This window comes from Pseudomonas sp. SM4, assembly GCF_051913165.1.
In the GTDB taxonomy this organism is placed as follows: domain Bacteria; phylum Pseudomonadota; class Gammaproteobacteria; order Pseudomonadales; family Pseudomonadaceae; genus Aquipseudomonas.
The window spans coordinates 1-54,885 of record NZ_JBODOE010000014.1; the positions used below are offsets into that span (position 1 = coordinate 1).

The window sequence follows — 54,885 nt, forward strand, 5'->3', positions numbered from 1 at the left end:
CAATTCAACGGTGGGTTGGCGCCAGCTCGGGCCGAAGAAAAACTTAACGTCGTGTCCGGGATTAGTTGACCACTACATGTAGACATAGGATGGGGGCCGGATGCTCCGTCGATGGCCCTTCGTAAAGAGTGTCTGGCGAGGGTGAAATCGTCTGACCGTCCCGGACCGGACCCATGCTTTTCGATTGAAATTACCGAGAGCAAAAAGCAACGGGCCATCGTTCGGCAAACGTTGCTGAATGATCCTCAGCGCTCAAGCGACCCGATCTATCTGGAGATTGTTTACCAGTCTGAAGTCAGTGCGACCGATCCGACCAATCATCATAGACGCTCTGCCTGGCTGAAGATTGAAGAGAACGGTTTCTACAATTGGAACAACGAAACCAAGCAGGCGCTGGCGGACGTTGTGTGGCCAACTGCGTCGAGTGGGGCGCTTGATCTGGTTGTGACGGATACGGATGCACTGCTCAACCTGGTTTACCGGGAGCGCATGGAGCGGTTGGACGAAAATGCACAGAAAGGCCTGAGAGAAACCCAAAGAGCCTGGATGAAGTTTCGCGATGCGGAGTGTCTGCCTGAGGCGAAATCGTATAAATCGGTTTTCGGTGAATGGTCAAATTCCTGCTTGATCCGCGCGACGATAGAGCGAGCGCGTCAATTGGCCATGGCTCCGGACAAGAACAAGCAGTGAATTAAAGCATTTGATCAGCCGGTAGATGGAGTAGGTAAGTCTTGAAAGGATTGTCACTGTTTTCAGTTTTGTGTTTTTCATGTTGTGCATTTGCAGGCAACGCACGAGAGCCAATCGTCGATATATACAAAGCGGATGTCGCTAAGGTTTCCGGAAAAATTGTCCGTTACTTCCAGACGTTCGATAGCCCCTGCGTCAATATTCAGATTCTCAAGCCTGGGGGGCAAGGGGCTGCGAGCGACTCGATTGCATTCTGCGGCATTGCAGGGAAGAGTTTTAACAACGGCTTCTCCGATGTCTCATTGGATAAGGCGACGTTTTCCGACACCGAATTGCAACTGACCTTCAAGCTGATGTCGTTGGTTGGAGTGAATGAAACTACCGAATTATGTAAATTTCGCGTTGATGGGGAGCGTCTCGCTGAACCTGAATGTACGGCGCAGTAATGGTCGTGTATTGCACAGTCAGCCACGCCATCGGAGAGTCAAAGTGAAAGTCGTTTCCTTGTTGTTCCTGACATTGACGTGGGCATTGCCCGCAAGCGCAGAGCCGGCCGGTGTCAGTACAAGCCAAGCAATGCCCGCCGCCATGGTCGCCGCGCTAACGAAAGAACACCAAATGCCTGCAGAGAGTTTTCGCTCTATTACAGATGGCGTCGTTAGCTGGAGCGGTGGAACGATGGCTGCCGTGGTGATCGAAGATCCGAATGGCATTTGTGCGATTTACAGGTATCAAGAAGGCCAGTTGGATCTGCCTTTTGACGGCGTGCCCTGTAGGTTTCTGGGGCCACCCTCGCTGATGTCGGATAGAAAAACTGCTATGCCCGATGTCGTGTTCGCCGTCGAGTTGTTCGTCCCCAACCGGGGCGGGATGGCCAATCATAAAGTGGCGTTTTATTACGATGCAGAGAAGAACGCTTATTGCGAGAGTCAGTCGCTTGCGAGCTGGTATCTGTCGGGAAATCGGGCGCTGGCTCCTGATCTTCAGGATGGGCAGTGTGTAGCGGGATCGTAATAGGCCAGTACGCCCCGATCTCTCATAAGGAAATGAACATGAAAAAAGTACTTCTTCTACTATCCAGCCTCTTCCCGCTAGTGGCTCACGGCGCAGTCACCGGCGAATCGTTTTGCTTCGAACTCTCCGAATCCAGTCCGGTAAAGTTTCAGTTCCGTACCTTTTACGACGCGTCCAGCAAATGGTCAGGTGGCTTCGTCAAATACGCCAAGTCCAGTGAGCCCATCTCCATTGTGTTGACGAATACCGAGGAAGAGATGCTCGGTCCCGACGCCCCTTGGCAGAGAGCCACAACGTGGTCTGAAGTCGTCAATGGCAAGGTCGCGGGAACCTACGATTTCGTGACTCAAGGGACGCAGATCGTCTCGATGAAGTACACGAAAAAGTCCAACAGAAAGGTTTACCACTTCTTGAATAACCCCAACATCGACTCCTCCCTGGAGTCCGGATGCAAGTGGGAATAGGGCAAGCACATGCAATTCAAAACTCTAGCGGTATCACTGCTTGGCCTGCTGTGGGCGATCCCGGCACTGGCCGAAACCACTAAGTTCAGCCCGGTCACAGGCGTTGAAGCGACGCTGGTTATTGAGGGCTCCACACTGAATGTCTCGGTTAAAGGCGAAACGCGTAGCGAGCCCCGGACCATAGATTTTGAAGCCATAAACGAACTCAAGGTACAGATCGAGGACTTCAATTTCGACGGTGCCAAAGATTTTTCGATTTGGCAGCTGGACGACGGCATGGGCACTTACGACTACTTCAGGGTGTTCGTTTACCAAGCCAAAACCGGCACCTTCAAAGAGTTGCAGCCGGATTGCGGCGATGGCTTCGTCAATCTGCGCGTCGACAAAAAACGCAAAGTGTTGCTCAGCACTTACTGGGAAATGAACAGGCCGAAGCAATGCATCACCCGATTCACCCAACGCAAAACCTGAATGACTCAAGGATGAACACTGTTGAAACGATTTTTTGCGGTACCGAGTTACGGCATGGCAACAAGCAGGCTAACTCAGTGGCTTTCCACCGCATTGTTGAGCACCGGCCTGTGCACAAGCGCCTTCGCCTCTACTGAACAGCAATGCCCGGCTAACAACTTCGCTGACTTCGTCAAAGTCTTTTCATCTGACTCGACGGTACAGAAAGCATTTACCGCATCGTCGGTGAAGACAACTCACGTCGTGGCTGAGAACAACATACCCAAGGTTGTCGTGCGCAGCGTCAAGCATTTGCCCGCCGATGAATTCAGTATGCTGAGTGCGGAGAATGCTGCAGCGTCGAATCTGGCTATCGAGATTACGTTTCTGAACAGGGTGGTGGTGCGTGATCAGCAGGGTGCTTTCTTGAAGATTTTCGTCTTCAAGCAAAGCGACTGCTGGGTGCTGAACAGTGTTGAAGACTGGACGCTCGAAGCGGTAATGAATGACGTGGCTCGGACAGATCGCCCTTCACCCGGTGAGCGCGAGTTGAAAAAAGGCGTGATGTTCGATCGGCTGGTCAACAAGGCGTCTGGCGAATCTGGTGTCTCTTTGTACGCGGCAGCGCTGGATAGCTATGTGGACGGCGCCCGCAAAGGTTCGGCCCAAGCGGCGATAGCAGCTGCGGGGATAAGTCTTTCCGGGCAGGCACCGCGATTGCCGAATGAACAGATTCTGAAGCTCATGAATCAGGGATTTCAGAGCAATCCCGACGATGGCGTGTTCCTCTCCTTGTTTTACTGCGATGAAGGTGAGTACGGCGATGACAAGGCCTGCATCGATCCGCAAAAGTCGATGGCGACATTGGAAAGCGCCGCGCTACGAGGCTCTACCCAAGCACTCCTGCGATTGGGTGAAGTCTACGAAACCGGCACTGTCGTCGCTGCTGATCTACCCCGCGCAATGGCCTGTTACCGCGAGGCCAGCAAGACCGAGCTTAAGTGGAGCCCTGCTGCGGTCGAGCGTTTGCTGGTCCGAAGCGTCGTTATGGACAGCTCAATTGAATGTATTGGCGCAGGTGGCACTCAGTGAATGTCGCCCGTTTGATGTTCTTTGCATTTATGGCGATGTCAGTCTCGTCAGTCAGCTTTGCCCAAGATGCGGATTGCGAGGCCGTGGCCGGGCAACGTGCCGAGTGCGCAGAAGAAGCGATGAAGGCTGCGGCTCGCGTGCTTAATGACCGTTACGAAGCACTGATTGATAGAGCAGGGTCTCGGTATATTTTTCAATACCAGTCTCGGCATGAAGAGCATAAGGCGTTTCTGGATCGACTGAAAAACTCCCAGCGGGCGTGGATAAAGCTGAGGGATTCGAACTGCAGGCTTGAGGGGTTTGAGAATGAATGGGACAAGCCATCCTATTCTGCAGATCTGAATAGGTGCACCGCGAAGATGAGTCTGGAGAGAGCTTTATATTTGGACGGCATCCTTCCGGCACATTGATGTTGTGCTGATTAATGTTTTTGCTTGGTTGGGTGGTGATATGGAAATGCGTAGAAGGGCCATTCGATTGAGCGTGCCCCAAGCTTGTTTCACCTGGGCGTTCGCGTTTTGCGCGGGATTTCTATCACCGACAGTGTCTGCTCAAGAGTCCACCTGCGCGTTTCACGACATCCAGTCAACGCTCGAAGTGGTCAGTTGCCTCAACGAGGGCGCCGTGGAAGTCCTGAAGCTGGCGCCACGCAATCATCCAACTTATGAAAGTGATATCGACCGCCTCCCTACATTTATCGTGCGGGGTGATGACCTCAACGAGGTCAAGAAAACGGTGGGGATGAGTACTTTGTCGTCGCCCTACAACTTGCTCGTCAAGTTGCCGGATGCTGAGGGAATCATGTACTTCGATCAGTTGCCTGAATCAGCCACTAAAAAACTGGCAATGCCAGGCTGGGTACTGATCGATGCGCGGGATGTCGTGTATGAACGACAGGGTGGCGGGGAAGGTTTTGAACTCGTATGCAGTACCCATGGAAAAGCGATCGGTTCTGAATATGTAGTCGTCACGCAATGTAATGACTTTTACGAAGAGGATATTGCCAGGTTGAAGGATTTACTCGGCATGATCGACGCTCACACCTTGCGATAGCGGTCACTGAACGCCACCAATCGTTTATCTTCGAGCGACTGATACCCTGCGTTTTCCTTTAAACTCCCCACCCTCAAAGGAATACCCCCAGGACACGGAATGCCAGTCCCCTCTTTCTCCCTTCGCCGCGCGTTGGTGCTGTGGTTATACGCCGCCGCGCTGGTGCACTTGCTCGCCGGTCTGACCCTGACCTGGGCCGGCCACTCCGGGCTGCTCGACGGTTATCTGCACACACTCGAACAAATTTTCTGGGGCGCCGACGCGGTGCCGGCCGCTGCCCGTGAGCAGCAGGTCTGGTGGCTCGCGCTGTTCGGCGCGACGTTGCAAAGCTATTCGCTGTTCATGCTTGGGCTGGTGCATTTGGGCAATCGCCTGAAAGCGCCGATGGCCTGGGCCTGGTTGTTCGCCGGCATTGTGCTGTGGGCGCCGCAGGACGTTTTTGTTTCGCTGCAAAAGCAGGTCTGGTCGCACCTCTGGTTCGACGCCTTTGCGCTGCTTGTGCTGTTGCCGCCGCTGGCCTGGCTGTATTGCCACGACCGGCGAAATTCCCTTTCTGATAACGCCATGAGTGAGTCGAACCATGCCTGATTTTTCGCTGCTGGATTGGGCGCTGACGTTGCTGATTGCGCAAGCGTGCCTCGGCGCGCTGGACACCCTTTATCATCACGAACTGACCGTGGCGCTGCCGTATCGGCACAGTGCGCGGCTGGAGTTGTCGATCCACGCGATGCGTTCGTGTTTCTACGGGATTCTGTTTCTCGGCATGGCGCACCTGCAATTCGGTGGTGCCTGGGCGATTGTGATTGCGCTGTTGTTCGCGCTGGAAATCGGCCTGACGCTGTGGGACTTCGTGGTTGAGGATCGCAGCCGCAAACTGCCGGCGGTCGAACGCATCATGCACACCGTGTTGGCGGTGAATGGCGGGGCGTTTTTTGCGTTGTACGGGGTGCAACTGGCGCAGTGGGCGAGTTTGCCGACTGGCCTGAGCGCTATCGATCTCGGCTGGAAGGGTTGGGTGCTGACGCTGTTTGCCGTGGGCGTAACCGCGTCGGGGATCCGTGACGGTCTGGCGGCATTGCGCATGCACCGTGAAGGCAAGCCGTCCAACCCGTTTGCCGGCGGCGCCTACAAGCGTGTGCTGGTCACGGGCGGCACCGGGTTTATCGGTGAAACGCTGGTCAATCAATTGCTCGACGCCGGCCACACGGTCAGCGTGCTGGCGCGCGATCCGCTGAAGGCGGCGTACCTGTTCGACGGCCGCGCGCGCTGCGTGCGGTCGCTGAGCAAACTGGGCTACGACGAGACCTTCGACGTGGTGATCAATCTGGCGGGCGCACCAGTGGCGGGGCCGCGCTGGAGTCCCAAGCGTCAGGCGCAACTGATCGCCAGCCGCGTCAACACCACCGACAGCCTGATGACCTGGCTGAAGAATGCGCGGCACAAACCGGCGCTGTGGGTGCAGGCCTCGGCCATCGGTTTCTACGGCGTGCGCGATGCCAGCGAAAGCCTTGATGAACAGGCGAGCAAGGGCGACGGTTTCATGGCCGAACTCTGCGCGCGCTGGGAAGCCGCCGCGCAACCGGCAACTGAATTTGGCGTGCGTCAGGTGGTGCTGCGTCTCGGTGTGGTGTTCGGTCCGGGCGGCGCGTTGTTGCCGTTGCTGATTCCGTTTCGCCTGGGTTTCGGCGGGCGCATGGGCGATGGTCAGCAGATCATGAGCTGGGTGCACCGCGACGATGTGATTCAGGTGATCGCCCGATCCTTCCACGATGAAACTCTGCACGGCACGTACAACCTGGTGGCGCCGGAGACGGTCAGTCAGGCGGCGTTTGCCGAGAACGTCGGCAAGGTCCTCAAGCGCCCGGTGTGGTTCCACGTTCCCGCGGCGCCCGTGCGCGCGCTGGCGGGGGAGATGGCGCAGTTGTTCTTCGACGGGCAGCGTGTGGTGCCTCAGCGTCTGAGCGAGGCGGGCTATACGTTTCGCTATCCGACCCTCGACGCGGCGCTGCGCGATCTGGCCTGAGGATCGTTGATGAGCAAGCCTTTGATGTACCTGCTGGCCGGCAACGGCAGCGCCGCCGACTGGTGGGATGACGCGCTGCCGCACTTTCAGCGCTACGACGTGGTGCCGCTGGAATTGCCCGGTTTCGGCGCTAACCCGCAGCCGCCCTGCGAGGATCTCGCGGATTACGCGCAGACCTTGCTGGCGATGACGCAGCAGGGCAGCGCGATCATGGCGGTCGGGGTCAACGCGTTGCTGGTGCTGCATGCGCTGCAACGCCGACCGGGGCACTTTTCCCGCAGCGTGCTACTGGCGCCGGTGGGGGCGTTTCTCTGGCAACGGCGGCTGCCGGCATTGATGTCACCGCTGCCGATTCGCAAGACCATTCACTGGCTGCTGTCGAACAAACCGAGGCTGTTCGCGCGCAAGTTTTCCAATCAGACCTGGACGCCCGCGCAGTACCAACGCATGGGCGCCGGTTATGCGCGTTGCCGGGCGTTTGTGCCGCATTGGGACCTGATCCGCGCCGATACGGCTTTGCCGCTGCTGGAGTGGATCACCGATCCGGTCGAGTTGGTCTGGGGTGATCAGGATGCCGTGCTTGGCATCGAGCAAGCGGCGGCATGGTCGGCGATTCTCGCCCGCGCTGATCTGACCATCAGCCTGAAACCCGGTTGGGGCCATTACCCGTGGATCGACGCGCCGGCTGAATTCGCCGCATGGCTGGAGTCCGGCGAGCGTGGTTTTGTCGCGCACACCAAGGGCGGCCGTTTGCGTCTGGCGGAGTTGGCCCGGCAACCGGTGCCGGCAGCGCTGAACCTCAACGATTGCGATGATCCGCGCCTGTCAGCCTTTCTCGCCGCGCAACCCGACGTGACCTGGGCCGTGCGCTCCTCCAGCTATGGCGAGGATCAGGCTGATTCGGCAAACGCCGGTTTGAGCACCACTTACCTGCGCGAGCCGCGCGCCAACGTGCCGACACGCATCGCCGAACTGACCGCCGAAGGCGTCGAGGAAGTGGTGGTGCAGCGCTTTATCACGCCGCAGGTTTCCGGCATCGCGTTTGTCCGGCATCTGTCGGTTGAACTGGAATGGGTGGAAGGTCATCTGGAGTCGTTGGCCGACGGTCACGTCAGCCCTTCGCGCGCCACTCTGTCGCGGGTCGGCGAGGCCTGGCGCAGCGGTGCATTTACCGCCACGCACGGTCTGACCGAAGCGCTGCTGTGGCAGTTTCTGCAAGACGTGCTGCGCGTTTTTCACTACGTGCCCGGCGACGTCGAATGGGCCTGGGACGGTGCGCAACTGTGGCTGCTGCAATACCGGCCGATCAGCGACTACGGCTGGCGCCGCCACCTGACTGCCGCCAACATCGCCGAGATCCTGCCGCGGCAACCGAGCGTGCTGGTGGAGTACGCCCAGCGCCGCGCGGCAGCGAGTATCCCGGCGATCATGGCGCGCTGGGATGCACGAGTGTTGCAGGACAACGAACCGTTCACCGCAGTGTTCGGTGGCGCCTCCTACATCAACAATGACCTGTTTCTCGCCCGGCTCGCCGACTGGGGCATCAGCGCCAGCAATTACGCCGGTGAAGTCGGCGGCGCGACCCCGCACCTGCCGTGGCAACCGCTGAAGCTGCTGCGTTCGCTGCCGCTGTTCCTGCGCATGCAACGCATCGCTCGCGGCCATTTGCTCAGTCTCGAACACGGCTTGCAACGCTTTGATCAAGAGCTGGCCGAACTCGTCGTCCAAAACGCTGACGGTCAGCAACTGGCGGACTGGTTCACCCGGTTTTACGTGTTCGTCGTGCAAGGCAATCTGTGCATCGCCACGGCGCTGGCCAGCAGCGGCGGCGATTGGCTGGGGCGCCCGCCGACCGCTTACGACAACCTTGAAAATAGCCCGCATCGACTGCCCTGGGAAACCGATCCGGCGACCCCGCGACCGGCGCCGAGCGAGCTGCCGTTGCAGGCCTTTCCACAGTGGCCGAGCCTGATCCGCATCGCGCATTCGACCGGCCTGCCGGGCCTGCGCGGCTACTACTTGCAAGTGCGCGAGTGGTACCGCGACAACCTGATGCGCATCTTCTTCCGCCTGCACCACGCCATGCCGCTGGCCGACCGCGAAGACTGGTTCGCGCCGCACCCGGACGTGCGCACGCGCCATGGCAGTTTCTGGCAGGACGGCCGTGAAGGCGCCGAGCAGGCCACCGGGTTCATGATTTATCCGGGGCAGGTGCAGGGCATTCTGGGCGAGGACATTTTGCTCGAAGACACCCTCGATCCGGGGCGGCACGCGCATTACCAGACGGCGCGGGCGGTGATTGCGCGGATGGGTGGGCGGCTGTCGCATGGCTCGACGTTGTTGCGGGAATTGCGCAAGCCGTCGGCGGTGATGCCGCAGGTTGATCCGGCGTGGGTGGGGTGTGAAGTGTTGTATCGGGATGGTGAGCTGCAATTGATCAATGCGAAGGATGCGCAGTGAAGCCTCGATATTTGCATGGATTACTGGCGTGTTTGTTCATGCTTGCTCAAATGGGCCATGCCGCTGAGCCCGTGATGGTCGGCAATACGACAGGCCAGTCACGGGTCGCTCAGGGGCCGGCGGATGTTGGCGTCGATATGGGCGCGTGCCGGTTTTCCATGCCGCTCTTGCAAGACCAATGGCTGCAATTCAACGCCCCCGATCTGATCTTCATCGCCTCCCGACAACGGCCCGATCCCTCCAGCGCCCCGCACTTGTGGCAAGCGCCGACATCCAGCGGTTATGAATGGAATTTTGCAACGTCGGCCAATCTGACTCAGCCATGGTTCGGAATGATGTGTGAAAACCTCGGCAGCTTTTCTTCCCTGACGACGCAGCTACCAGCGGATGACACGATCGAACTGCAACTGCTGCGCGAGGCCAATGACCGCAAGTGCCCGGCGACCTTGACCGAAAACGGCTGGCGGCCAACAGCGCTGGCGGGTGATCCGCAGACCTATGCCTTTGAGTCACTGCAGGGCGCGAGGTCGTCGGGGTTCATCATCGGCTACCACCCACCGCATCAACCTCAATTCAGCCGTATTGCCTTCTGCCTGATGCAAGGTGAGCAGGTGCTGATCGGCGCCGCCGAATCAGGCTCGGCCACCCCGTTGGCGATCAGCGCCGCAGGCTTCGAACAGATCAAGACAGCGGTGCGCAGCATTGCCTTCGAATGAACATCCCGACGATACGTCGCACAGATGGAGTTACAGCGTGAAAGGATTTTTGGTTCTACTCGGCAGCTTGATATGGGTGGCCTCATCCATGGCCTTCGCCGCCGACCCGGATTTCAAGGATTACACCGTCAGCCCGGTCTTCACCGGGACTCACCCTGCGCTGGTGCCGCAGGAAAACAGCAACCCGGTGATGGACAGTGCGCGCGCGAAGGCCTTGAAAGGCAAGGTCAACTTCGCCGGCCACTACATCATCAACCCACTGGGTTGTGGCGGCGGAGCCATCTGCGCCGAAGTGCTCGATGCACAAACCGGAGAAGTTGTCGGCGGGCTACCGAATGCCTACGACGGCAGCACGTTCGCCATGCTCAACCAACCCGACAGCCGCTTGATCCTCATTACCGGGATTGCCCTCGATGGTGAAGTAGACGCTCAGGGCAATTCGCTGGAAAGCGTCAACCGCGACCGTTACTACGAATTTGTGAACAACGAATTCCGTCTGCTGACGATGACCGACGCGGAATCACCGCCGCTTGAATAAGGATGATGGGATGGACCGGTTTTTCATTCGGAGCATGCTGAGCGCGCTGCTGCTTTTGCCTTTTGCCCTGCCGGCGAGTGCCAGTGAAGGCAGTTGCTACGGCTACCTTACCGAAATGGTCAGGAGCAGCGACTTCCCGTTTCAGTATGTCGGCAAGGCCAAGGTCAATCTGCTGATCGACGAAGACGACGGCGAAGTGGTGCGCGCCCAATTGTTTTTCGACACGGACGGCACCGGCACCATCGGCTGGATCAAATACACCCCGGCTACCCGCGTATTGCTCAATACCTCGGCCGAATTGGACGAGCCGGTGGCGTTGTCCTTTGACGCCAGGTTCGCCGATGGCTACGCAAAATGCCTTACGGAAAAACAGCCCGGTTAACGGCGAAAGGGAATTCGCGATGAATCAGTATTTTTTCGCCGGCAGCCTGGCATGGCTGCTCTCGTCGCCGGCGTTCGTTTGGCTCGAAGGGGTCATGGGAGCAGCTGATCGAGGCGTATGGCGTTACCCAAAGGCAGCTGCAATCGCCAAGCCCGGCGGAGAAAAGGATTGAATATGGCCAGCCTTAAGTGGGTGTTGATCGGCAGTCTGTTTGCAACCGCCGCCTGCGCTTTTGCCGAAGACGAAGATCCGCCAATTGTTGGTATCGGCGGGCACACGGTTACGTTCCGGGCGACGAAATGGACCATGCCCGGCGTTGAATCGGCGACTGCATGGTTCACCGCCAATGGCAAAACCTTCCCGCTTTTCGGCACCGACATTGGCGCCGATGGTCACTCTCATATGCTCAGTCCTGACAAGAAAACCTTGTTGCTCGACCCGGTCGTCTTCGGCATGTTGTCGGATGAGAATCAAGAAGAAAAACTGGTGTCGCAACAGCATTGCGATGTGATCTCCATGGAGACCGGTTGCGTGTTGGCTGATCGTTGGGCCACTTTTTGTGTCGGCCAGTGGAAGGGCAATCAGTGGGTTTCCGCAGACGGTGATGTGCTCACTCCTACCCTGGAAACGGTGTCCCCAAAGGACTTGCTGAAACAGGTCTCCAGTATCGAGCCGGCGCAGTCCCGTGCGCAGTCCATCGAAGGCAGCCTGGACTTCTTGAGTGCCGAATCCTACATGGCATGCCATCCCCCGGCGCAAAACGTTCAGGCCTACAACGACCTGGGTTTTTACCTCGCCGAGGGCGGCAGAGATGAGCTGGCACTGAAGTTCTATCGCGGTGTTGAGGCGGTCGGCAAACGCACGGTGTTGATGCTGAACATGGCCGATTCGCTGTGGCGACTGAACAAACAAGACGAAGCGCAGCGCTATTACCGCGAATACGGCGAGGCAATGGCTGCCGCCGGCAAGGCACAGAAGATTCCGCAACGCGTCGCTGAACGAACTGCACATCAGGGAATGAAAAATTGAACAGGATTGTCCGCTTTATTGCGTTGCCCCTCGGGATGCTGTGCGGGTCAATTGCGCACGCTGAGGACGATTGCAAAGTCATTAGTGTGAGCTGGCAAGTTGACGTTTGCGTGAAAGCCGACCGCGAGAAAGCCGATGCAAAGCTCAACGCCAGCTACAAAAAGCTGATGGCAAGGTTTGAGTCTCAGCAAAAACGCGATCCCGAACAGGGCAAGGCATTCATGGCCATCGCCAGAGAGTCACAGCGAGCATGGATCAAGTTGCGCGATACCACATGCCCGCTCGAAGCCACGGATATCGACCCTGATGCGGTAATGCATTCCACATCAATCAATAGCTGCGTCGCCAGAATGAGCCTGGAACGTGCGGTGTATCTGGACGGGATTGTGGCGGACAGTCCGGGTGATGTAGTTGATATGAACAAGGTCTCCAGATCCGGCGCGAAGCGTTACCAAGACGTAGTCGCGCGCTATCTCTACTCGTTCGAAAACCCATGCCTGACGGTTCAGATTCTCGCGCCTGACGGTGGATGGCGAGTGTTGTCATCGGCGCAGTTCTGCAGTTTTGATGGCAAGTCATTCCGGTCCGGTTATACCGATGCCAGATTTGAGGAACCTGTATTTGCAGATGACGGCCTGCACCTGACGTTAAGCACTACAGAGCTTTACGCGCCCGGTGAGAAGCGTCGCGCCTGTGTGATTCCGATCAAGAACGAGCAAATCAAAGTGCTGAAATGCGGCGAACCTGAGTCATCGTGATGCCCTCGCGCCAGTTATTGAATATTGATCAATTCGTCGATCAACAAGGAAGTAATGGAAGTGACCAGGTTTTTCAGTTGTGTGTGCATGCTCATATCGATCATCAGTCTTACCGCGCAAACGGCAACGGCTGATGACCTGCAAACCATCAAGCAAATGCATCCGCCGGTGGTGGCATCGGTGGGCGAGCAGAAGATCACCGTGTTGTTCTTGAAGAACACGCTCAAAGGTCAGACGACAGGTGCCTACGTTCCCGGTGGGGAGGTTTTCTACACGACAATGAGTGCCACGAGGCCAGAACTCTCGTTTGTGGCGCCGCTCGTGGGTGATGAAGTCACATCGGTGTTTTTTTTCGAACGTAAATTCCCTGGGCAAGCGGGGAAGTCCCTTTACGTGCTCATGAGGCGAAAAGAGTCAAACGGTGGTTTCGAAGGCTACACCTATTGGACGCTGGAATTGCCACTCATCAAGCAGGGCGAACAGTTGTCGTTGCGGTTTTTTCGCGGTGATCCGCCAGACCCCGAATTGCAGGATTGCCGAGACGGCCGAGACCTTGAAAACGGCGTCGATGTTGTGTGTGCCTACAAGGATGCGGCGAGTATCAAAAAGCGCCTGGCAGACCTCGATACAAAGATCATTGCTGACTCAAAGCTTCAACAGGAACTGCGCCAGAAGTCGCTCGAAACCACCGGCGACGTGCCCCGTGTAGCTTGTCCCTCACCCGAGTTTTCAGTGTTCCTCGCTGCGTTTTCCGAGCGCGCTGACGTGCAAAAGGCTTTCGTCCTGCAACCGCTGAGAATGGTCACTACCGTGGCCGGCGATCCTGAGCCTGAGATGCAAAAACGCAGCCTCAGCGGTGATGAACTCAAGTTTCCAATCATTCCTGATCTGGCAAAGCGAGAGGCCCAGGGCCTGACGTTGACCGTCAAGGAAGAGCGGGGCAACAAAGCGACCGCGATTCTGCAGAAACCGGATACCGACTATGTCTTCGAGTATCGGTTTGAGCGTGGGCAGTGTTGGCAGTTGAAAGAAGTGATGGATTACTCGCTTTAAAACGCAGGACACAGGGTTCAAAGGCGAAATGCCTTCTGTTCAATCAGACCCGTAAATCATGACAGGAAGGCAAGTTGAAAAGATTAGGTTTGGTCGCGCTATTGCTGTGTTCTTTCTCTGTGGCAGCGGGGCCGATGTTTCCGTCGCTCAAGTCGTGCAGGGACGTCGGCAGCGACTGTGAGCTGGCGCTGAAAGACGATTTCTTGGTGGACGCCAAGTCCGGGCAACGTCTCTCCGAAGAGGCCGAGTCGGCCGGAGCAATGAGTGATTTCTGGCTGTATCGAGATGGCGAGCGATACATCCTGGCGAATGAAAACTACTCCCAGGCGAAGTCGCGTCGTTGGCTGGTTTTTACCTACGACAGCGGCAAGGTAGTACTCGACGGCGCCTATATCTTCTCGATAGACATTGATATGAACACCGGGCCTTACTGGCACGGCTACGATTGCCGAGGTGATGCCAAGCCGTTCACCGTGCCAACGAAAGATTCGTTCAATGAAGTCGCCTTGGAGGAGTTGTGCGGGGGGGCCGAAGGCCGGGTTGTCTCGGGCCGAGATGCCGAAGTACCGGTGTCTGCCAAGGGGCTGGCCGTCAGTGTTCCCGTTTACCACGCCCGCAATCGTGAGGGCTCAGCGACGTACCTGTTTACTGAAAGCGATGTTCCGGATCTTTCCAAGTTGGTGTGTTTGTCCAATTGTGCCGATGTCGCTCAAACACCGGAACGCGTTTCGCAAGAGAAAGCGCCTTTGCAGGGCGGGCAGGATGGAACGTTGTGCTCGGAGGGCGAAGACATTTATTTCAGCTGCCCGTTACAGGGTGGCAAGACGGTTTCCATTTGCGCGCGCGGAAACAGCAAACCCACGGCCGGTTCTGTTCAGTACCGTTATGGTGTTCCGGGAAAAATAGAGATGGTCTATCCGAAGACGGCTTTGCCGCCCAAGGGCAAAATCTTCGTTGTTGATGCGTCGGAAGGCAGCGTGAACCTGAACATCATCAAGTTCAAAAGCGGTGCCTACACCTACTTCGTTAGTCAGGCATTCGTGAGTTATCTGAAGGTGCTCAAAGAGGACAAAGTTGTGTTCCGCCAATCTTGTAATGCCGGTGGCAACGCTTACGTCCACCGATTGGCGGATTTCGGGTTGGAAGCACGCCCAAAAAGCGCAGAGGACTTTCGCTAGTCGCTGTGGCTTAGGATCAGAAAAGGGGACTCAACGTCCCCTTTTTTCATCCATACCTTTTGCTACGGTTTGACCGCCGCGCGCCGTATTTCGATGTGGTCGAGCGTGCCTTCCACCATCAGTCTCACCCCGTCCGCCATTCTGCTCAGGGCCAGCGCTACCGAGCGGCGTGAACCGTGGAGGTCGTCGGCGAGGTCGCAGGCGATGACGCTGATGGACAGGAGGTCTTCGGAGGCGTTGGCCATAAGGGCTTCGGCGTCGGTGCCGGGGGAGAGGCTGAAGAGGCCGGTTTCCCGTTTGGGTTGCGGTTCGAGGGGCGGTTTGAAATGGTGGTCGAGGGCGCGCTCGGCGGCTTCGTGGAATTTCTTTGATTCCAGCGATTCGTAGGGCGATATGTCCGGGGTTTCGGGGGGATTGGGTGTTGGTTTGATCATGGCGCAGTTTCCTGGAGTTAAGAGACTGCCATCGTTTCGCTTTGCACTTCGAAAGAGGTGGCAGCTGTGCGTTGGTGTGCAAGACCGGTCCAGGTACCCGGCAGACCCAAAGGTCTCCGACGCACAGCCGCCATAACGATCCGCGAGCATAGGAAAACGCTCGGCGGAATGCCATCAGTGATTGTGCACCTGAACCGGACTTGCACGTCCGTATCACCGATTTGTGGTGACGTACTCAGCCTATCGATGAACCTTCAAGCCGCCTAGTTCATGCACGCCGCCGCGCTTTGCGGGAAATTTCCTAAGGAGTTGCAGGGGGGAAGATCAAAAGATCGCAGCCTTCGGCAGCTCCTACAGGGGTGTGTTGCAACAGGTGTAGGAAAGGGGGGCGGGGCGGCTCGGGAGGGATTTGTGCGCTGAGCGTGGGAGCGATCAGTGGCGGGGCTTTGGATTGTGACTTGGTGGTCATCGTGCGGGAAATGGTCTGCATCCTCTTGCAACGGTGGCAGATAGTGGCGTTATTGTGCGAATCCCTTACACTGCCCCGGCCGTTCATTTTCCTTTTGAGGCTGTGCGCATGAAATTTCGTTTTCTCCTGTGGATGCTGGGTCTGTTGATGGGTAAGGCCAGTCGGAAAAATCCTGCGTTCCAGCAGCAGTTGGGCGACAAGGATCTGGTGTTTCAGCTACAGACCCTGGACGGCAAGGTGGCGCGGCATTTCGTGGTGAAGAACCAGCGCATCACCAGCAAGGCCGGCGTGGTCGCGGAGCCAGCGTTTGCGATTGCCTTCAAAGATGCGGCGTATGGTTTTGCCACGCTGCAGGCGAAGAACAAGCAGTTGGCGTTCATGCAGGGCATTCAGGACAAGTCGATTCAGCTCAAGGGCAACCCGGCGCTGGTGATGTGGTTTCAAGGACTGATGAAGTACCTGAAACCACGCAAGCCAAAGCCCAAGGCTTGATTCAAGGCAGTCACGCCGAGCCGGAGCAAATCGCCCAACCAATTCCTGTAGGAGCTGCGGCACGCTGCGATCTTTTGATCTTTTGATCTTTTGATCTTTTGATCTTTTGATCTTTTGATCTTTTGATTTTGAAATCCAGAATCAAGATCAAAAGATCGCAGCGTGCCGCAGCTCCTACATGCAGTGTTTCCGGCGAGGTAGACCTGTCAGGTCTGACAGGTGTGCTTATTTCGGGTTGGTGCTCCACTGTGAACGGTGTCCATTGGTGGGCACCCTTGGTAAATCACAGGGAGTGCGATCATGAACACTATTGAAAAAGCAGCGGCAGCAGAGGGCCTCGATCCTGCCTTTGCTGCTGGCGGCATACTCGAGCTGCCTTTTGAAGGCATTGTGGGCCAGTACCCTGATTCGGTCGCCGCGTTACCTGACCGAAAAATGCTAGTGCTTTTCAGCGCGTCTCCATCGGAAAACTCTCCAGCCAAAGTTGCAAGGTTGCTGGAGAACGGCACGCTGGATTCGAGTTTTGGGAAACAGGGAATTGTCGAGATTCCTGTCCGGGCGGGCGTTGTTTTTTCTGCTCGCCATCTGCGCCTCCTCGACAATGGCGGATGGCTGGTCACGGGAACGGTTAAGCACCCCAACGATACCGTTGACCTGGCGGTCATTCGTCAATTGCACGATGGCCAGATGGATACGTCCTTCGGTCCTCAAAAGGACGGCATGGTCACCGTCAATGTCTATGACCTCATCGGATCTCGCAGCTATCCGGATGCAAATTTTCTCACCCGTCGCCATGACGAAAAAAATGCTGAAAAGTCATCTGCGGGTGGGGTCGGAGTGGCTGCTGTGGGGCTGCAGGATGGAAAAGTTGTTCTAAGCAGCACAGTCTTTTTTGCGTTCAACTATCTGAGAGGGCTGGTAATACGACTTGAGAAAGATGGGTCTCTGGATAAGACTTTCAATCAGAAAGGCTTTGTACAAGTCGAACTGCCTGGGATCGATCACGCTTGGAACTACGCTTACGGCTTAGCGGTTGAGCCGGGCGGCAACGTGTTGGTTTGTGGTGATTTCAGCAGGGCTTCCGACGATGAGTGGCCCGACGCTTACGTGATTCGCTACGACCAGTATGGCAATGTCGATGCCAGCTATGGCAGCAACCAGAATGGTGTCGTAACCATTACCGATGGCAGTCGATGGCTTGACCTTGTTTCGATGGCTTTGCAACCGGATGGCGGCGTATTTGCGGTGGGAACCGCAGATCTTGATAGGCGTCGTGATGGGCTGATCGTAGCGCTGAACTCGAGCGGCAGTTTCAATCTTGTTTTCAACAATGGCAAACCACTGTTTTCCCGCTTCACGGAGCACGGTGTTTCCTGGGAGCGTTGTATTTTGCAAACCGATGGCAAGTTGGTCGTCAGTGGGCAGGGTGGGTCGGCATTTATTGATGAAAACAGTTCAGTCACAACGGCGCGCTATAACCCGAATGGCTCTTTGGATACAACGTTCGTGGACAAAGGGTGGACGATCTTTAACCACGAAAGCGGGATCGATTTGTTCACAGGGTGCACAGTAACGGCCGACAACCGGACCGTTATTTGCGGTTACACATCCTTTGACACCCCGCCCCTTCCGGGGTATGTGCTGCGTTACCTCGCTTGATAGTAAGTCCCTGCGCGGGTAACTCTTGCTCCCGTAGAGGAAGGCTTGCCCGCGATGCTTTTAAGCCGGGCTGAAATGTCCATGATTGCCCTTCAGCGAGACACACCTGTCAACTCTGACAGGTGTTTTGCCGCGCAGATGGGTGCTCAATCGGGATGCAGAGTCCGCAACGGACCCTCATCACTGGATGGAGCAGGATCATGGGGCAACAACAAGGAATCGTTCGTGCGGGTGCTCTCGACCCGACTTTCAATAAAACAGGCATCCTCAAATTTCCAATTCCCGCCATCTCCGGTTTCGTACCGAGTGCTGTGCTGCCTCAGCCTGAAGAAAAGCTGCTGGTTGCCCTGCCGCTGGCGGGAAACAGCGCAGGCTATGCAGTGGCGCGGCTCAAGGCGGACGGTGCGCTGGATGAGCAGTTTGGCGTTGATAAACACGGTTTCGTGTTTGTGCCGCTGGATACCGTTAAGGCATTGCACATTTTCGGTATCAGCGCGACGGCGAAGGGTGGGTGGCTGATTGTGGGTCAGGGCATGACCGGGCCAACCGGTTACTTGTTGGTTATTCGCCATTTGCCGGATGGCCAGTTGGACAAGTCCTTGAATGGAACCGGCATTCTGTTCATTCCTTACGGTGATTTTGGCAAGTCAGGACATAACGCGTTTGCAGTATCCCCCGGCAGTCGAGTGGCCACTGATGGTGCTCAACAGACGTCTGCCTCGATTTCGGTCGCCGAGCAGGCCGACGGCAAAATCGTCCTGGTCAGTAATATTTCTCAGGGTTTCGATCAACTGAGGGGTATCGTCCTGCGGCGAAATTCGGATGGTTCTCGTGATACCTCCTTCAATGGGCAAGGGTTTGCAATCATCGAGCTTGAAGGCGTTCCCCATCAATGGAACAGCGCCAGCAGCGTTGCGGTTCAGGCGGATGGCCGTATTTTGGTCGGCGGGAGCCTTTTTAACGGTTTGGAGGATCAGGGCGTCTTTGTCGTGCGATTCACTGCTGCCGGTAAGGTCGATGCTGATTTCAACAACGGCCGCGCCGTCATCCTTTCCAACAGCAGCGAAATCAGACTGGACGCCATCACCGTCAGTCCAGACGATGGCCGGATCGTTGCGGTTGGCAGGGCGCGCCCTGCACGGGGAGTGCCGCCAAAAGCGTTGACCGTCGTTCTGAACGCCAGCGGCTCCTTTAACCTCGTCTTCAATAGCGGCCGTCCGCTGTATTCCGACTTTGTGTCTGAGGGGCTGTATTGGCTGCGCTGTGCGATAGAGGAAGACGGATCAATCATCGTCGCCGGTAATACCGGCATCGGTTTTGTCACTGAAACATTGTCTAGCGTGACAGCGCGTTTTCGCCCTGACGGGGTTCTGGACCCGACATTCAATGGCACAGGTTTCAACCGTTACGATGAACCGCTGCTGATCGAAGACACGACCGATATGGTGTTGCATGGTCGACGAGTGTTTGTTTGTGGGGCTCTGTCGGTGGACGCGGAGCCTTGGCCGCAGGTGGAGGGCGGTTTCCTGTTGTGTTATTCCGCTTGAGGTGCGGGGGCCTTGTCATGCAATGCTGCCCGGGAATTGGCTTGAGAAGGCTGCTGGCCTGTCAACTCTGACAGGTGTTTTCAAGCGCATTCGGGCGCTCAATGGTGATGAGGGTCCGCACCGGACTCTCATCACTTGATGGAGCAAGATCATGGGACAACAACAAGGAATCGCAAGTCCGGGAACTCTCGACCCGACCTTCAATAAAACAGGCATTCTCAAATTTCCAATCCCCGCCATCTCCGGAGCTGCGCCGGATGCCGTGCTGGCCCTGCCAGGGGGCAAGGTATTGGCGGTTGTGTCTCTTTCCGGCCGAAACGCAGGTTATGCGGTGACGCGGCTGGATGCTGATAGCTCACTGGATAATTCGTTTGGTGCCAACCAGGACGGCGTGGTCGTGGTACCGCTGGAAAACTTTGAGTTCAGTCACATTTTTGGCATCAGCCCGACAGAAAGCGGCGGTTGGGTGATTTTCGCGCAAGCATCGTTACCCGGTTCTCATGGGCTGATGATCGTCCGTCACCACGAGGATGGCCGGTTGGATAAGTCCCTGAACGGAACCGGCATTCTCCATATTCCCTACGAAGATTACGGCAGCTCCGGGCACACCGGGGTAATGGTGAGTGCGGCGCGACGCGGGGACAATTCGGCGGAGGGGGGCAAGCAGGCTTCTGCTGCCGGTTCACCTTCAGTGATCGTACAGCCCGATGGCAAGCTCCTGCTGGTCGGCAATGTCGGGGATGAGTTCGGCAAAATGAAAGGCATCGTCTTGCGGCGTAACAAGGACGGTTCGCCTGACACGACGTTCAAGGGCCGAGGTGCGGCAATCATCGAGCTTGAAGGTTTTACGTTTGACTGGAGCAGTAGCGAAGGCATTGCGTTACAAGAGGACGGCCACATACTGGTGTGTGGGCATTTCAACGCGGATGAAGGCCAGACTGCCTATGTGACGCGTCTTACCGCCGCAGGCGAGGTCGACCGCGGTTTCAACGGGGGGCTTGCAGTCACCGTTTTCAGTCCTTCCCTGATTAACCTTGTTGCTATGACGGTGCGAAAAAGTGACGGCCGGATTATTGCGGTAGGCAATGCATTCATGACGCGGAGCGAGCCTCGGAAGGGGTTGATCGTCGCTCTGAATTCCACGGGTTCCTACAATCTGCCTTTCAACAAAGGCAAGCCGTTATTTGCCGATTTTGTAGCGGAGGGGCTCAGTTGGCGGCGTTGTGTGACACAAACCAATGGCTCGGTCATCGTCTCGGGGAGCACCGGAGACGGTTTTGTCAAAAAGGAGTTAAGTATTGTGACCGCGTGTTATCGATCCGACGGTTCTCTGGAAACGGCTTTTAACGGTCAAGGTTATGTCGTGTTCGATGAGGCGCTATCCATGGAGGGCATGACCGACATGTCGATGCAAGGGACGGATCGCTTCTTCGTTTGCGGTAATTTGTGGAATGACGCCGAGCCTTGGCCTCACATCAATGGTGGTGTTCTGCTGTGTTATTCCGCTTGAGGCGAGTACTTCACAGATCGCGTTGACGGCTTCGCGGGCAAGCCTTGCTCCTACAGGATTGAAATGATCCCGTAGGCGCAAGGCTTGCCCGCGATGCGTTTAGGCCTGGCTGAACTGCGAAGCCAGTTCGCGCAGCAGGACTTCGGCTTCGAGGACTTTGCTGACGACGTCGTTGGCTTTTTCGCGGGTCAGGCCGACGCGTTCGAGAAGGGCGTCGGGGATGTCTTCATCCGGGCCGGAACCGATGCCGCGACCGCGCAGCAGGCGCACGGCCAGGCAGACGAGGTTCGGGTATTCGGCGTAGGCGCCGTCGTAGCTTGGGTCGTGCTGGAAGCGCAGCGCGGTGGCCAGCTCGTCCGGCATGTCCCAGTAGCGCATCAGCCACGAGCCGATCTGTTCGCGGCTGATACCCAGCAGGTGTTGCTCGATGTAGCTGTGGCACAGGTGCGGGTTGACCTCCAGGTGGCGGCAGATCAGCGAGAAGTGCGGCGGGAACACATGGGCCAGCAGCAGATAACCGAAGTTGTGCAGCAGACCGGCCAGATACGTCAGGCCGGCTTCCGGGCGCTGGGCGCGCGGCATGGCGCGGGTCAGGCCTTCGATGACGGCGGCGGTGTAGATCGACTGTTGCCAGTACGGCGTGGTGTGTTGCGGGTGATCCTTGGGCAGGCTCAGGGTCTTGCCGAGGGCCAGGCCCAGCGCGAGGTTGATCACCAGATCGAAACCGAGCACGCGAACGATCGCGTCCTCTACCGAACGAATCTTGCCCGGCGAGGCGTAATACGGCGATGCCGCCCAGCTCACTACCTGCGCGGCCAGCGCCGGGTCGGTTTCAACGACGCCGGTGATGTCGTCGATGGTGGCATTGGGGTCGACGCGCAGTTTGATGATTTTTTGTGCGGTTTCGGCCAGCGGCGGAATCTCGATGGTCGCTTCCAGACGCTGCTGGATACGCCGCGCGGTGAACGCTTGCACGGCCTGGGTGATTTCCTCGCGGTCATCGTCCGGGCGGTCGAGGTTCGGGCGGATGCTGCTCAGGGCTTCGCCGAAGTTGGCGGCGCTGGCCTTGGTCAGCATGGTCTTGAAGTCTTCGCTGGCGATTTCCAGCAGCAGGCCCGGCTCACCGGAGTTGATCAGCAGCTTCGGTTCGCGCAGCAGACTTTCTTCGTAGAGGCACGGCGAACTGGTCAGCGCCGGCAGGCCCGGCAGCAGGCTCAGGCTGTGTTTGCCGAGCATCTTTTCCAGGCGCTCGGTGGACACGGCGGTGAGGCGCCGGCCCGTCAATTCGGCGAGACGATTGAGGTCAAGCAACTGGCTCTGCGGGAACAGCACCATCAGCGCGCCCACGGCGTCGTCGAGCAGCACGGCTTGGACTTTGCGCGAGGCATTGAGGCCGTGGTGGTCGAGCACTTCTTCGTAAGCGATCCCCAGCTTGCCGAGCAGCAGCCGAATCACAGACGGTGCGTGCGGAGGTTCGGGGGCGAGAGCTGCGTCAGTCATGGTGTGTATCCGTTTTTGAAACAATGGCAGGAGTATAACCAGCTTGGTCGCAGCGAGCTGGCAGAAACTGCGACCGTGCTCACACTTGGCCGTATTGCTGCCCGTGACGCAGCCAGCGGTCGAGCAACGGGCTGACGTGGGTCGGCCAGCGTTCCAGCAGTGCTTGCGCGGCATCGCGCACGGCGGGCAACAAGTCGGCGTCGCGCATCAGGTCGGCGACCTTGAATTGCAGCAGGCCGGTCTGGCGGGTGCCGAGCATTTCACCGGGGCCGCGCAGTTCGAGGTCTTTTTCGGCGATGACAAAACCGTCGTTGGTCTCGCGCATGATGCCCAGGCGCTGACGACCGATCTGCGACAGCGGCGGATGGTAAAGCAGCACGCAATGGCTGGCGGCGCTGCCCCGACCGACACGACCGCGTAGCTGGTGCAGTTGTGCGAGGCCGAGGCGCTCGGGGTTTTCGATGATCATCAGGCTGGCGTTGGGCACGTCGACGCCGACTTCGATCACCGTGGTCGCCACCAGCAATTGCAAATTGCCGGCCTTGAATTCGGCCATGACCGCAGCTTTCTCGACAGGCTTCATGCGCCCGTGAATCAGCCCGACTTTCAACTCGCCGAGGGCGAGGGTGAGATCTTCAAACGTGGTTTCGGCGGCCTGACAGGTCAGCTCTTCCGACTCTTCAATCAGCGTGCACACCCAATAGGCCTGACGACCTTCGGCGCAGGCACCGCGCACGCGTTCGATGACTTCGACGCGACGGGTGTCGGTGACCAGCACGGTGTTGACCGGGGTTCGGCCGGGCGGCAGTTCGTCGAGGATCGAGGTGTCGAGGTCGGCGTAGGCGCTCATCGCCAGAGTGCGCGGAATCGGCGTGGCGGTCATGATCAGTTGATGCGGGCACATGCGCCCGCCGACGCCTTTCTGCCGCAGCGCCAGACGTTGTTGCACGCCGAAACGATGCTGTTCGTCGATGATCACCAGCGCGAGGTTCTTGAACTTCACTTCGTCCTGGAACAGCGCGTGGGTGCCGACCACCATCGGCGTGCCGCTGGCGATCTGCTCCAGCGCGGCAACGCGGTTTTTGCCTTTGAGCTTGCCGGCCAGCCACGCGACTTCAATGCCCAGCGGTTCGAGCCAGCGCTTGAAGGTGATGAAGTGTTGTTCGGCGAGGATCTCGGTCGGCGCCATCAGCGCGACTTGATAACCGGCCTCCAGCGCTTGCAGAGCGGCGAGGGCGGCGACCACGGTTTTACCCGCGCCCACATCACCCTGAATCAGCCGCAGCATCGGTTCGTGCTGGCTGAGGTCGTAGGCGATTTCGTTGCCAACGCGCTGCTGGGCGCCGGTCGGGTTGAAGCCAAGATTCGCCAGATATTTCGGCGGCAGCTTTTTCGCTTTCGGCATCGCTGGTGCTCGCAGCGAACGCATGCTTTCGCGCAGACGTTGTTGCGACAGTTGATGCGTCAGCAGTTCTTCGAAGGCCAGACGATGCTGGGCCCAGTGATGACCGAGGGCGAGTTCGTCGACGTCGGCATCGGCGGGCGGATTGTGCAGGTAGCGGATCGCGTCGGCCAGCGGCGCCAGTTGATAGTCGCGCGCCAGTTCGGTCGGCAGCCAGTCGGGCAGGGTGTCTGGCTTGAGCATGGTCAGCGTCTGCATGCACAACTGACGCAGACGCGCCTGGGTCAGACCTTCGGTGAGCGGGTAAACCGGGGTCAGTGTTTCATCCACTGGCGGTGGTTCGTCGCCGGTGATGGCGCGGTATTCCGGGTGGTAGATTTCCAGCCCTGAGGCGCCGGGCCGGGCTTCGCCGTAGCAGCGAATCCGCGTACCGCGCTTGAGGCCTTCTTTCTGCGCGTTACTGAAATGGTAGAAGCGCAGGCTGAGCCCGCCGGTGCCGTCCTGCAAACGCACGACGAGGCTGCGACGGCGGCCCATGACCACGTCGGCGCCGCTGACGGTGCCTTCGACCACGGCGTCCTGTCCCGGTCGCAAATGGCCGATCGGCACCACGCGGGTGCGATCCTGATAGCGCAGCGGCAGGTGAAACAGCACGTCCTGAAGGTTCTCAAGACCGACCTTGGCCAATTTCTCGGCCATGGCTTCGCCGACACCCTTGAGTGCCGTCACCGACACTTGCGACAGCTCAGTCATGACGCTCGCTTAACCGGCCGTAACCGGTGCCGCTGGCTTGGCCACCGAACACAGGCGAATGGAGTCGGCGAGGATCTCGATGGCTTTTGGCCGTGGGAAACTCGCACGCCAGGCGATGGCCACGGTGCGGAACGGCACCGGTGGCGACAGCGGACGCACTTCGATCACGCCGGGGGCGTAGTGGTGACTGTCGACCGCCGACAACGGCAGGATCGAAATGCCCAGACCGGACGCAACCATGTGCCGGATGGTTTCCAGCGAGCTGGATTCGACCGTGGTGTGCTTGGCGCCGTCGTTGCCCTTGGTCAGGGTCGGGCAGGCTTCAAGAACCTGATCGCGGAAGCAGTGACCTTCGCCGAGCAGCAGCAGGCTCTTGTCGTTGAGCAGGCCGGCGTCGATGGTTTCTTTTTGCGTCCACGGGTGCTGGGCCGGCATGAGCACGTAGAACGGCTCGTCGTACAGCGGCAGGGTCAGCACGTCAGCTTCGTTGAACGGCAGGGCGATGATGATCGCGTCGAGTTCGCCGTTGCGCAGCTTGTCGCGCAGCACGTGGGTGAAGTTTTCTTCGATGTACAACGGCATCTGCGGGGCGACCCGGTGCAGTTGTGGAATCAGGTGCGGGAACAGGTACGGGCCGACGGTGTAGATCGCGCCGACTTTCAGTGGCGCGGTCAGCTGGTTTTTGCCGGCCTGGGCCAGTTCGCGGATGCCTTGGGCTTGCTCAAGGACTTTTTGCGCCTGGGCGACGATGCCTTCGCCGACCGGGGTCAGGCGCACGGCGCTTTTGCTGCGCTCGAAAATCAGCACACCGAGTTCGTCTTCAAGCTTTTTCACGCCCACCGACAGGGTCGGCTGGCTGACGTGGCAACGCTCGGCGGCGTGGCCGAAATGCTGCTCTTGGGCGAGGGTTACGATGTAGCGTAATTCTGTGAGGGTCATAGCAAGCGTCCATGAAGATGCGGGCCAAGCATACCGGCTGCAATCGATAGACGCACGTTATCAGACTGAGTGTGGAATGCGACTATGGCAAAAAGCAAAAGATCGCAGCCTTCGGCAGCTCCTACAGGGAAATGCATTCCAATGTAGGAGCTGCCGAAGGCTGCGATCTTTTGATCTTGCTACTTAACGGCGGCGTTCGAGGGAATAAACAAACGGCGCAACAATTTCGATCGAGCCGTTGTTGAGCATGTCAGCCGGTGGCTTGGGCAGCGGTTGTGCGCGGCGGATCATTTCCAGGGTAGCCCGGTCCAGATCGGCGTTGCCGGAGCGGCCCACCAGTTCGAACGACAGCACATTACCTTCGGCATCCACCACGAAGCGCAGACGGTTCAAGCCTTCCTTGCCGCGTGCCTGAGCACTGGCCGGGTACTTTTTGTACTTGGCCAAATGCGCGAGCAGCGTGCCTTGCCAGCTGGCTTTGGCCGCCATCTGGGCCGGCGACGGACCTGGTGCAGGCTGGGCGGATTTCTCCGTCGGTGCCTGAGTCGGTTGGGTGTCGGCCGGTTTCTCCTCGGAAGGTTTTTCCTTCGGCGGATCGGGCAGCTTCTTCTCGACTGGCTTCGGCGGTTTAGGCTTTGGCTTCGGCTTGGGTTTGGGCACCGCGATTTCAGCTTTCGGGGCTTCGGCCAGTTTCGGGATCGGCAACTCTTCGACCGGAGCCGGTGGCTGCGGCGGTGTGACGACTTTCGGCGGAGCAGGCGGTGGCGGGGCCGGAACCGGGGCCAGCTCGACCATCATTGCCTGCGGCGGCAATTCGATGGGCGGGCGGGCGGTCCAGTTCAGCGCCAGCGCGATGGCCAGCGCATGAACGCCCAGCACCACGGCCAGGCTACCGCTGTAACGCGTCAGCTTATGGCGCGTCGTGATCATTTTTTGGCTGCCGTCTCAAGTCCGACCAGTCCGACCTTCAGGTAACCGGCGCCGCGCAGCTTGTCCATCACGCTCATCAGGTCGCCGTAATCCACGCCTTTATCGGCCTGGAAGAAGATGGTGGTGTCTTTTTTGCCGTGAGTCTTGGCGTCGAGGAAGGCACCGAGGGTTTCCGGCGACACTTCGTCTTCGCCGATGTACAGGCGTTGATCAGCCTTGACGCTGAGGAACACCGGCTTCTCTGGCCGGGGTGCCGGTTTGGCGGTCGAGGCAGGCAGGTCGACTTTGATGTCCACGGTGGCCAACGGAGCGGCCACCATGAAGATGATCAACAGTACCAGCATCACGTCGATGAACGGCGTGACGTTGATTTCGTGGTTCTCGGCCAGATCGTCGTCTGCGCCTTCTTTCAAATGCAGGCCCATGGCCGATTACCCCACTTTGACCATGTGCGGCTGCGAGCTGCGCTCAGGCTGGTGGTCGAGGTCGCGGCTGACCAGCAACAACACTTCTGCCGAGGCGTCGGAAACCTGCGCCTTGTAACCGGCGATGGAGCGGGCGAAGACGTTGTAGATCACAACGGCCGGGATCGCAGCAACCAGACCCAGTGCAGTGGCCAGCAGTGCTTCAGCAATACCGGGCGCCACAACGGCAAGGTTGGTGGTCTGGGTTTTGGCGATGCCGATGAAGGAATTCATGATGCCCCACACGGTACCGAACAGGCCGACAAACGGCGCGGTGGAACCGATGGTGGCGAGCACGCCGGTGCCGCTGCTCATGTTGCGACCGCAGGCGGCAACCAGACGCTCAAGACGGAAGCTGACGCGTTCCTTGATGCCTTCTTTCTCGCGGCTGTTGACCGACAGGCGCATCTCTTCGAGCGCGTCGTGCACCAGCAGGTTGGCGAGGGTGCCTTCCTTGCCGGCGGTGGCGCTGGCTTCTTTAAGGGTGGTGGCTTTCTTCAGGGCAGCGATTTCGCCACGCAGACGACGCTTGGCGCCCATCAGCTCGAAGCCTTTGGCGATCCAGATGGTCCAGGTGATGATGGACGCGATGGCCAGACCGATCATCACGATTTTCACGATAATGTCGGCGTTTTGGTACATGCCCCAAGGCGACAAGTCGTGGGCCATGCCCAGGGAGTTGTCGGCTTCGAGAACTTCAGGAACGTCGGCAGCGTCTACCGCTTGCACTGGATCAGTAGCAGCGGGAGCAGCGGCAGGCGCGTCGGCAGCCGGTGCGTGCTGTTCGGTCGCGGCCGGTGCAGCTGGCGCCTGAGCGTCGGCGAACGCGGCGGTCGGTGCCAGCATCAGGCTGAGCAACAGAGCCGCCACCGCGCTCCAGGCGCGAGGTCGTTTGGTTGGCGAAGCGGGGATTTGATTACGTGTCATGCTGGCCGGACCTGAGATAGAAAAACGTTTAATGCTCTTCCAGGCCTCGTGAGGCCGAGAACAAAAGTGGCGTGCATTATTGCAAGTAATTCTTGTTAACAAAAGTAATAGAGTATCTTTTTTTCCTTGATTGCTAGCCGCTCGTCACTCGTCGAGCCTAGTCTGTCGCTTTCCGATGGGAGTTTTCCGATGTCTGCGCCTTCTGTTCTGATTGCCGGTTGTGGCGATATTGGTAGTCGTCTGGCCACGCAATTGCTGGCCGCTGGCTGGGAAGTCCATGGCTTGCGCCGGGATGTGTCGCGCCTGCCCGCCGGGGTCATCGGTGTTGCCGGCGACCTGTTTAACGAAGACTGCCCGGACACTTGGCCGGTAGGGGCAGTGGATTACCTGGTGTATTGCGCGGCGGCCACCCATCACGATGAGGCCGGGTATCGCGCGGCTTACGTGCAGGGTTTGCAGAATGTGCTGAGCTGGCTGGATGACTACGGGCAGGTGCCGGAGCGACTGTTGTTCGTGTCGAGCAGCAGTGTTTATGGGCAGATGGAGGGTGAATGGGTAGACGAGACTTCAGCGACGGTTGCCAGCGGCTTCTCCGGGCAATTGATGCTTGAGGCCGAACAGGTCGCGCTCAAGAGCGGCATCCCGGCAAGCATCCTGCGCCTGACCGGCATCTACGGCCCGGGTCGCGAGCGTCTGCTGACGCAAGTTCGCGAGGGTTATCGCGTGGCCGTCGAGCCGCCGTTGTATGGCAATCGCATCCATGCCGATGACGCAGCAGGTTTGCTGAAGTTTTTGCTGGAGGCGGATCGGCAGGGGACTGCGCTGGAGAGCATCTATATCGGCGTCGACGATGCACCGGCGCCGTTGGCCGAAGTGGTCGACTGGTTGCGCGAGTATCTGGGCGTGACCGAGTGGGCGGCGGAGGCGAGTGTGCGGCGCACCGGCAGCAAGCGCTGCAGCAATGCCCGGGCAAAAGCGCTGGGCTGGACGCCAACATACCCAAGCTACCGCGAAGGCTACGCCGCGATCCTCGAGGGTAAATGCTGACTGATTAACACCACAAACCACTGTGGGAACCGATCCCATGTGGCGAGGGGATTTATCCCCGATGGGTCGCGCAGCGGCCCCAAATCCTGCAATCGCGGTTGATCAGATAAACCGCGCACAAAGGTTTTGCGACTGCTTCGCAGCCGATCGGGGATAAATCCCCTCGCCACAGAGGTTCCCACCTTGGATATTCAGTGGTTCCAGAAGATGGTTACTGTTTTTCCAGCAACCACTTGCGATCACCCGGGGTGAACTGCGGCTGTTCATCCGCCAGCGCCGAGTTAACCGCCTGAAGGATTTCCAGCTCTTTGCCCTTGCGCACAAAGATCCAGTTATTGCCTTGACCGTTCTGCTGCAGCCACATGCTGTCGTTGCCGTTGCTCATCGACGCGCAATCGCCCGCCAGGCACAGCGCATAACGATCAGCTCCCGGCAAGCCAGAGACCTGGCCATCGGCCTGGAACTGCACGGTTTCGCCTTCGCCCTGACCGCTGGCGATTTTCCAGCTGCCGCCCATGTAGGCGGAATACAGCGCACGTTCGAAGCTGGCGCCGATCGGCGCGCCCTCCGGCACGGGAATCTGCGCGCGGTCGAAGAGCTGTTCAGGTTCGTTATCGCTGGCCGCCTGTTGCAGTTGGCTGCCATCACGTTTCAGCTCACTGGCGGAGCTGCCATAGAAGTCGACTTTCCAGGCGCCGGACTGTTCGCCCAGCAGCCGTCCTTCGACGTTCTCAAAACCGTTGGTGTAGCGGGCCTGACTGGCCTTGGTGTTGACGTCCCACTCCAGGTTCGGGCCGTAAGCCTGAAGCGCTTCGCGCAGGGGGCCGCCCTTGGCTGCGGCATCGATCGCTACCTGATTGATCCAGGTGCCGCTGATGTCACGATCGGCAGGGTTGCTGGCGCAGCCGCCGAGGAAAATGGCGAGCAGCGGGAGAGCTAGCGCTTTGCGCATGGTGGAATCCTTTCAAAACCTTTTCTTGCAGAGCAGTCGGCGCGGCGTTGAAGGCCGCGCCGTGCGCATCACTCGATGACCAGAATGGCATCCATTTCAACCTGCGAACCCTTTGGCAGGGCAGCCACGCCGATGGCGGCGCGAGCCGGGTACGGCTGGTCGAAGTATTTGCCCATGATCTCGTTGACCTTGGCGAAGTGGCTCAGGTCGGTGAGGAAGATGTTCAGTTTGACGATGTCCTTGAACGAACCGCCGGCAGCTTCGGCCACGGCTTTGAGGTTCTCGAACACCTGGACGGTCTGGGCTTCGAAGCCTTCAACCAGTTCCATGGTTTTTGGGTCCAGAGGAATCTGACCCGACATGTAAACAGTGTTGCCGGCCTTGATCGCCTGGGAGTAAGTGCCGATGGCGGCCGGGGCCTTGTCGCTGGTGATAACGGTCTTGGTCATGTATGACTCCTTGTAATGGTTGAGTTATGCACGCATCCGGGTGATGCGGATCACCCCGGTCAAGGCGCGCAGCTTCTTGATCACGCGGGCCAGGTGCACACGGTCGTGGACGCTGACCACCAACTGGACCACGCTGATGCGACCATCGCGTTCGTCCATGCTGATTTTCTCGATATTGCCATCGGCTGCGTTGACGCTGCTGGCCAGCAGGGCGATCAAGCCGCGCTGGTGTTCCAGCTCGACGCGCAGTTCGACGTTGAATTCGCCGGTGACATCCTTGGCCCACGAGAGCTGGATGCATTTTTCCGGGTTGTGCCGGATTTCGCTGATGTTGCGGCAGTTGTCCAGGTGCACGACCATGCCTTTGCCCGCCGACAGATGCCCGACAATCGGGTCGCCCGGGATCGGCGTGCAGCATTTGGCGTAGCTCAGCACCAGACCTTCGGTGCCGCGAATCGCCAGCGGGCCTTCAGGACTTGGCAGTTGTTCGCCTTCGCCGAGCAGGCGGCGGGCGACGACGTAGGCCATGCGATTGCCCAGACCAATGTCTTCAAGCAAATCTTCGATCAGTTCGAGGCGGTACTCGGTGAGCATCGCCTTGACGCGTTCGGCCGGGATCTTCTCCAGCGAACTGTCGAAACCGTTGAGGACTTTGTTCAGCAGGCGTTCGCCGAGGCTGATGGATTCGGAGCGGCGTTGCAGTTTCAGCGCATGGCGGATGTGCGTACGCGCCTTGCCGGTGACCACGAAGTTGAGCCACGCCGGATTCGGCCGGGCGCCGGGAGCGCTGACGATCTCGACCGTGGAGCCACTTTGCAGCGGTTCGGACAGCGGTGCGAGTCGACGGTTGATCCGGCAGGCGATGCAGCTGTTGCCGACGTCGGTGTGTACCGCGTAAGCAAAGTCGACCGCCGTGGAGCCTTTCGGCAGCTCCATGATCCGGCCTTTCGGCGTGAACACGTAGACCTCGTCCGGGAACAGGTCGATCTTCACGCTCTCGATGAATTCCAGCGAGTTGCCGGCACGCTGCTGCATTTCCAGCACGCCTTTGACCCACTGGCGGGCGCGGGCGTGAGTGCCTTTCGGCTGCTCGTCACCGCTGGATTTGTACAGCCAATGGGCGGCGATGCCGTTGTTGGCCATCTCTTCCATTTCGCGGGTACGGATCTGAATCTCGATCGGTACACCGTGCATGCCGAACAGCGTGGTGTGCAGCGACTGATAGCCGTTGGCTTTGGGGATCGCGATGTAATCCTTGAAGCGCCCCGGCAACGGTTTGTACAAATTATGTACAGCGCCTAGCACGCGGTAGCAGGTATCGACCTTGTCGACGATGATCCGGAACGCATAGACGTCCATGATCTCGTTGAAGGCCCGACGCTTGCCGCGCATTTTCTTGTAGATGCCGTAGAGGTGTTTCTGACGACCGCTGACTTCGCCCTGGATGCCGTCGATGGCGAGGCAATGGCCAAGGGATTCTTCGATCTTGTTGACGATTTCCTTGCGGTTGCCCCGGGCGCGCTTGACCGCCTGGTAGATCCGCGCGGAACGCATCGGGTGCATGGCCTTGAAGCCGAGGTCTTCGAATTCGATGCGGATCGCATGCATGCCCAGCCGGTTGGCGATGGGCGCGTAGATTTCGAGGGTTTCCTTGGCGATGCGCCGGCGTTTTTCCCCGGACAGCACTTCCAGCGTGCGCATGTTGTGCAGGCGGTCGGCGAGCTTGACCAGGATCACGCGAATGTCGCGTGCCATGGCCATGGCCATTTTCTGAAAGTTTTCGGCTTGGGCTTCGGCCTTGGTCTCGAAATTCATCTGGGTCAGTTTGCTGACCCCGTCAACCAGTTCGGCCACGGTTTCACCAAACTGCGCTTGCAGCGCTTCTTTGGCGATACCGGTGTCTTCGATCACGTCATGCAGCATCGCGGCCATCAGGCTCTGATGGTCCATGTGCATGTCGGCAAGAATATTGGCCACGGCAAGAGGATGCGTGACGTACGCCTCGCCGCTGCGCCGGCGTTGACCGTCATGGGCTTGTTCGGCGTAGAAATACGCTCGGCGGACCAGGTTGACCTGGTCGTTGCCGAGGTAGGTCGATAAGCGATCGGCGAGGGCGTCTATGCTCGGCATGATAATTCCTGCCGTAGGTTGTGACCCCGCGCCGTGCTACGTCGACCAGGCATAGGCTTAGACGGCCTCGTTGGACTCGTCCTCGAACGCTGCGAACAGCGGTTCGTCTTCGACGATTTCAGCGTTGGCGATGAACTCGTAGCTCATCAGGCCTTCAGCGATTTCACGCAGGGCAACGACAGTAGGCTTGTCGTTTTCCCACTGAACCAGTGGCTCTTTGCCGCCGGTGGCCAGTTGACGGGCACGTTTGGTAGAGAGCATGACCAGCTCAAAACGGTTTTCCACGTGGTTCAGGCAGTCTTCAACGGTTACGCGGGCCATGGTATTCCTCGGAGCGAATGCAATATGCGCGCTGCCCGGTTGGGCGAGCGGACTCAACAGTTTAAAAAATCACCAGCGATTAGGGAAGCGCTGATTTTTTAACCAAGCCCTTCAACGCGCTGCAAGCACCAATGTAAAGCGCTTGCAGGCATTTTGGGAAGTGCTGATTAACCGAGCAATTCGGCCAGCAATTTGCCGAAACGTACCTGCTGACGTTTCTGTTGGAGTTGATTGGCGCGGAAAATAGCCTTCAGATCGTCAAGTGCGTGAGCAAAATCGTCGTTGATGATCAGGTAGTCGTACTCGACATAGTGACTCATCTCGCTGACCGCTTCGCGCATCCGGCCGTCAATGATCTCGTCGCTGTCCTGGCCACGGTTGGTCAAGCGCTGGTGCAGGGCCTGAAGCGACGGCGGCAGGATAAAGATCGAGCGAGCTTGCGGCATCAGTTTGCGTACTTGCTCGGCGCCTTGCCAGTCGATTTCCAGAATCAGGTCGTGACCTTCGTCCAGCGTCTGCTGCAGGCGGCTTTGCGAGGTGCCGTAGAAGTTGCCGAAGACTTCGGCGCGTTCGAGGAAGTCGCCGTGCTCGCCCATCTTCACGAACTCTTCGCGGGTCACGAAGTGATAGTTCACGCCGTCCACTTCACCCGGACGCATGGCGCGCGTGGTGTGCGAAACCGAAACGCGAATTTCCGGTATGGCGTCGGTCAACGCCTTGACCAGGCTGCTTTTGCCCGCGCCCGAAGGGGCGGAAATGATGTACAGGGTGCCGGTGCTGTGGGTCATGTCGGGGTTGCCTTACTCAATGTTCTGCACTTGTTCGCGCATCTGCTCGATCAACACCTTGAGGTTGACGGCGGCCTGGGTGCTGCGCGGATCAAAGGCCTTGGAGCCCAGTGTGTTGGCTTCGCGGTTGAGCTCCTGCATCAGGAAGTCGAGGCGACGCCCGGCTGCACCGCCGGACTTGAGCACCCGGCGCACTTCGATGATGTGGGTGCTCAGGCGATCCAGTTCTTCGGCCACGTCGCTTTTTTGCGCGAGGATGACCATTTCCTGTTCCAGACGCTGCGGATCGAGCTCGGCCTTCATGTCGGCGAAGCGGTCGAGGACTTTCTGGCGTTGGGTCGCCAGCATCTGCGGCACCAGTTCGCGCAGGGTCACGACGTCTGCTTCGATCGACGTCAGGCGTTCGTTGATCAACCGGGCCAGCTCCGCGCCTTCGCGCTCGCGGCCGGCCTTCAACTCTTTCAGACCTTGATTGAACAGGGCCAGCGCCTCGGCGTTCAGCGCCTGTGGGTCGGTTGCATCGCCGACCAGCACGCCAGGCCACGCCAGTACTTCCAACGGGTTCAGTGCCGCCGGGTTTTTGATCAGGCCGGCGATGGTTTCGGCGGCGGCGACCAGTTGCGCGGCGCGCTCGCGGTCGACTTGCAGCGCTTTGCCGGTGCTTTCTTCGGTGAAACGCAGGGTGCATTCCAGTTTGCCCCGCGACAGGCCCTGACGCAGTGCTTCACGCACCGCGCCTTCGAGGTCGCGAAAGGTTTCCGGCAAGCGCAGGTGCGGTTCCAGATAGCGGCTGTTGACCGAGCGCAGTTCCCAGCTCAGGGTGCCCTGTACGCCGGCTTTCTCGACGCGGGCGAAGGCGGTCATGCTGTGCACCATGGCGGTAACCTCGCAATGCAGATCGGCGCGAAACCTGGGTTCCGCAAGCGCGATATCAATGAATTTATGCCGACTGGCAGCAAAGGCGCAGGATTGTAGCGCAGTGCGGCGAATGCGCCCAAACACACGGTGTGACAAAGGGCTGCAGCCCGTCGGTAATGCGTGTTTCAGGGCCTTCGATCGTCGGCCCGAATTTTTAACAAGTGCCCAGTCGCAGTGCAGCGCTCTATAATGCTCGGCAGTTTTCCGTCCTCAGTACAGGTATCTCCTATGAAACGTCCAAGTGGTCGCGCTGCCGATCAGCTCCGCTCGATCCGCATTACCCGCAACTACACCAAGCACGCCGAAGGATCGGTGCTGGTCGAATTCGGTGATACCAAGGTCATCTGCACCGTCAGCGTCGAAAACGGCGTGCCGCGTTTCCTCAAGGGTCAGGGCCAGGGCTGGTTGACCGCCGAGTACGGCATGCTGCCGCGCGCCACTGGCGAGCGTAACCAGCGTGAAGCGAGCCGTGGCAAGCAAGGCGGTCGCACCCTGGAAATCCAGCGTCTGATCGGCCGCTCCCTGCGCGCTGCGCTGGACATGTCCAAGCTGGGCGACGTCACCCTGTACGTCGACTGCGACGTGATCCAGGCCGACGGCGGCACCCGCACCGCCTCCATCACCGGCGCCATGGTCGCTCTGGTTGACGCACTGAAAGTGATCAAGAAGCGCGGCGGCCTGAAAGGCGGCGACCCGCTCAAGCAAATGATCGGCGCGGTATCGGTCGGCATGTATCAGGGCGAAGCGGTACTGGATCTGGATTACCTGGAAGACTCCGCTGCCGAGACCGACCTCAACGTCGTGATGACCAGCACCGGTGGTTTCATCGAAGTGCAGGGCACCGCTGAAGGCGCGCCGTTCCAGCCGGAAGACCTCAACGCCATGCTGGAACTGGCCAAGAAAGGCATGAACGAGATCTTCGAACTGCAGAACGCCGCACTGGCCGACTGAACAGGCTCATAACCGCAAGGAGAATGCGATGAGTGACCAGCAAGAGCTACTGCCCAAACCGAGCCAGGAGGTTCGTCAGTGGGCGATGTTTTGTCACTTGTCCGCCTTGCTGGGGATCTGGATTCCGTTCGGCAACCTGATCGGGCCATTGATCCTCTGGCAGATGAAGCGTGAAAAGGATCCGTTTATCGATGCCCAGGGCAAAGAGGCGCTGAATTTTCAGATCACCGTGGCGATTGCCTCGTTGATCTGCTTCCTGCTGATGGTGCTGATCGTCGGCTTCTTCCTGATTGGCATTGTGGCGATTGGCGCACTGGTGTTGACGATCATTGCCGGGGTCAAGGCCAACGAAGGGTATCCGTACCGGTATCCGTTTACCTGGCGGTTGATCAAGTAGGCTCGCGGGCCTGACGGGCGGAGTGCGCAATGTCTCAGCCTGTCGCGTCTTCTATCGAGCAGCAAACCGAGGAATGGCGGATGAAACCCGCCGCTGCCCTCACAGGTCTGCAATCGACCGGCGCTGCAGTGTTTCGCTGGCAGCGATTTTCCACAGACAATTATCGTTTTGAACGCACGGAACCGCGCGAGCATGTTTTGCTCAGCGTGATGCTTGCGCCTATGCAGTCGCGTGCCGCTGTTGGCGGCCAGCAGGTGTGGGACGGCCCGATTCACCGCGGTCAGGTGCGATTGCTACAACCCAGCCAATCCGCGAGCTGGGATACTCGTAGCGCTTTCGACATCCTTCATGTGCATTTACCCATGCCGGCGTTGACCGCTGCGGCGCAGGATCAGGGTCTGAGCTTTGCGGGATTTCGCGGAACACATCATCCGTTGTATCAACGCGACAGAGTGGTTCACTTGCTCGCCCGGCAGTTGGCGCTGTCGATTGGTGACAACAGTCCGGGCGCCCGTGAGCAGGCGGATTTGAGCGTTCAGGTGTTGATTGCTCATTTATTGAACAATTATGAGCTGTCGAGCGCGCAGCCTATGGTTGCCAGCCAAGGCCTGACGGATGCCCTGCGCTACATTGAGCGTCACCCCTGCGAAAAACTCTGCATCGCCCGGTTGGCGGCGATCGCAGCGATGAGCGAATTCCACTTCGCTCGCGAATTCAAACGCGCTTTTGGTACTTCGCCTCACGCTCACGTACTTGCCGTGCGCCTGCAACGGGCACGCAACGCTTTGGAAAACTCCGCCAAGACTATTTTGGAAATTGCCCTGGAATCCGGGTTTGCCGACTCCAGCCATTTCGCCCGAGTCTTTCGTAAAGCCTATGGCATCAGCCCGACGGATTTTCGCCAGTCCCGATAAAACTCGTGAGCAAGAAAGTACCGGCAATTGAGCAAGGATCGGCGCGACGTCAACTCTGCCCTCGTTGAACACTGTCCGCACTTCAACGACACGGAGCCAGCCAATGGCACACCTCGGACACGCTGTGCGCGACTATCGCCTGCAACTCATGTACTCGCTGATGGATCGCGAAGGCTTTGATGCTTTGCTTTTCACCCAGGCCGACTTCTTCCAGTTTGCGACCAACTTCAATACCGACGTCGAGACGTGGGAGCGACCGATTCTGTGCGTCGTACCGAGGAACGGTGTGCCGTTTGTGATCGCTCATGAGCTATCGACGCATCATTGGCGTTTCACCCAAGAGGCCGGGCATCTATGGATCGAGGATGCGCGTTTCTATGCCGAGCATCCGCGTGTACAAAACCGTCTGCCCTTGGTCAGTCAGTGGAGTGAGCTGGTCGCACAGTCTTTGCGCGATGCCGGGCTGCATCGGTCGCGCATTGGCGTCGACGCGATCACGGCGCCGTTGGCTCGCGTCGGTACTTTGCTGCCATCGTTGGTGCTGCAAAACGCGACCGAAGAGTGCCGCACGCTACGGCTGGTCAAGCATGCCGAAGAGATCCAACTGATGCGCGAAGCCTGTGCGTTGACGGATTGGTTGCAGGATCGCTACCGGGAAAACATCCGCCCCGGACGGCTGGTTCAGGAGCTGGACATGAGCATGGCGGCGCTGTTTGTCGAAGAAGCGGCCAATCGTTTCCCCGGAGAGGATGTGCAGTGCATCGAGTTTTTCACCCTGTCCGGCCCGGCGAGTTGCGCGCCCCACGGTGATGGACGGCAATGCGGTGCGCGGATTGAAAAGGGCCATGGCCTGGTCAATATCATCATCCCGCGTATCAATGGTCTGATCATCGAGAACGAGCGGACATGGTTTTGTGGCAAACCTTCGCCGCGCCAGGCCCAACTGTACGAAGCGGCACGGGAAGCCAATGAAGCCGCGTGTGAAGCGGCGGTAACCGGCAATCCGGTCTGCGCCATTGATGCAGCGGCGCAAGGAGTTTTCGAGCGGCACGGGGTTGCCGATCTGATCATTCATCGCACGGGGCATGGTCTTGGCTTGATGGGCCATGAATTTCCCCACGACATGGCGTTCAACACCCGCGCGCTGATGAGCGGTGAAGTCTACTCGGCGGAACCGGGGATTTTTCAGTGGGGCTTGGGGGGCTTCCGTATCGACGACACGGTGGTGATTGGCGACAAGCCAGACATCCTGACCCGCGCGCCGAGAGACATTGCCAGCCAAACAATCCTTTGATCGAAAAAAATGCCCGCATCTCTCGATACGGGCATTTTTTGTAAGGCGAAAAGACGCTTAGATGGTCAGCGTCCAGTCGTAGTCGACGATCAGCGGCGCGTGCTGCGAAAACCGTGGCTGACGTGGCAGGCGTGCGCTGCGTACAAAGCGGCGCAGGCCCGGGGTCAGGATCTGGTAGTCGAAGCGCCAGCCCAGATTGAGCATCTCGGCCTGCTCGTTGTCCGGCCACCAGCTGTACTGGTCGCCTTCACGGCTGACTTCGCGCAGGGCATCGACATAACCCATGTTGCCGACAATCTCGTCCATCCAGGCGCGTTCTGGCGCCAGGAAGCCCGGGGATTGCTGGCTGTCGCGCCAGTTTTTGATGTCGAGTTTCTGCTGCGCCACGTATAGCGAGCCACAATAAATGTACTCGCGACGTTTGCGTCGCTGTTTGTCCAGGTACTTGCCGAAGTCGTCCATGAGCTTGAACTTCTGGTTCAAGTCCTCATCGCCGTTCATCCCCGAAGGGAGCAGCAAGGTGGCAATACTGACTTTGTCGAAATCTGCTTGCAGGTAGCGCCCGTAGCGGTCGGCCGTCTCGAAACCGAGACCGCTGATGACAGCCTTCGGTTGCAACCGCGAATACAAAGCCACGCCGCCTTGGGCAGGGACTTCAGCATCGCAGGCATAAAGGAAGTAGCCATCCAGTTGGAAGGCTGGGTCATCCAGTTCAAAGGCGGAGGCACGGGTGTCCTGCAGGCAGATGACGTCGGCATTCTGTGCTTGCAGCCAACTGAGCAAACCGCGCTCGACTGCCGCCTGAATACCATTGACGTTCACACTGATGATCCGCATAAATGGCCCCAAAAATCGCGTGCGTGTATGATACACGGCGTCAAGCTAATTAGCTAAATCCGTGGTATTTGGGGTTTTTTTCATGCAAGCGTATCAGCGCGATTTCATTCGTTTTGCCATCGATCGCGGCGTTTTGCGCTTCGGTGAGTTCACCCTGAAGTCCGGGCGCACCAGTCCTTACTTCTTCAACGCCGGCCTGTTCAACTCGGGCTCGGCCCTGGCGCAACTGGGGCGTTTCTACGCCGCAGCCATCGCCGAAAGCGGCATTCCCTTCGACGTTCTGTTCGGCCCAGCCTACAAAGGCATCCCGCTGGCGGCAACCACCGCCGTGGCACTGGCCGAGCATCACGACCGTGATCTGCCATGGTGCTTCAACCGCAAGGAAGCCAAGGCCCACGGCGAAGGCGGCAGCCTCGTTGGCGCTCCGCTGACCGGCGACGTGCTGATCATCGACGACGTGATCACCGCAGGCACCGCGATCCGTGAAGTGATGCAAATCATTGCTTCGCAGGACGGCGCCAAGGCTGCCGGCGTGCTGATCGCCCTGAACCGTCAGGAGCGTGGCAACGGTGAGTTGTCGGCGATTCAGGAAGTCGAGCGTGATTTCGGCATTCCGGTGATCAGCATTGTGTCGCTGAATCAGGTGCTGGAGTTCCTCGCGGATGATCCGCAGCTCAAGCAGCACTTGCCGGCCGTGGAAGCGTACCGCGCCCAATTCGGCGTCTGATAAGGCATCATTCTGTAGGAGCTGCCGAAGGTTGCGATCTTTTGATCTTAAAAAACAAAATCAAAAGATCGCAGCCTTCGGCAGCTCCTACAGGGTTTCGGTTTAACGAAGGTTTCGCCATTTTCTGAGCAGTTTCACGGTTAATCCCGTGTTGATCAGTGCAAACGCCAGCAACGCCAGTACGACCATCACGTACAACGTGCGATCCACATCAAAATCCCACAGATCCAGCGTGCTGCTGCGAATAATCCCCACCGCGGCCGGCAGGTTGACGTAAAACAGCGCCATAAACGCGCACGTCAACGGCAGCGCCCGCCCGTAAAGAGCCTCCCGAACCTTGTCCCTGCTGCGTTTTCTGTTCAGCGGCCCCGACTGGTATTCATCCAGCGCCAACGCCTCACTGAGCGCCGGCCACGCCAGATTGAACATGAACGTGGTCAGGGTCAGCAGCAGGCCACTGACCGCGACGATGTCACTGAACGGCATTGAGCCCCAGCGTCGTGCAGAGCAAGTCGTGGGAATCCTCACTGATCTCGAACTGCCCGGCGCTGCCCTTGCGTTTGATGATGGGTTTGAAGGTTGGCTCGTTCTGGGTGATGAGCATGTTCAGCTCATCGCGAATCACGTCCGAGCTGATCACCACCAGATACACGGTCTGCGCATGTTCAGCCGTCTCGATCACCGCGCGCATGCTGTGCTGCAGGATGTCGTCGAGCTGATTGCGAAAACGCGACACGGTGTTCTTCAGCAAGGTTTTGCTTTGACTCTGGGTCAGCTGGAAGATCGTCGAGATCTGCGACTCGGTCGGCAGTGTCTGCCCGAAGTAGCTTTGAATCAGATAAAGCAGACGATCCTGCTTGGCCTCGTCAGCACGGCTGGGCATGCCGCCCTCGACCAGCATTTTCAGGTATTCGGTCAGGCTGGCCTTGGCGATACGCTGCAAGGCGTGGGCGATTTCTGCGTCGCCGATGCGCAAGGTTTTCTTGACCGGTTCCTTTTGTTCCAGCTCGAAAGCGTCGGCATCGATCGTGAACGAGATCTGCATGGCTCAGGCGCTCCGGATTTATTTTTTGTTCGAGGGCGTGATGACCTCGGCGCTTTTGATGTCGGCAGGCTTTTCTGGATAAGGGTCTTTGATCGCATCACCTTGGCCGGTGAGGATTTTCCAGCCATTCAACGCATGTGCTGTTTTGCGAAATTGCGGGCACGGTGGCATCGAGGTTTTGGCTTGATTGGAATACTGATGGCCGCAATCGACGCACTCGTAAGTGCCAGGGGAAACATCGCTGCCGTAAGGGACGTAATCTTTTTGCATGGGTAAATCTCCGGTGGATGAAGGGAAGATCCTAGGGAGATTTGTTCTGAGGTGATGTCGGACGTTTCGCTGAGTTATGTCGGACGTTTCTTGCGCGCATAAAAAAGATCGCAGACTTCGTCAGCTCCTACAGAAATTTCATACAAAACGACGTTTCTGTAGGAGCTGCCGCAGGCTGCGATCTTTTGCTTTCAGCAATTACCGATCAAGGACGCTTGCGATTACTAATCAACGTACCCACACCAGTATCAGTGAAGATTTCCAGCAGGATCGCGTTCGGCACACGACCGTCGATGATCAACGAACTACCGACGCCGCCCTGAACCGCTTCCAGCGCGCAGCGAATCTTCGGCAGCATGCCACCGTAGATGGTGCCGTCGGCGATCAGATCGTCGACCTGCTGGGTGCTAAGGCCAGTCAACACGGTGCCCGACTTGTCCATCAGGCCGGCAATGTTGGTCAGCAGCATCAGCTTCTCGGCTTTCAACGCTTCGGCCACTTTGCCAGCGACCAGGTCGGCGTTGATGTTGTACGACTCGCCGTTCTCACCCACGCCAATCGGCGCGATGACCGGGATGAAGTTGCCTTTGACCAGCAGGTTCAGCAGTTCGGTATTGATCCCGACCACTTCGCCGACCTGACCGATGTCGATGATTTCCGGTTGAGTCATCTCCGGTGTCTGGCGGGTCACGGTGAGCTTCTTCGCACGGATCAGCCCGGCGTCTTTACCGGTCAGACCAATGGCGCTGCCGCCGTGGCGGTTGATCAGGTTGACGATGCTTTTGTTGACCTGACCGCCCAAAACCATTTCGACCACGTCCATGGTCGCCGCGTCGGTGACGCGCATGCCGTCGACGAAGTGGCTTTCGATCGACAGGCGCTTGAGCAGATCACCGATCTGCGGGCCGCCACCGTGCACGACCACCGGGTTGATGCCCACGGCTTTCATCAAGACGATGTCGCGGGCGAAGCCGGTTTTCAGCTCCTCGCTTTCCATCGCGTTGCCGCCGTATTTGATCACCAGGGTCTTGCCGACATAACGTCGGATGTAAGGCAACGCTTCGGACAGAACCTGGGCGGTATGGGCGGCGGCTTCGCGTTCGAGGGTCATTCAGGGCTCCGGGTGGATCAGAACGGTAGTTGGAGATCAGGTGCAACGCGTTTCAATTGGGCGTGGAACACGTCCTTGATGCGCTGCAATTCAGCCTCGTCATCGGCCTCGAAGCGCAGCACCAGCACCGGCGTGGTGTTGGATGCGCGCACCAGGCCCCAGCCTTTGGCGTAATCGACTCGCACGCCGTCGATGGTGGTCAGGTCAGCGCCTGCGCCCCACTGTGCGTCGTGCAGTGCATCAATGATGCTGAATTTGCTCTCTTCGGTCACATGGATATTGATTTCCGGCGTAGAAATATCGTTCGGGAAGGTCGCAAACAGCTCTTCCGCAGTGGATTTTTCCTTGCTGAGGATCTCCAGCAGCCGTGCGGCACTGTAGATACCGTCGTCGAAACCGAACCAGCGCTCCTTGAAGAAAATGTGCCCGCTCATTTCACCGGCCAATAGCGCGCCGGATTGTTTCATTTTCTTTTTGATCAACGAATGACCGGTCTTCCACATTAGCGGACGACCACCGTATTCCTTGATCAGCGGCACCAGGCGACGGGTGCATTTGACGTCGAAAATGATCTCGGCGTCCGGGTTGCGCGCGACCACGTCACGGGCGAACAGCATCAGCAGACGATCCGGGTAGACGATGCTGCCGGTGTTGGTCACCACGCCGACACGGTCGCCGTCGCCGTCGAACGCCAGGCCGATGTCGGCGTTGGTTTCCTTGACCTTGGCGATCAGGTCGACGAGGTTTTCAGGCTTGCCCGGATCCGGGTGATGGTTCGGGAAGTTGCCGTCGACTTCGCAGAACAGCGGGATGACTTCGCAGTTCAGCGCTTCGATCAGTTGCGGGGCGATCACGCCGGCCGCGCCGTTGCCGCAGTCGACCACGACTTTCATGCGCCGCGCCAGTTTGATGTCCTGGACGATTTCGGTGTTGTAGCGGTCGAGGATCTCGATTTGGGTGACGCTGCCGGTGCCGCTGCTCAAGTTGTTGGTCTTGATGCGCTCATGCAGCACCTGAATCTGTTCGTTGGCGAGGGTGTCGCCGGCGATGACGATCTTGAAGCCGTTGTAGTTCGACGGGTTGTGGCTGCCGGTGAGCATCACTCCGGATTTGCCGGCCAGCACGTTGGCGGCGTAGTACAGCGCCGGCGTTGGCACCAGGCCAACGTCGCTGACGTGGCAGCCGCTCTCGGCGATACCGCGGATCAGCTCGGCAACCAGCTCCGGGCCGGACAAGCGGCCGTCGCGACCGACGGACACATTCGGCTCACCTTGGGCCAGGCTCTGCGAACCGATGGCGCGACCGATCCAGTAAGCGGTTTCGGCATTGAGGAATTCCGGCACGGTGCCGCGAATGTCATAGGCGCGGAAAATGCTGTCGGGCAGCTTCGGGGCGATCTTGGCTGGGGTGCTCATCTACGGAAATGCTCCATCTCGAAAGTGGCGGGACAGACCGACGAATCGTTCGACGGCAGGCTCAAACTGAAGGGTATGACGGCGTTTTCCACAGAGAGTTCGTGGTATGAAAGGGCCATGACGCCTCGGCTGGCGTGGCTTTCGGCCGGCAAAACCTTGATTTACGGTGTTAAACCTATCAGCTGATCTGCCTGAAATTTTCCCCTGTAGGAGCTGCCGAAGGCTGCGATCTTTTGATTTTGTTTTTGAAGAATCAAGATCAAAAGATCGCAGCCTGCGGCAGCTCCTACATGGCTTATTTGGTGCCGGTGTGGCCGAAACCGCCGGTGCCGCGTTCGGTTTCGACGAACTCTTCAACCATTTCGAAGTGCGCCTGCACCACTGGTACCAGCACCAGTTGCGCCAGGCGTTCGCCGACGGTCATGGTGAAATCGCTCTGGCCACGGTTCCAGCAGGACACCATCAGCGGGCCCTGATAATCGGAGTCAATCAGGCCGACGAGGTTGCCCAGCACGATGCCGTGCTTATGGCCCATGCCCGAGCGCGGCAGGATCAGCGCGGCGAGGTTCGGGTCGCCGATGTAAACCGACAGACCGGTGGGGATCAGCACGGTTTCACCCGGCTTGATCACGATGTCCTGTTCCAGCATGGCGCGCAGGTCGAGGCCGGCGGAGCCCGGAGTGGCGTATTGCGGCAGCGGGAAATCGGTGCCGATGCGTGGGTCGAGGATCTTGGCTTGCAAAGCGTGCATGTAAATTAAACCTGGTTCAGACGTTCGGCGATAAAAGTGACCAGTTGGCGAGCGATCTTGCTCTTGCTGGTCTGGGCGAAAACCGTGGCGTGCAGCGCACGGTCAATCACGCTGCAGGCGTTTTCTTCGCTGTTGAAACCGATGCTCGGGTTGGCGACGTCGTTGGCGACGATCAAATCGAGATTCTTGTCCTTCAGCTTGCGTGCAGCGTAGTCGAGCAGGTGTTCGGTCTCGGCGGCAAAGCCGACACTGAACGGACGGTCGGGACGGGTCGCGATGGTGGCCAGAATGTCTGGGTTGCGCACCATTTGCAGGACGAAGCCGTCACCGCTCGTAGGATCTTTCTTGAGTTTTTGCGGGGCAACGACTTCCGGGCGGTAGTCCGCAACCGCTGCCGAGGAAATGAACACGTCACACGGGATCGCGGCTTCGCAAGCCGCGAGCATGTCGCGGGCGCTGACCACGTCGATACGCGTGACGCGATCCGGCGTCGGCAGGTGCACCGGGCCGCTGATCAGCGTGACGCGGGCGCCGGCTTCAACCGCTGCTTCGGCGAGGGCAAAGCCCATTTTTCCGGAGCTGTGGTTGGTGATGTAGCGCACCGGATCGATGTTTTCCTGAGTCGGGCCGGCGGTAATGACGACGTGTTTGCCGGTCAGTGCCTGGCGCTGGAAGCAGTCTGCCAAGCACTGTGCGAGGTCAGTGGCTTCCATCATCCGGCCCATGCCGACGTCGCCGCAGGCCTGACTGCCCGAGGCCGGGCCGAAGGTCTTCAGGCCACGGCTTTCAAGGAGTTGCAGGTTGGCCTGGGTCGCCGGATCGCGCCACATCGCCTGATTCATGGCCGGCGCGACAGCGACGACAGCGTCAGTGGCGAGTACCAGCGTGGTCAGCAAATCATTGGCAATGCCTTGCGCCAGACGCGCGAGCAGGTCGGCGGTGGCCGGGGCGATCAGCACCAGATCGGCCCACTTGGCCAGCTCGATGTGGCCCATCGCGGCTTCGGCGGCCGGGTCGAGCAAGTCGAGGTGCACCGGGTGGCCGGACAGCGCCTGCATGGTCAGCGGGGTGATGAATTCGGCGCCGCCGTGGGTCATGACCACGCGCACTTCGGCGCCCTGATCGATCAGGCGACGAACCAGATCGGCGCTCTTGTAGGCCGCGATGCCGCCGCCGACGCCCAGAACGATGCGTTTCCGATACAGCCGCTGCATAGGTCTGCCTTTCATTTCGTGGGTGACATACGTGGCGAAACCCCCTCCCCAGGGTGAATCCGCCCGCAAAAAAGATGGGCTAAGATATCACAGCGACCGCTACGGAACAGCGGCGCCCACAGACAGGGAAGTGCTATGAGTATTCGTGATTGGCCTGCGGCGGAACGCCCGCGGGAGAAGCTGCTGGAACAGGGTTCGGGAAGCCTTTCCGATGCTGAATTACTGGCGATTTTTTTACGCACCGGGGTCTCTGGCAAAAGCGCGGTGGATCTGGCGCGACATCTGTTGAACCAATTCGGCAGCCTGCGGGTTTTGCTTGAAGCCGATCTGGCAGCGTTCAGTGAGCAATTGGGCCTCGGTCCGGCGAAATATGCCCAACTGCAGGCGGTGCTGGAAATGGCGCGCCGGCATCTGGCCGAGCGCATGCGCAAGAAACCGGCGCTGGAGAATCCGCAAGTCGTGCGCGATTACCTTAAAGCGATGCTTCGGCATGAGCCCCATGAGGTATTTGGCTGTCTGTTTCTCGACTCAAAGCATCAAGTACTGAATTTCGAGGCGCTGTTTCGCGGTTCGATCGACAACACCAGCGTGCATCCCCGAGAAGTCGTAAAGCGCGCTTTGGCCAATAACGCCGCCGCCGTGATCCTCTGCCACAACCATCCGTCGGGCAGCACTGATCCCAGTCAGGCGGATCGATTGCTGACCAAGCGTTTGCAAAAGGCGCTGGAGCTGATTGATGTACGGGTGCTCGATCACTTCATCATAGGTGACGGCGAGCCGCTGTCGATGGCGGAGTGCGGCTGGATGTAACTTCCGCTCCCTGTAGGAGCTGCCGCAGGCTGCGATCTTTTGATCTTAAAAAACAAAATCAAAAGATCGCAGCCTGCGGCAGCTCCTACAGGGGCAGGTTATTTGAGGTTGACCTTGGAGTAGTCCTGGCGGCCGAACGGGCTGACGGCGTAGCCCTGCACGTCTTTGCGCGTCAGCGCGTAAGCGGTCGGGTGCGCCAACGGCAACCACAGCGCCTGCTGTTGAATCTGCGCCTGCGCCTGCTCGTACAGCTTGGTGCGTACACCTTGTTCGCTGGTGGTCTTGCCGGCGCTGATCAGCTTGTCCAGATCGGCATTGCAGTAGCGCGCGAAGTTAGTCCCCGACTTGACTGCCGCGCAGGAAAACTGCGGCGTGAGGAAGTTATCCGGGTCGCCGTTATCGCCGGCCCAGCCCATGAACAACAGATCATGCTCGCCGGCCTTGGCGCGACGAATCAGTTCGCCCCACTCGATCACGCGGATTTCCGCCTGAATACCGATCTCTGCCAGATCCGACTGCAGCATCTGTGCACCGAGGCTTGGATTCGGGTTGAGCAGGCTGCCCGACGGACGCGTCCAGATGGTGGTCTGGAACCCATCCTTCAACCCAGCCTTGGCCATCAGCGCCTTGGCTTTGGCGATGTCGTGCGGATAGCCCGGCAGGCTCTTCGCGTAGCTCCAGGTGTTCGGCGGGTAAGGGCCGTTGGCCGCTTCAGCGGTGTCTTCAAACACAGCCTTGATATAGTTGGCCTTGTCGAACGCGAGGTTGATCGCCTGGCGCACTTCCGGCTTGTCCAGTGGCGGATGCTGGCTGTTGATGCCAACGAAAGCAGTCATGAACGCGTCAGTCTTTTCGACTTTCAAGGTCGGTTCTTTCAGCGCGGCTTGTACGTCGAGTGGTTTCGGCGACAGGGCGATCTGGCACTCGTTACGTCGCAGCTTTTGCAGGCGCACGTTGGCGTCCGGGGTGATGGCGAAGATCAGTGGATCGACTGCAGGCTTGCCACCGAAGTAGTCCGGGTTGGCCTTGTAACGGATCGCCGCGTCTTTCTGGAAACGGTTGAATACGAACGGGCCGGTGCCGATCGGCTGGCTGTTGAGCTTGTCCGTCGCGCCAGCCTTCATCAGTTTGTCGGCGTATTCGGCAGAATAGATCGAGGCAAAGCCCATGCTCAGGGTCGCCAGGAAGGTTGAATCCGGGTGATCAAGGGTGAAGCGCACGGTCAGCGGATCGAGTGCGTCGATCTTCTTGATCAGTGCTGGCAACTGCATCGACTGCGCATGCGGGAAACCGCTTTGGGCGACTTTGTGCCACGGGTTCGCCGGGTCGAGCATGCGGTCGAAACTGAATTTGACGTCTTCAGCGGTCAGCTCGCGGCTCGGCTTGAAGTAATCGGTCGTGTGAAATTTCACCTGCGGATGCAGTTTGAACACGTACGTCAGGCCATCGGTGCTGACTTCCCAGCTGTCGGCCAGGCTCGGCACGACTTTGCCGCTGGCGGTGTCGAAGTCCACCAGACGGTTCATCAGCACGTCGGCCGAGGCGTTGGTGGTGGTCAGCGAGTTGTATTGCACCACGTCGAACCCTTCCGGGCTGGCCTCGGTGCAAACGCTCAGCGCGGCGGCCTGGGCCAGAGGGCTCAGCAGGAGCGGGGCGAGCAACAGGGGTAGGGCAGCGAGGCGCATGGTCGGTTTCCTTTTACAGATCGAAGGCCCATCTGCAAGTGCAGTCTGGAAAAGGCCTACCCTAGAGGGCTGGATTACAAATGACTATCCCCTTTTTGCATTTTAAGGGCACAGTGATGGCGGTTTTTCAGACCACGGCGCTGCGCAAAAAGTCTGAAAGCCGTGTGCGGATGATTTTCTTCGACGAGTGGTAAAAACCGGTGCCGGCCTTTATCCAAAGCGTTCGCAGGTCGAAAAAACGCTTTTTTGTGGATTGATTGCACACGGAAAGTTGTTGCACCCCGGTCTTTCTGGTATAAAGCAGCGCTCTTTTCTAGGGGCCCGGTTCCTTCACTGTAGGTGTAGCCGGTAAGACCTCTAAAGAAACGCGGCGCCTGGCGCCAAATGACTGAGAGATTAAGCGGCCAACCCATGCCGGGTTGGGCATGTGGTTTTAGAGGGCTGAGGCATGTCGAGAGTATGTCAAGTTACCGGTAAGGGTCCGGTGACTGGGAATAACATTTCCCACGCAAACAACAAAACCCGTCGTCGTTTCCTGCCGAACCTGCAGCATCACCGCTTCTGGGTTGAAGAAGAGAAACGTTTTGTGCGTCTGCGCGTATCTGCCAAAGGCATGCGTATCATCGACAAGCGTGGCATCACTGTCGTGCTCGCCGAACTTCGCCGCGATGGCAAGATTTAAGGGAGCTAATCATGCGTGAATTGATTCGTTTGATCTCGAGCGCCGGTACTGGTCACTTCTACACTACCGACAAGAACAAGCGTACTACCCCGGACAAAATCGAGATCAAGAAATATGATCCGGTTGTTCGCAAGCACGTGATCTACAAGGAAGGCAAAATCAAGTAATTGATTTTTCCCGACTTACGAAAAAGGCCCGTATCTCACGATACGGGCCTTTTTTGTTGCCTTTGGATTTCTGTGGTGTCTGTGCGGGCCTCATCGCTGGCAAGCCAGCTCCCACAGGTTTTTGTGTTGAACACAATTTTGTGAACACCAATTTCCCCTGTGGGAGCTGGCTTGCCAGCGATAGGCCCGGATCAGCCAGCAAAAATCCTCAAGCCTTTTGTTCGAAAATCACATAGACCTTGCGGCAAGCCTCCAGCACTTCCCAGGTGCCACGAAACCCCGCCGGAATCACAAAGCGGTCGCCAACACGCAGCGTCTTGGCATTGCCATCGCTGTCACGCAGCACCGACACGCCCTGCAAAATCTCGCAATATTCATGTTCGGTGTAGTTCACCGTCCACTGGCCAACCGCGCCTTCCCACACGCCAACGCCCATCTGCCCACAAGGGCTGTCGTATTGATGGAACACCGCTTGTTCAGGATCACCCTTGAGCACTTTCGCCGGATCCGGGCGATAGCGTTCGGCTTCGCTGCTGGTCAGGCTGATGTCGACGACGTTCTGGATGTTCATTGTTGTTATCCCCCGTGAATACGGCGCGATTGGCTGGAAAAGGGCCAAAGTCTATGTTGATTAAAATCAACACCGCAAGGCCGTATGGCCACCTTATGTCAAATATATTGAAACAACCCCGGCCGCTGGTTTAGGGTGGCGGGTGCCTCTGGCCGAAAAACCGGCTGGCCGGGCAGAATTCTTGAGGACGCTGGCGAAGATCGCGCGGCGCTCGTATTCAACAAGCGGAGGACACTCGAAATGACCACCCTGACTCGTGCCGACTGGGAACAACGCGCCCGCGACCTGAAAATCGAAGGCCGCGCCTACCTGAATGGCGAATACACCGACGCCGTCTCCGGCGAGACCTTCGAGTGCATCAGCCCGGTCGATGGCCGTCTGCTCGGCAAGATTGCCAGCTGTGACGCCGCCGACGCTCAGCGCGCTGTGGAAAACGCTCGCGCCACCTTCAATTCCGGCGTGTGGTCGCGTCTGGCACCGACCAAACGCAAAGCCACCATGATCCGTTTCGCCGGCCTGCTCAAGCAGCATGCCGAAGAACTGGCCCTGCTCGAAACCCTCGACATGGGTAAGCCGATCAGCGATTCGCTGTACATCGACGTTCCGGGCGCGGCGCAAGCGCTGAGCTGGAGCGGTGAAGCGATCGACAAGATATACGACGAAGTGGCAGCGACGCCGCACGATCAACTGGGTCTGGTAACCCGCGAGCCCGTCGGTGTGGTCGGTGCGATCGTGCCGTGGAACTTCCCGCTGATGATGGCGTGCTGGAAACTCGGCCCGGCGCTGTCGACCGGTAACTCGGTGATCCTCAAGCCATCGGAAAAATCGCCGCTGACCGCCATCCGCATCGCTGCGCTGGCCGTTGAAGCCGGTATCCCGAAAGGCGTGCTCAACGTGCTGCCAGGCTACGGCCACACCGTCGGCAAGGCGCTGGCCCTGCATAACGATGTCGACACGCTGGTGTTCACCGGTTCGACCAAGATCGCCAAGCAACTGATGATCTACTCCGGCGAATCGAACATGAAGCGCGTCTGGCTCGAAGCCGGTGGCAAGAGCCCGAACATCGTCTTTGCCGATGCGCCGGATCTGCAAGCTGCAGCTGAATCCGCTGCCAGCGCCATCGCCTTCAACCAGGGCGAAGTCTGCACTGCCGGTTCGCGGCTGCTGGTCGAGCGTTCGATCAAGGACAAATTCCTGCCGATGGTGATCGAGGCGCTGAAAGCCTGGAAGCCGGGCAACCCGCTGGATCCGGCCACCAACGTTGGTGCGCTGGTCGACACGCAGCAGATGAATACCGTGCTGTCGTACATCGAATCCGGTCACACCGATGGCGCCAAACTGGTCGCCGGCGGCAAGCGCATTCTTCAGGAAACCGGCGGCACTTACGTTGAGCCAACGATTTTCGACGGCGTGAGCAACGCGATGAAGATCGCTCAGGAAGAAATCTTTGGGCCAGTGCTGTCGGTTATCGCTTTCGATACCGCTGAAGAAGCCATCCAGATCGCCAACGACACGCCGTATGGCCTGGCCGCTGCGGTATGGACGCAAGACATCTCCAAGGCGCACCTGACCGCCAAAGCACTGCGCGCCGGTAGCGTGTGGGTCAATCAATACGACGGCGGCGACATGACCGCACCGTTTGGTGGCTTCAAGCAGTCGGGCAACGGCCGCGACAAGTCGCTGCACGCGTTCGACAAATACACCGAGCTGAAAGCGACGTGGATCAAGCTGTAAGCCGTTAACGGAAGCCCGGTCACGCCGGGCTTCCTGCCAAACAGAGATCCCCTGTGTGAGCGGGCTTCCTGCCAATCAGAGATCCCCTGTGTGAGCGGGTTTCCTGACCAAACAGATATCCCTGTGGGAGCGAGCTTTTGTGGCGAGGGGATTTATCCCCGTTCGGCTGCGAAGCAGTCGCAAAATCAGTGCGCGCGGTGTACCTGATACATCGCGCTTGCAGGTTTTGGGGCCGCTACGCGACCCAACGGGGATAAATCCCCTCACCACAAAGGCTCGCTCCCACAGTGGTTTTGCGGTGCACATAATAATTATCCACAGGAGCGTGGACCATGCGTTGGGCGACGTATTTCGCCGTGTTGGCGTCTGTCTTGAGTGTCGGCCTGGCCTTGGGGGTCAGCATGCCGTTGGTATCGTTGCGTCTGGAGGGTTGGGGTTACGGCTCTTTCGCCATCGGCGTGATGGCGGCGATGCCGGCGATTGGCGTGTTGCTCGGCGCGAAGATTTCCAGTCATCTGGCGGCGCACTTCGGCACGGCGAACCTGATGCGCCTGTGTCTGTGGGCCGGAGCATTGTCGATCGGTCTGCTGGCGCTGTTGCCGAGTTACCCGATCTGGCTGCTGCTGCGGCTGATGATCGGCGTGATCCTGACCATCGTGTTCATCCTCGGCGAGAGCTGGATCAATCAACTGGTGGTCGAGAACTGGCGTGGTCGCTTGGTGGCGCTGTATGGCAGCAGTTATGCGTTGAGCCAGTTGTCTGGCCCGCTGCTGCTGGGCGCGCTCGGCACTGAAGACGATTACGGATTCTGGGTTGGCGTCGGCTTGCTGCTGGTTTCGCCGTTGCTGTTGTTGGGCCGTAGCGGTGCGCCGAGCAGTGAGGCGAGCAGCGTGACATTCCGCGACCTGTGGGGCTTTGCTCGCGACCTGCCGGCGATAGCATGGGCGGTATCGTTGTTTGCGGCGTTCGAGGCAATGATCCTGACGTTGCTGCCGGTGTATTGCCTGCAACAAGGCTTCACTGCCGAGATCGCTTTGGCGATGGTCAGCACCGTGGTGGTCGGTGATGCGCTGCTGCAACTGCCGATTGGCGCATTGGCCGATTACCTGTCGCGACGCACTTTGTTCGCGGGTTGCGCGGTGGTGTTGATGCTGTCGAGTCTGGCGATTCCGCTGTTGCTCGATACGCTGCTGATCTGGCCGTTGTGGGTGTTGTTCGGCGCCAGTGCAGGCGGATTGTTTACGCTGTCGCTGATTCTGATTGGCGAACGTTATCGCGACGATGCGCTGGTGCGGGCGAATGCGCATATCGCGCAGCTTTGGGGCGTGGGTTGCCTGATCGGGCCGTTGGCGGCGGGGGCGGGGAGTCAGTGGATCAGCGGACATGCGTTGCCGCTGCTGATGGCGATCGGTGCGTTTGGGTTGGTGATATTGCTGTTGCGCCAAGGTGCATTCGGCCCAGTGACAGAACCTGCCTGAACAGGTATTTGGGATAAACCCTGTGGCGAGGGGATTTATCCCCGCTCGGCTGCGCAGCAGTCGTAGAACCATCGCACTCGGTGTATCTGATACACCGCAATTGAAGGTTTTGGGGCTGCTTCGCAGCCCAACGGGGATAAATCCCCTCGCCACAAAAGCCCTCTAGAGCAGAGTTCGCTGTTTGATTACAACATGCGCTCCAGGCCGACGCTGGTGCTGAACCATGCATTAAACCGTCGCCACCAACTCCCCGGCTCTTTGCTCAGTGTATGCATCTGGCCATTGTCTTCGGTGACCCAAACGATCTGGCCATCCTGTAATTTCGCCTGATAACTCAACGCCGGCGCCATACCTTGCAACGCCAGCTCTCGCACATGTTCAGCCAACTTCGGACTGTCCACCAACACCCCGACCTCGGTGTTCCACAACACCGAACGCGGATCAAAGTTGAACGAGCCGATAAACGATTTCTGCCGGTCAAAAATCATCGCCTTGCTGTGCAAACTCGAATCCGAGCCACGGAACGACTTGCTGTAAAACACATGCGGGCCACTGCCGTAGTTATCCCCAGGCTGGCGGCGCAGTTCATACAGTTTCACACCGTGTTCCAGCAGTGCCTTGCGATACGGCGCATAGCCGCCATGCACCGCCGGCACATCGGTGGCTTCCAGCGAGTTGGTCAGCAGGCTCACGGAAACACCCGCATCGGCGCGCCCGGTCAGGTACACCAGCCCCGGTTGCCCCGGCACAAAGTACGCCGAAATCATGATCAGCTCTTTGCTGACGTTCTTCAGTTCCGGCGCCAGTTGCGTGGTCAGCAGTAATTGCGGATCCGGCTCATCCTTGGCCAGCACCTTGCTCGGCGCATCCCACAATGCCTGATTCCACGCCCAGATCAGCTCGTTGCGCCAGATGTCCATGCGCGGCTCGGTGGTGAAGGTCATCAGCTGCTGATACAGCGCGTGATTCTGTTTACGGGTTTCTTCCAGCGATTCTTCCAGGCGCGTGCGGGTGTTCTGCAAGTCTTTGGCGGTCGGTTTGCTGGAGAGAAATTCTTCGATTGGTTTGCTCAGCGCGCTGTTCCAGTACTGGTCGAAACTGTGCCCGAGCTGCTCGGCCACCGGCCCCATGCTGAGCATGTCGATGTCGGTGAAATTCAGGTTCGGCTCGGCATCGAAATACTCATCGCCCAGATTGCGCCCGCCGACGATGGCCGCGCTGTTATCCGCCAGCCACAATTTGTTGTGCATGCGCCGGTGTTGCAGCGACAGGTTGAACAGGCGCCCGGCCGCGCGGGTGACGCCGGTGCTGCGGCCCAGATGCAGCGGGTTGAACAGGCGTATCTGAATCTGCGGATGCGCCGCCAGCGTGGCGATGATCTGGTCGAGACCGTCGCTGGTGGTGTCGTCGAGCAGGATGCGTACGCGCACGCCACGGTCGGCAGCCTTGAGCAGTTCCTCGACGAGCATTCGCGTGCTGACGCCGTCGTGGACAATGTAGTACTGCAAATCGAGGCTGACCTGCGCATGGCGGATCAGCTCGGCGCGGGCGGTGAAGGATTCAGTGCTGTTGGACAGCAGGCGAAAGCCGGAACGTCCCTGATACGGCGCGGCCTGGGCCTGGATCGAACGGCCGAAGCTGGAGCTGGACGCTGGTAACGCCTGACTTGGCTCGCGCGGCACGTCGAGACTGGCGCAGCCGCTCAGGAACGAGGCGAGTAACAGCAAGGCGAGTAGGGGCTGTCTGAAGCTCACGTAGGATTGTTCCGGTAGGCGGCAAAGGTCGGCATATGGACGCTGATGTCTGGAAAAAAGTCAGTCGGTTTCGGCAAGCAGTCTGATTGCGGTCTCGCCGACCTTGCGCACGGCTTCCTCGATCAGTGCTGTCGGCTTGGCAGCGTAGTTCATCCGCAAGCAATTACGGTACTTGCCCGAGGCAGAAAAGATGCTGCCAACAGCAATCTGTACGCCTTGATCAAGCAGCGCACGATTCAGTTTCAGCGTGTCGAAACCTTCCGGCAATTCGACCCACAACATGAAGCTGCCTTGCGGGCGGCTGGCGCGGGTGCCGGCGGGGAAATAGCGCGTCACCCAATCGATCATCACGTCGCGATTGCGTTGGTATTGCGTGCGCATCCGCCGCAAATGTGGTTCGAAATGGCCGGATTTGAGAAATTCGGCAATGGCGATCTGCGGTTGTGGCGCGGTCGATCCGGTGCTGATGTATTTCATGTGCAGCACGCGCTCGAGGTATCGCCCCGGCGCGACCCAACCAATGCGCAGCCCCGGCGCGAGAGTCTTG

The 54,885-nt window shown here is 58.8% G+C and carries 58 protein-coding genes and 1 pseudogene (1 of these 59 only partly in view); 34 read left to right on the forward strand and 25 right to left on the reverse strand.

Annotated elements, in window-relative coordinates:
* The first annotated feature begins 111 nt into the window (after positions 1–111).
* The 19 genes from ACQ4MY_RS23250 to ACQ4MY_RS23340 all read left to right on the forward strand — a co-directional run bounded on the left by ACQ4MY_RS23250 (position 112) and on the right by ACQ4MY_RS23340 (position 14,900).
* Positions 112–690, forward strand: a complete 579-nt coding sequence (locus ACQ4MY_RS23250; RefSeq protein ID WP_440096618.1) for a lysozyme inhibitor LprI family protein — start codon at positions 112–114, stop codon at positions 688–690.
* Positions 691–731: 41 nt separating this feature from the next.
* The gene (locus tag ACQ4MY_RS23255) at positions 732–1,136 is read left to right on the forward strand and encodes a hypothetical protein (RefSeq protein ID WP_440096619.1); all 405 of its coding nucleotides are present in this window, start codon (positions 732–734) and stop codon (positions 1,134–1,136) included.
* A gap of 43 nt (positions 1,137–1,179) precedes the next feature.
* Positions 1,180–1,704, forward strand: a complete 525-nt coding sequence (locus ACQ4MY_RS23260) for a hypothetical protein (RefSeq protein WP_440096620.1) — start codon at positions 1,180–1,182, stop codon at positions 1,702–1,704.
* 38 nt (positions 1,705–1,742) lie between these two features.
* The gene (locus ACQ4MY_RS23265; protein ID WP_440096621.1) at positions 1,743–2,168 is read left to right on the forward strand and encodes a hypothetical protein; all 426 of its coding nucleotides are present in this window, start codon (positions 1,743–1,745) and stop codon (positions 2,166–2,168) included.
* 9 nt (positions 2,169–2,177) lie between these two features.
* On the forward strand, positions 2,178–2,639 hold the full coding sequence (locus tag ACQ4MY_RS23270) for an XAC2610-related protein (protein ID WP_440096622.1): 462 nt from the start codon (positions 2,178–2,180) through the stop codon (positions 2,637–2,639).
* Between the two features lie 21 nt (positions 2,640–2,660).
* Complete coding sequence (locus ACQ4MY_RS23275; protein ID WP_440096623.1) at positions 2,661–3,710, forward strand: sel1 repeat family protein; 1,050 nt, start codon at positions 2,661–2,663, stop codon at positions 3,708–3,710.
* Entirely contained in the window at positions 3,707–4,120 is a 414-nt protein-coding gene (locus ACQ4MY_RS23280) for a lysozyme inhibitor LprI family protein (protein ID WP_158559171.1), read from the forward strand. The genes ACQ4MY_RS23275 and ACQ4MY_RS23280 overlap by 4 nt, the downstream gene beginning before the upstream one ends.
* Before the next feature lie 4 nt (positions 4,121–4,124).
* Positions 4,125–4,763, forward strand: coding sequence for a hypothetical protein (locus ACQ4MY_RS23285; RefSeq protein WP_440096624.1), 639 nt, complete (start codon positions 4,125–4,127; stop codon positions 4,761–4,763).
* A gap of 99 nt (positions 4,764–4,862) precedes the next feature.
* Positions 4,863–5,351, forward strand: a complete 489-nt coding sequence (locus tag ACQ4MY_RS23290; protein WP_440096625.1) for a cell division protein — start codon at positions 4,863–4,865, stop codon at positions 5,349–5,351.
* Complete coding sequence (locus ACQ4MY_RS23295; protein ID WP_008078661.1) at positions 5,344–6,786, forward strand: TIGR01777 family oxidoreductase; 1,443 nt, start codon at positions 5,344–5,346, stop codon at positions 6,784–6,786. The genes ACQ4MY_RS23290 and ACQ4MY_RS23295 overlap by 8 nt, the downstream gene beginning before the upstream one ends.
* A gap of 9 nt (positions 6,787–6,795) precedes the next feature.
* The gene (locus ACQ4MY_RS23300; RefSeq protein ID WP_440096626.1) at positions 6,796–9,246 is read left to right on the forward strand and encodes an alpha/beta hydrolase; all 2,451 of its coding nucleotides are present in this window, start codon (positions 6,796–6,798) and stop codon (positions 9,244–9,246) included.
* Between the two features lie 38 nt (positions 9,247–9,284).
* On the forward strand, positions 9,285–9,962 hold the full coding sequence (locus ACQ4MY_RS23305) for a hypothetical protein (RefSeq protein ID WP_440096627.1): 678 nt from the start codon (positions 9,285–9,287) through the stop codon (positions 9,960–9,962).
* Positions 9,963–10,050: 88 nt separating this feature from the next.
* A complete protein-coding gene (locus ACQ4MY_RS23310; protein WP_045122979.1) occupies positions 10,051–10,500 on the forward strand; it encodes a hypothetical protein in 450 nt (149 codons plus the stop codon).
* A gap of 10 nt (positions 10,501–10,510) precedes the next feature.
* Complete coding sequence (locus tag ACQ4MY_RS23315; RefSeq protein WP_440096628.1) at positions 10,511–10,882, forward strand: hypothetical protein; 372 nt, start codon at positions 10,511–10,513, stop codon at positions 10,880–10,882.
* 19 nt (positions 10,883–10,901) lie between these two features.
* Positions 10,902–11,054, forward strand: a complete 153-nt coding sequence (locus tag ACQ4MY_RS23320; protein ID WP_157173061.1) for a hypothetical protein — start codon at positions 10,902–10,904, stop codon at positions 11,052–11,054.
* Positions 11,055–11,056: 2 nt separating this feature from the next.
* Positions 11,057–11,911 (forward strand): tetratricopeptide repeat protein, encoded by an 855-nt coding sequence (locus tag ACQ4MY_RS23325; RefSeq protein ID WP_440096629.1) that lies wholly within the window; start codon positions 11,057–11,059, stop codon positions 11,909–11,911.
* 35 nt (positions 11,912–11,946) lie between these two features.
* Positions 11,947–12,669 (forward strand): lysozyme inhibitor LprI family protein, encoded by a 723-nt coding sequence (locus ACQ4MY_RS23330; RefSeq protein WP_440096711.1) that lies wholly within the window; start codon positions 11,947–11,949, stop codon positions 12,667–12,669.
* A gap of 54 nt (positions 12,670–12,723) precedes the next feature.
* On the forward strand, positions 12,724–13,722 hold the full coding sequence (locus ACQ4MY_RS23335; RefSeq protein WP_440096630.1) for a hypothetical protein: 999 nt from the start codon (positions 12,724–12,726) through the stop codon (positions 13,720–13,722).
* Between the two features lie 74 nt (positions 13,723–13,796).
* Positions 13,797–14,900, forward strand: a complete 1,104-nt coding sequence (locus ACQ4MY_RS23340) for a hypothetical protein (protein ID WP_440096631.1) — start codon at positions 13,797–13,799, stop codon at positions 14,898–14,900.
* A 62-nt stretch (positions 14,901–14,962) separates the two neighbouring features.
* Here ACQ4MY_RS23340 and ACQ4MY_RS23345 read toward each other — a convergent pair whose 3' ends face one another.
* The gene (locus tag ACQ4MY_RS23345) at positions 14,963–15,334 is read right to left on the reverse strand and encodes a DUF6124 family protein (RefSeq protein ID WP_440096633.1); all 372 of its coding nucleotides are present in this window, start codon (positions 15,332–15,334) and stop codon (positions 14,963–14,965) included.
* Positions 15,335–15,911: 577 nt separating this feature from the next.
* Between ACQ4MY_RS23345 and ACQ4MY_RS23350 the strand changes: the two genes are divergently transcribed.
* The 4 genes from ACQ4MY_RS23350 to ACQ4MY_RS23365 all read left to right on the forward strand — a co-directional run bounded on the left by ACQ4MY_RS23350 (position 15,912) and on the right by ACQ4MY_RS23365 (position 21,011).
* Positions 15,912–16,295: an SCP2 sterol-binding domain-containing protein gene (locus ACQ4MY_RS23350; RefSeq protein ID WP_008078629.1), complete on the forward strand. Its 384-nt coding sequence runs from the start codon at positions 15,912–15,914 to the stop codon at positions 16,293–16,295.
* A gap of 300 nt (positions 16,296–16,595) precedes the next feature.
* Positions 16,596–17,954 (forward strand): hypothetical protein, encoded by a 1,359-nt coding sequence (locus ACQ4MY_RS23355; protein ID WP_440096634.1) that lies wholly within the window; start codon positions 16,596–16,598, stop codon positions 17,952–17,954.
* A gap of 200 nt (positions 17,955–18,154) precedes the next feature.
* Complete coding sequence (locus ACQ4MY_RS23360; protein WP_440096635.1) at positions 18,155–19,501, forward strand: delta-60 repeat domain-containing protein; 1,347 nt, start codon at positions 18,155–18,157, stop codon at positions 19,499–19,501.
* A 151-nt stretch (positions 19,502–19,652) separates the two neighbouring features.
* Positions 19,653–21,011 (forward strand): delta-60 repeat domain-containing protein, encoded by a 1,359-nt coding sequence (locus tag ACQ4MY_RS23365; protein WP_440096636.1) that lies wholly within the window; start codon positions 19,653–19,655, stop codon positions 21,009–21,011.
* A gap of 99 nt (positions 21,012–21,110) precedes the next feature.
* Here ACQ4MY_RS23365 and ACQ4MY_RS23370 read toward each other — a convergent pair whose 3' ends face one another.
* From ACQ4MY_RS23370 to exbB, 6 genes are all read right to left on the reverse strand, one after another.
* Positions 21,111–22,511 carry an aminoacyl-tRNA deacylase and HDOD domain-containing protein gene (locus ACQ4MY_RS23370; protein WP_008078626.1) on the reverse strand — a complete coding sequence of 467 codons (1,401 nt, stop codon included), beginning with the start codon at positions 22,509–22,511 and terminating at the stop codon, positions 21,111–21,113.
* Between the two features lie 79 nt (positions 22,512–22,590).
* Positions 22,591–24,666, reverse strand: a complete 2,076-nt coding sequence (recG, locus tag ACQ4MY_RS23375; RefSeq protein WP_440096637.1) for an ATP-dependent DNA helicase RecG — start codon at positions 24,664–24,666, stop codon at positions 22,591–22,593.
* 9 nt (positions 24,667–24,675) lie between these two features.
* Positions 24,676–25,605 (reverse strand): hydrogen peroxide-inducible genes activator, encoded by a 930-nt coding sequence (locus ACQ4MY_RS23380; protein ID WP_007920331.1) that lies wholly within the window; start codon positions 25,603–25,605, stop codon positions 24,676–24,678.
* A 183-nt stretch (positions 25,606–25,788) separates the two neighbouring features.
* Entirely contained in the window at positions 25,789–26,535 is a 747-nt protein-coding gene (locus ACQ4MY_RS23385) for a TonB family protein (protein WP_008078624.1), read from the reverse strand.
* Positions 26,532–26,960: a TonB system transport protein ExbD gene (gene exbD, locus ACQ4MY_RS23390; RefSeq protein ID WP_008078622.1), complete on the reverse strand. Its 429-nt coding sequence runs from the start codon at positions 26,958–26,960 to the stop codon at positions 26,532–26,534. The genes ACQ4MY_RS23385 and exbD overlap by 4 nt, the downstream gene beginning before the upstream one ends.
* 6 nt (positions 26,961–26,966) lie before the next feature.
* Complete coding sequence (gene exbB, locus ACQ4MY_RS23395) at positions 26,967–27,926, reverse strand: tonB-system energizer ExbB (protein WP_008078620.1); 960 nt, start codon at positions 27,924–27,926, stop codon at positions 26,967–26,969.
* Between the two features lie 189 nt (positions 27,927–28,115).
* On the opposite strand from exbB, the gene ACQ4MY_RS23400 reads away from it, so the two are divergent.
* Positions 28,116–28,973: an SDR family oxidoreductase gene (locus ACQ4MY_RS23400; RefSeq protein ID WP_440096638.1), complete on the forward strand. Its 858-nt coding sequence runs from the start codon at positions 28,116–28,118 to the stop codon at positions 28,971–28,973.
* Between the two features lie 211 nt (positions 28,974–29,184).
* On the opposite strand, the gene ACQ4MY_RS23405 is transcribed toward ACQ4MY_RS23400, so the two are convergent.
* From ACQ4MY_RS23405 to ACQ4MY_RS23430, 6 genes are all read right to left on the reverse strand, one after another.
* A complete protein-coding gene (locus ACQ4MY_RS23405) occupies positions 29,185–29,925 on the reverse strand; it encodes a hypothetical protein (RefSeq protein ID WP_008078615.1) in 741 nt (246 codons plus the stop codon).
* 68 nt (positions 29,926–29,993) lie between these two features.
* On the reverse strand, positions 29,994–30,374 hold the full coding sequence (locus ACQ4MY_RS23410) for a RidA family protein (protein WP_003229509.1): 381 nt from the start codon (positions 30,372–30,374) through the stop codon (positions 29,994–29,996).
* 24 nt (positions 30,375–30,398) lie between these two features.
* A complete protein-coding gene (gene spoT / locus ACQ4MY_RS23415; RefSeq protein WP_007920338.1) occupies positions 30,399–32,504 on the reverse strand; it encodes a bifunctional GTP diphosphokinase/guanosine-3',5'-bis pyrophosphate 3'-pyrophosphohydrolase in 2,106 nt (701 codons plus the stop codon).
* Positions 32,505–32,561: 57 nt separating this feature from the next.
* Positions 32,562–32,825: a DNA-directed RNA polymerase subunit omega gene (rpoZ, locus tag ACQ4MY_RS23420; RefSeq protein WP_007894670.1), complete on the reverse strand. Its 264-nt coding sequence runs from the start codon at positions 32,823–32,825 to the stop codon at positions 32,562–32,564.
* Between the two features lie 167 nt (positions 32,826–32,992).
* A complete protein-coding gene (gmk, locus tag ACQ4MY_RS23425) occupies positions 32,993–33,613 on the reverse strand; it encodes a guanylate kinase (RefSeq protein ID WP_008078609.1) in 621 nt (206 codons plus the stop codon).
* 12 nt (positions 33,614–33,625) lie between these two features.
* Complete coding sequence (locus ACQ4MY_RS23430) at positions 33,626–34,489, reverse strand: YicC/YloC family endoribonuclease (protein ID WP_158835004.1); 864 nt, start codon at positions 34,487–34,489, stop codon at positions 33,626–33,628.
* A 270-nt stretch (positions 34,490–34,759) separates the two neighbouring features.
* Between ACQ4MY_RS23430 and rph the strand changes: the two genes are divergently transcribed.
* The 4 genes from rph to ACQ4MY_RS23450 all read left to right on the forward strand — a co-directional run bounded on the left by rph (position 34,760) and on the right by ACQ4MY_RS23450 (position 38,087).
* Positions 34,760–35,482: a ribonuclease PH gene (rph, locus tag ACQ4MY_RS23435; protein ID WP_008078603.1), complete on the forward strand. Its 723-nt coding sequence runs from the start codon at positions 34,760–34,762 to the stop codon at positions 35,480–35,482.
* A gap of 28 nt (positions 35,483–35,510) precedes the next feature.
* Entirely contained in the window at positions 35,511–35,879 is a 369-nt protein-coding gene (locus ACQ4MY_RS23440) for a DUF4870 domain-containing protein (RefSeq protein ID WP_158835007.1), read from the forward strand.
* 29 nt (positions 35,880–35,908) lie between these two features.
* The gene (locus ACQ4MY_RS23445) at positions 35,909–36,793 is read left to right on the forward strand and encodes a helix-turn-helix domain-containing protein (RefSeq protein WP_440096640.1); all 885 of its coding nucleotides are present in this window, start codon (positions 35,909–35,911) and stop codon (positions 36,791–36,793) included.
* Between the two features lie 103 nt (positions 36,794–36,896).
* Entirely contained in the window at positions 36,897–38,087 is a 1,191-nt protein-coding gene (locus ACQ4MY_RS23450) for a M24 family metallopeptidase (protein WP_440096641.1), read from the forward strand.
* A 57-nt stretch (positions 38,088–38,144) separates the two neighbouring features.
* Here the strand turns inward: ACQ4MY_RS23450 and ACQ4MY_RS23455 are convergent, their stop codons facing one another.
* Positions 38,145–38,924 (reverse strand): exodeoxyribonuclease III, encoded by a 780-nt coding sequence (locus ACQ4MY_RS23455; RefSeq protein ID WP_007920349.1) that lies wholly within the window; start codon positions 38,922–38,924, stop codon positions 38,145–38,147.
* A gap of 82 nt (positions 38,925–39,006) precedes the next feature.
* Here ACQ4MY_RS23455 and pyrE point away from each other — a divergent pair, with 82 nt between their 5' ends.
* On the forward strand, positions 39,007–39,651 hold the full coding sequence (gene pyrE, locus ACQ4MY_RS23460) for an orotate phosphoribosyltransferase (RefSeq protein ID WP_008078597.1): 645 nt from the start codon (positions 39,007–39,009) through the stop codon (positions 39,649–39,651).
* A gap of 102 nt (positions 39,652–39,753) precedes the next feature.
* Here pyrE and ACQ4MY_RS23465 read toward each other — a convergent pair whose 3' ends face one another.
* From ACQ4MY_RS23465 to coaBC, 7 genes and pseudogenes are all read right to left on the reverse strand, one after another.
* The gene (locus ACQ4MY_RS23465) at positions 39,754–40,137 is read right to left on the reverse strand and encodes a hypothetical protein (RefSeq protein WP_440096642.1); all 384 of its coding nucleotides are present in this window, start codon (positions 40,135–40,137) and stop codon (positions 39,754–39,756) included.
* Positions 40,124–40,696 carry a hypothetical protein gene (locus ACQ4MY_RS23470; RefSeq protein ID WP_440096643.1) on the reverse strand — a complete coding sequence of 191 codons (573 nt, stop codon included), beginning with the start codon at positions 40,694–40,696 and terminating at the stop codon, positions 40,124–40,126. Before ACQ4MY_RS23470 ends, ACQ4MY_RS23465 begins: the two co-directional genes overlap by 14 nt.
* Positions 40,697–40,714: 18 nt before the next feature.
* Complete coding sequence (locus ACQ4MY_RS23475; protein ID WP_008086460.1) at positions 40,715–40,966, reverse strand: hypothetical protein; 252 nt, start codon at positions 40,964–40,966, stop codon at positions 40,715–40,717.
* 205 nt (positions 40,967–41,171) lie between these two features.
* On the reverse strand, positions 41,172–42,077 hold the full coding sequence (gene argB / locus ACQ4MY_RS23480; RefSeq protein WP_003229488.1) for an acetylglutamate kinase: 906 nt from the start codon (positions 42,075–42,077) through the stop codon (positions 41,172–41,174).
* Positions 42,078–42,094: 17 nt separating this feature from the next.
* A pseudogene (locus ACQ4MY_RS23485) lies at positions 42,095–43,471 on the reverse strand (phosphomannomutase/phosphoglucomutase); the annotation flags it as partial.
* A 316-nt stretch (positions 43,472–43,787) separates the two neighbouring features.
* Positions 43,788–44,243 (reverse strand): dUTP diphosphatase, encoded by a 456-nt coding sequence (dut, locus tag ACQ4MY_RS23490; RefSeq protein ID WP_008086463.1) that lies wholly within the window; start codon positions 44,241–44,243, stop codon positions 43,788–43,790.
* A 5-nt stretch (positions 44,244–44,248) separates the two neighbouring features.
* Positions 44,249–45,457, reverse strand: a complete 1,209-nt coding sequence (gene coaBC / locus ACQ4MY_RS23495) for a bifunctional phosphopantothenoylcysteine decarboxylase/phosphopantothenate--cysteine ligase CoaBC (protein WP_440096644.1) — start codon at positions 45,455–45,457, stop codon at positions 44,249–44,251.
* Positions 45,458–45,592: 135 nt separating this feature from the next.
* Between coaBC and radC the strand changes: the two genes are divergently transcribed.
* Entirely contained in the window at positions 45,593–46,267 is a 675-nt protein-coding gene (gene radC / locus ACQ4MY_RS23500) for a RadC family protein (protein ID WP_008086466.1), read from the forward strand.
* 98 nt (positions 46,268–46,365) lie between these two features.
* Here the strand turns inward: radC and ACQ4MY_RS23505 are convergent, their stop codons facing one another.
* A complete protein-coding gene (locus tag ACQ4MY_RS23505; protein WP_008086803.1) occupies positions 46,366–47,952 on the reverse strand; it encodes an ABC transporter substrate-binding protein in 1,587 nt (528 codons plus the stop codon).
* A gap of 448 nt (positions 47,953–48,400) precedes the next feature.
* On the opposite strand from ACQ4MY_RS23505, the gene rpmB reads away from it, so the two are divergent.
* Together rpmB and rpmG are read left to right on the forward strand one after the other, a co-directional pair.
* The gene (gene rpmB, locus ACQ4MY_RS23510) at positions 48,401–48,634 is read left to right on the forward strand and encodes a 50S ribosomal protein L28 (RefSeq protein ID WP_007920377.1); all 234 of its coding nucleotides are present in this window, start codon (positions 48,401–48,403) and stop codon (positions 48,632–48,634) included.
* A gap of 11 nt (positions 48,635–48,645) precedes the next feature.
* Positions 48,646–48,801, forward strand: coding sequence for a 50S ribosomal protein L33 (rpmG, locus tag ACQ4MY_RS23515; protein WP_003177274.1), 156 nt, complete (start codon positions 48,646–48,648; stop codon positions 48,799–48,801).
* Between the two features lie 208 nt (positions 48,802–49,009).
* Here rpmG and ACQ4MY_RS23520 read toward each other — a convergent pair whose 3' ends face one another.
* Positions 49,010–49,372 carry a cupin domain-containing protein gene (locus ACQ4MY_RS23520; protein ID WP_008086800.1) on the reverse strand — a complete coding sequence of 121 codons (363 nt, stop codon included), beginning with the start codon at positions 49,370–49,372 and terminating at the stop codon, positions 49,010–49,012.
* 240 nt (positions 49,373–49,612) lie between these two features.
* On the opposite strand from ACQ4MY_RS23520, the gene ACQ4MY_RS23525 reads away from it, so the two are divergent.
* Entirely contained in the window at positions 49,613–51,106 is a 1,494-nt protein-coding gene (locus ACQ4MY_RS23525) for an aldehyde dehydrogenase (RefSeq protein ID WP_008086799.1), read from the forward strand.
* A gap of 332 nt (positions 51,107–51,438) precedes the next feature.
* On the forward strand, positions 51,439–52,584 hold the full coding sequence (locus ACQ4MY_RS23530) for an MFS transporter (protein WP_440096645.1): 1,146 nt from the start codon (positions 51,439–51,441) through the stop codon (positions 52,582–52,584).
* A gap of 185 nt (positions 52,585–52,769) precedes the next feature.
* Here the strand turns inward: ACQ4MY_RS23530 and ACQ4MY_RS23535 are convergent, their stop codons facing one another.
* The gene (locus ACQ4MY_RS23535) at positions 52,770–54,338 is read right to left on the reverse strand and encodes a phospholipase D family protein (RefSeq protein WP_440096646.1); all 1,569 of its coding nucleotides are present in this window, start codon (positions 54,336–54,338) and stop codon (positions 52,770–52,772) included.
* A 60-nt stretch (positions 54,339–54,398) separates the two neighbouring features.
* Positions 54,399–54,885: the 3' end of a PLP-dependent aminotransferase family protein gene (locus ACQ4MY_RS23540; protein ID WP_440096647.1), read on the reverse strand. The gene runs 935 nt beyond the window's last position; only the last 487 of its 1,422 coding nucleotides appear in the window; the start codon falls outside the window, past its right edge; the stop codon is at positions 54,399–54,401.

Bases quoted from the DNA above. Each gene is read 5' to 3' on its own strand.
- ACQ4MY_RS23250 (WP_440096618.1), top strand. From the start codon at position 112: ATGGCCCTTCGTAAAGAGTGTCTGGCGAGGGTGAAATCGTCTGACCGT.
- ACQ4MY_RS23265 (WP_440096621.1), top strand. From the start codon at position 1,743: ATGAAAAAAGTACTTCTTCTACTATCCAGCCTCTTCCCGCTAGTGGCT.
- ACQ4MY_RS23270 (WP_440096622.1), top strand. From the start codon at position 2,178: ATGCAATTCAAAACTCTAGCGGTATCACTGCTTGGCCTGCTGTGGGCG.
- ACQ4MY_RS23290 (WP_440096625.1), top strand. From the start codon at position 4,863: ATGCCAGTCCCCTCTTTCTCCCTTCGCCGCGCGTTGGTGCTGTGGTTA.
- ACQ4MY_RS23295 (WP_008078661.1), top strand. From the start codon at position 5,344: ATGCCTGATTTTTCGCTGCTGGATTGGGCGCTGACGTTGCTGATTGCG.
- ACQ4MY_RS23300 (WP_440096626.1), top strand. From the start codon at position 6,796: ATGAGCAAGCCTTTGATGTACCTGCTGGCCGGCAACGGCAGCGCCGCC.
- ACQ4MY_RS23305 (WP_440096627.1), top strand. From the start codon at position 9,285: ATGCTTGCTCAAATGGGCCATGCCGCTGAGCCCGTGATGGTCGGCAAT.
- ACQ4MY_RS23310 (WP_045122979.1), top strand. From the start codon at position 10,051: ATGGCCTTCGCCGCCGACCCGGATTTCAAGGATTACACCGTCAGCCCG.
- ACQ4MY_RS23315 (WP_440096628.1), top strand. From the start codon at position 10,511: ATGGACCGGTTTTTCATTCGGAGCATGCTGAGCGCGCTGCTGCTTTTG.
- ACQ4MY_RS23320 (WP_157173061.1), top strand. From the start codon at position 10,902: ATGAATCAGTATTTTTTCGCCGGCAGCCTGGCATGGCTGCTCTCGTCG.
- ACQ4MY_RS23325 (WP_440096629.1), top strand. From the start codon at position 11,057: ATGGCCAGCCTTAAGTGGGTGTTGATCGGCAGTCTGTTTGCAACCGCC.
- ACQ4MY_RS23330 (WP_440096711.1), top strand. From the start codon at position 11,947: ATGCTGTGCGGGTCAATTGCGCACGCTGAGGACGATTGCAAAGTCATT.
- ACQ4MY_RS23335 (WP_440096630.1), top strand. From the start codon at position 12,724: ATGGAAGTGACCAGGTTTTTCAGTTGTGTGTGCATGCTCATATCGATC.
- ACQ4MY_RS23345 (WP_440096633.1), bottom strand. From the start codon at position 15,334: ATGATCAAACCAACACCCAATCCCCCCGAAACCCCGGACATATCGCCC.
- ACQ4MY_RS23350 (WP_008078629.1), top strand. From the start codon at position 15,912: ATGAAATTTCGTTTTCTCCTGTGGATGCTGGGTCTGTTGATGGGTAAG.
- ACQ4MY_RS23355 (WP_440096634.1), top strand. From the start codon at position 16,596: ATGAACACTATTGAAAAAGCAGCGGCAGCAGAGGGCCTCGATCCTGCC.
- ACQ4MY_RS23360 (WP_440096635.1), top strand. From the start codon at position 18,155: ATGGGGCAACAACAAGGAATCGTTCGTGCGGGTGCTCTCGACCCGACT.
- ACQ4MY_RS23365 (WP_440096636.1), top strand. From the start codon at position 19,653: ATGGGACAACAACAAGGAATCGCAAGTCCGGGAACTCTCGACCCGACC.
- ACQ4MY_RS23370 (WP_008078626.1), bottom strand. From the start codon at position 22,511: ATGACTGACGCAGCTCTCGCCCCCGAACCTCCGCACGCACCGTCTGTG.
- recG (WP_440096637.1), bottom strand. From the start codon at position 24,666: ATGACTGAGCTGTCGCAAGTGTCGGTGACGGCACTCAAGGGTGTCGGC.
- ACQ4MY_RS23380 (WP_007920331.1), bottom strand. From the start codon at position 25,605: ATGACCCTCACAGAATTACGCTACATCGTAACCCTCGCCCAAGAGCAG.
- ACQ4MY_RS23385 (WP_008078624.1), bottom strand. From the start codon at position 26,535: ATGATCACGACGCGCCATAAGCTGACGCGTTACAGCGGTAGCCTGGCC.
- exbD (WP_008078622.1), bottom strand. From the start codon at position 26,960: ATGGGCCTGCATTTGAAAGAAGGCGCAGACGACGATCTGGCCGAGAAC.
- exbB (WP_008078620.1), bottom strand. From the start codon at position 27,926: ATGACACGTAATCAAATCCCCGCTTCGCCAACCAAACGACCTCGCGCC.
- ACQ4MY_RS23400 (WP_440096638.1), top strand. From the start codon at position 28,116: ATGTCTGCGCCTTCTGTTCTGATTGCCGGTTGTGGCGATATTGGTAGT.
- ACQ4MY_RS23405 (WP_008078615.1), bottom strand. From the start codon at position 29,925: ATGCGCAAAGCGCTAGCTCTCCCGCTGCTCGCCATTTTCCTCGGCGGC.
- ACQ4MY_RS23410 (WP_003229509.1), bottom strand. From the start codon at position 30,374: ATGACCAAGACCGTTATCACCAGCGACAAGGCCCCGGCCGCCATCGGC.
- spoT (WP_007920338.1), bottom strand. From the start codon at position 32,504: ATGCCGAGCATAGACGCCCTCGCCGATCGCTTATCGACCTACCTCGGC.
- rpoZ (WP_007894670.1), bottom strand. From the start codon at position 32,825: ATGGCCCGCGTAACCGTTGAAGACTGCCTGAACCACGTGGAAAACCGT.
- gmk (WP_008078609.1), bottom strand. From the start codon at position 33,613: ATGACCCACAGCACCGGCACCCTGTACATCATTTCCGCCCCTTCGGGC.
- ACQ4MY_RS23430 (WP_158835004.1), bottom strand. From the start codon at position 34,489: ATGGTGCACAGCATGACCGCCTTCGCCCGCGTCGAGAAAGCCGGCGTA.
- rph (WP_008078603.1), top strand. From the start codon at position 34,760: ATGAAACGTCCAAGTGGTCGCGCTGCCGATCAGCTCCGCTCGATCCGC.
- ACQ4MY_RS23440 (WP_158835007.1), top strand. From the start codon at position 35,511: ATGAGTGACCAGCAAGAGCTACTGCCCAAACCGAGCCAGGAGGTTCGT.
- ACQ4MY_RS23445 (WP_440096640.1), top strand. From the start codon at position 35,909: ATGTCTCAGCCTGTCGCGTCTTCTATCGAGCAGCAAACCGAGGAATGG.
- ACQ4MY_RS23450 (WP_440096641.1), top strand. From the start codon at position 36,897: ATGGCACACCTCGGACACGCTGTGCGCGACTATCGCCTGCAACTCATG.
- ACQ4MY_RS23455 (WP_007920349.1), bottom strand. From the start codon at position 38,924: ATGCGGATCATCAGTGTGAACGTCAATGGTATTCAGGCGGCAGTCGAG.
- pyrE (WP_008078597.1), top strand. From the start codon at position 39,007: ATGCAAGCGTATCAGCGCGATTTCATTCGTTTTGCCATCGATCGCGGC.
- ACQ4MY_RS23465 (WP_440096642.1), bottom strand. From the start codon at position 40,137: ATGCCGTTCAGTGACATCGTCGCGGTCAGTGGCCTGCTGCTGACCCTG.
- ACQ4MY_RS23470 (WP_440096643.1), bottom strand. From the start codon at position 40,696: ATGCAGATCTCGTTCACGATCGATGCCGACGCTTTCGAGCTGGAACAA.
- ACQ4MY_RS23475 (WP_008086460.1), bottom strand. From the start codon at position 40,966: ATGCAAAAAGATTACGTCCCTTACGGCAGCGATGTTTCCCCTGGCACT.
- argB (WP_003229488.1), bottom strand. From the start codon at position 42,077: ATGACCCTCGAACGCGAAGCCGCCGCCCATACCGCCCAGGTTCTGTCC.
- dut (WP_008086463.1), bottom strand. From the start codon at position 44,243: ATGCACGCTTTGCAAGCCAAGATCCTCGACCCACGCATCGGCACCGAT.
- coaBC (WP_440096644.1), bottom strand. From the start codon at position 45,457: ATGCAGCGGCTGTATCGGAAACGCATCGTTCTGGGCGTCGGCGGCGGC.
- radC (WP_008086466.1), top strand. From the start codon at position 45,593: ATGAGTATTCGTGATTGGCCTGCGGCGGAACGCCCGCGGGAGAAGCTG.
- ACQ4MY_RS23505 (WP_008086803.1), bottom strand. From the start codon at position 47,952: ATGCGCCTCGCTGCCCTACCCCTGTTGCTCGCCCCGCTCCTGCTGAGC.
- rpmB (WP_007920377.1), top strand. From the start codon at position 48,401: ATGTCGAGAGTATGTCAAGTTACCGGTAAGGGTCCGGTGACTGGGAAT.
- rpmG (WP_003177274.1), top strand. From the start codon at position 48,646: ATGCGTGAATTGATTCGTTTGATCTCGAGCGCCGGTACTGGTCACTTC.
- ACQ4MY_RS23520 (WP_008086800.1), bottom strand. From the start codon at position 49,372: ATGAACATCCAGAACGTCGTCGACATCAGCCTGACCAGCAGCGAAGCC.
- ACQ4MY_RS23525 (WP_008086799.1), top strand. From the start codon at position 49,613: ATGACCACCCTGACTCGTGCCGACTGGGAACAACGCGCCCGCGACCTG.
- ACQ4MY_RS23530 (WP_440096645.1), top strand. From the start codon at position 51,439: ATGCGTTGGGCGACGTATTTCGCCGTGTTGGCGTCTGTCTTGAGTGTC.